This is a genomic window from Jatrophihabitans sp. (genome assembly GCA_036389035.1).
Lineage (GTDB): Bacteria > Actinomycetota > Actinomycetes > Mycobacteriales > Jatrophihabitantaceae > Jatrophihabitans_A.
Window position 1 is genome coordinate 114,426 of sequence record DASVQQ010000002.1, and the last position, 55,567, is coordinate 169,992.

57 protein-coding genes, 1 tRNA gene and 1 riboswitch (2 of these 59 only partly in view) are annotated in these 55,567 nt (G+C 70.6%); of the genes, 28 read left to right on the forward strand and 30 right to left on the reverse strand.

All coding sequences use genetic code 11. From position 1 onward, the window contains the following. From thrC to VF557_01315, 3 genes are all read right to left on the reverse strand, one after another. Positions 1-234, reverse strand: the beginning of a protein-coding gene (gene thrC, locus VF557_01305) for a threonine synthase (GenBank protein HEX8078825.1). Its footprint begins 1,041 nt before the window's first position; only the first 234 of its 1,275 coding nucleotides appear in the window; its start codon is at positions 232-234; its stop codon lies beyond the left edge, outside the window. 14 nt (positions 235-248) lie between these two features. Further along, positions 249-431, reverse strand: a riboswitch (SAM riboswitch). Positions 432-434: 3 nt separating this feature from the next. Beyond that, the gene (locus VF557_01310) at positions 435-1,001 is read right to left on the reverse strand and encodes a LytR C-terminal domain-containing protein (protein ID HEX8078826.1); all 567 of its coding nucleotides are present in this window, start codon (positions 999-1,001) and stop codon (positions 435-437) included. 16 nt (positions 1,002-1,017) lie between these two features. Continuing rightward, on the reverse strand, positions 1,018-1,350 hold the full coding sequence (locus VF557_01315) for a DUF3263 domain-containing protein (GenBank protein ID HEX8078827.1): 333 nt from the start codon (positions 1,348-1,350) through the stop codon (positions 1,018-1,020). A 234-nt stretch (positions 1,351-1,584) separates the two neighbouring features. Here VF557_01315 and VF557_01320 point away from each other — a divergent pair, with 234 nt between their 5' ends. The 4 genes from VF557_01320 to VF557_01335 all read left to right on the forward strand — a co-directional run bounded on the left by VF557_01320 (position 1,585) and on the right by VF557_01335 (position 8,169). Further along, positions 1,585-1,917 (forward strand): hypothetical protein, encoded by a 333-nt coding sequence (locus tag VF557_01320; protein ID HEX8078828.1) that lies wholly within the window; start codon positions 1,585-1,587, stop codon positions 1,915-1,917. Continuing rightward, on the forward strand, positions 1,914-3,191 hold the full coding sequence (locus tag VF557_01325) for a hypothetical protein (GenBank protein HEX8078829.1): 1,278 nt from the start codon (positions 1,914-1,916) through the stop codon (positions 3,189-3,191). Before VF557_01320 ends, VF557_01325 begins: the two co-directional genes overlap by 4 nt. A gap of 78 nt (positions 3,192-3,269) precedes the next feature. Then, entirely contained in the window at positions 3,270-4,889 is a 1,620-nt protein-coding gene (locus tag VF557_01330; GenBank protein ID HEX8078830.1) for a long-chain fatty acid--CoA ligase, read from the forward strand. 382 nt (positions 4,890-5,271) lie between these two features. Beyond that, complete coding sequence (locus tag VF557_01335; protein HEX8078831.1) at positions 5,272-8,169, forward strand: fibronectin type III domain-containing protein; 2,898 nt, start codon at positions 5,272-5,274, stop codon at positions 8,167-8,169. 127 nt (positions 8,170-8,296) lie between these two features. Here VF557_01335 and VF557_01340 read toward each other — a convergent pair whose 3' ends face one another. Beyond that, a complete protein-coding gene (locus VF557_01340; GenBank protein ID HEX8078832.1) occupies positions 8,297-8,857 on the reverse strand; it encodes a hypothetical protein in 561 nt (186 codons plus the stop codon). Between the two features lie 59 nt (positions 8,858-8,916). On the opposite strand from VF557_01340, the gene mgrA reads away from it, so the two are divergent. From mgrA to VF557_01405, 13 genes are all read left to right on the forward strand, one after another. Continuing rightward, a complete protein-coding gene (gene mgrA / locus VF557_01345) occupies positions 8,917-9,942 on the forward strand; it encodes an L-glyceraldehyde 3-phosphate reductase (GenBank protein ID HEX8078833.1) in 1,026 nt (341 codons plus the stop codon). Positions 9,943-10,153: 211 nt separating this feature from the next. Then, a complete protein-coding gene (locus tag VF557_01350; protein ID HEX8078834.1) occupies positions 10,154-11,179 on the forward strand; it encodes a Gfo/Idh/MocA family oxidoreductase in 1,026 nt (341 codons plus the stop codon). A gap of 51 nt (positions 11,180-11,230) precedes the next feature. After that, entirely contained in the window at positions 11,231-12,328 is a 1,098-nt protein-coding gene (locus VF557_01355; GenBank protein HEX8078835.1) for an inositol-3-phosphate synthase, read from the forward strand. Continuing rightward, positions 12,318-12,968, forward strand: coding sequence for a DJ-1/PfpI family protein (locus tag VF557_01360; GenBank protein HEX8078836.1), 651 nt, complete (start codon positions 12,318-12,320; stop codon positions 12,966-12,968). Before VF557_01355 ends, VF557_01360 begins: the two co-directional genes overlap by 11 nt. Continuing rightward, on the forward strand, positions 12,965-13,717 hold the full coding sequence (locus VF557_01365) for an SDR family oxidoreductase (protein ID HEX8078837.1): 753 nt from the start codon (positions 12,965-12,967) through the stop codon (positions 13,715-13,717). Before VF557_01360 ends, VF557_01365 begins: the two co-directional genes overlap by 4 nt. Next, positions 13,714-14,148 carry a RidA family protein gene (locus VF557_01370; GenBank protein HEX8078838.1) on the forward strand — a complete coding sequence of 145 codons (435 nt, stop codon included), beginning with the start codon at positions 13,714-13,716 and terminating at the stop codon, positions 14,146-14,148. The genes VF557_01365 and VF557_01370 overlap by 4 nt, the downstream gene beginning before the upstream one ends. Then, positions 14,145-15,101 carry a PfkB family carbohydrate kinase gene (locus VF557_01375; protein HEX8078839.1) on the forward strand — a complete coding sequence of 319 codons (957 nt, stop codon included), beginning with the start codon at positions 14,145-14,147 and terminating at the stop codon, positions 15,099-15,101. Before VF557_01370 ends, VF557_01375 begins: the two co-directional genes overlap by 4 nt. Continuing rightward, the gene (locus tag VF557_01380; GenBank protein HEX8078840.1) at positions 15,089-16,534 is read left to right on the forward strand and encodes a hypothetical protein; all 1,446 of its coding nucleotides are present in this window, start codon (positions 15,089-15,091) and stop codon (positions 16,532-16,534) included. The genes VF557_01375 and VF557_01380 overlap by 13 nt, the downstream gene beginning before the upstream one ends. Positions 16,535-16,562: 28 nt before the next feature. After that, on the forward strand, positions 16,563-17,372 hold the full coding sequence (locus VF557_01385; GenBank protein HEX8078841.1) for an MTAP family purine nucleoside phosphorylase: 810 nt from the start codon (positions 16,563-16,565) through the stop codon (positions 17,370-17,372). Beyond that, entirely contained in the window at positions 17,372-18,082 is a 711-nt protein-coding gene (locus tag VF557_01390; protein ID HEX8078842.1) for a histidine phosphatase family protein, read from the forward strand. The genes VF557_01385 and VF557_01390 overlap by 1 nt, the downstream gene beginning before the upstream one ends. Before the next feature lie 75 nt (positions 18,083-18,157). Further along, positions 18,158-19,684 carry a GMC family oxidoreductase gene (locus VF557_01395; protein ID HEX8078843.1) on the forward strand — a complete coding sequence of 509 codons (1,527 nt, stop codon included), beginning with the start codon at positions 18,158-18,160 and terminating at the stop codon, positions 19,682-19,684. Continuing rightward, positions 19,681-20,910 carry an MFS transporter gene (locus VF557_01400; protein ID HEX8078844.1) on the forward strand — a complete coding sequence of 410 codons (1,230 nt, stop codon included), beginning with the start codon at positions 19,681-19,683 and terminating at the stop codon, positions 20,908-20,910. The genes VF557_01395 and VF557_01400 overlap by 4 nt, the downstream gene beginning before the upstream one ends. Before the next feature lie 10 nt (positions 20,911-20,920). Further along, positions 20,921-21,772, forward strand: coding sequence for an inositol monophosphatase (locus VF557_01405; GenBank protein ID HEX8078845.1), 852 nt, complete (start codon positions 20,921-20,923; stop codon positions 21,770-21,772). On the opposite strand, the gene purB is transcribed toward VF557_01405, so the two are convergent. The 3 genes from purB to VF557_01420 all read right to left on the reverse strand — a co-directional run bounded on the left by purB (position 21,725) and on the right by VF557_01420 (position 25,224). Beyond that, positions 21,725-23,038, reverse strand: coding sequence for an adenylosuccinate lyase (purB, locus tag VF557_01410; protein HEX8078846.1), 1,314 nt, complete (start codon positions 23,036-23,038; stop codon positions 21,725-21,727). The genes VF557_01405 and purB overlap by 48 nt on opposite strands. Further along, positions 23,013-24,491: an adenylosuccinate synthetase gene (locus VF557_01415; GenBank protein HEX8078847.1), complete on the reverse strand. Its 1,479-nt coding sequence runs from the start codon at positions 24,489-24,491 to the stop codon at positions 23,013-23,015. The genes purB and VF557_01415 overlap by 26 nt, the downstream gene beginning before the upstream one ends. 172 nt (positions 24,492-24,663) lie before the next feature. After that, entirely contained in the window at positions 24,664-25,224 is a 561-nt protein-coding gene (locus VF557_01420) for a TIGR00730 family Rossman fold protein (protein ID HEX8078848.1), read from the reverse strand. A gap of 116 nt (positions 25,225-25,340) precedes the next feature. Here VF557_01420 and VF557_01425 point away from each other — a divergent pair, with 116 nt between their 5' ends. Beyond that, on the forward strand, positions 25,341-26,606 hold the full coding sequence (locus tag VF557_01425) for an MFS transporter (GenBank protein HEX8078849.1): 1,266 nt from the start codon (positions 25,341-25,343) through the stop codon (positions 26,604-26,606). Here VF557_01425 and VF557_01430 read toward each other — a convergent pair. Further along, positions 26,600-27,343 carry a sulfite exporter TauE/SafE family protein gene (locus VF557_01430; GenBank protein ID HEX8078850.1) on the reverse strand — a complete coding sequence of 248 codons (744 nt, stop codon included), beginning with the start codon at positions 27,341-27,343 and terminating at the stop codon, positions 26,600-26,602. The genes VF557_01425 and VF557_01430 overlap by 7 nt on opposite strands. A 53-nt stretch (positions 27,344-27,396) precedes the next feature. Between VF557_01430 and VF557_01435 the strand changes: the two genes are divergently transcribed. Next, on the forward strand, positions 27,397-27,885 hold the full coding sequence (locus VF557_01435) for an NUDIX domain-containing protein (GenBank protein ID HEX8078851.1): 489 nt from the start codon (positions 27,397-27,399) through the stop codon (positions 27,883-27,885). On the opposite strand, the gene VF557_01440 is transcribed toward VF557_01435, so the two are convergent. From VF557_01440 to VF557_01455, 4 genes are all read right to left on the reverse strand, one after another. Further along, entirely contained in the window at positions 27,854-29,236 is a 1,383-nt protein-coding gene (locus VF557_01440; protein ID HEX8078852.1) for an MFS transporter, read from the reverse strand. The genes VF557_01435 and VF557_01440 overlap by 32 nt on opposite strands. Further along, positions 29,233-29,724, reverse strand: a complete 492-nt coding sequence (locus VF557_01445) for a MarR family transcriptional regulator (GenBank protein ID HEX8078853.1) — start codon at positions 29,722-29,724, stop codon at positions 29,233-29,235. Before VF557_01445 ends, VF557_01440 begins: the two co-directional genes overlap by 4 nt. Before the next feature lie 87 nt (positions 29,725-29,811). Beyond that, complete coding sequence (locus VF557_01450) at positions 29,812-31,170, reverse strand: DUF4157 domain-containing protein (protein HEX8078854.1); 1,359 nt, start codon at positions 31,168-31,170, stop codon at positions 29,812-29,814. Positions 31,171-31,244: 74 nt separating this feature from the next. Further along, entirely contained in the window at positions 31,245-31,634 is a 390-nt protein-coding gene (locus tag VF557_01455; GenBank protein HEX8078855.1) for an ankyrin repeat domain-containing protein, read from the reverse strand. Between the two features lie 90 nt (positions 31,635-31,724). On the opposite strand from VF557_01455, the gene VF557_01460 reads away from it, so the two are divergent. Continuing rightward, positions 31,725-32,180, forward strand: a complete 456-nt coding sequence (locus VF557_01460) for a transcriptional repressor (protein ID HEX8078856.1) — start codon at positions 31,725-31,727, stop codon at positions 32,178-32,180. Then, positions 32,177-33,832 (forward strand): catalase, encoded by a 1,656-nt coding sequence (locus tag VF557_01465; protein ID HEX8078857.1) that lies wholly within the window; start codon positions 32,177-32,179, stop codon positions 33,830-33,832. Before VF557_01460 ends, VF557_01465 begins: the two co-directional genes overlap by 4 nt. Before the next feature lie 86 nt (positions 33,833-33,918). Here the strand turns inward: VF557_01465 and VF557_01470 are convergent, their stop codons facing one another. Then, positions 33,919-34,257, reverse strand: coding sequence for a hypothetical protein (locus VF557_01470; GenBank protein HEX8078858.1), 339 nt, complete (start codon positions 34,255-34,257; stop codon positions 33,919-33,921). A 102-nt stretch (positions 34,258-34,359) separates the two neighbouring features. Here VF557_01470 and VF557_01475 point away from each other — a divergent pair, with 102 nt between their 5' ends. Next, positions 34,360-34,563, forward strand: a complete 204-nt coding sequence (locus VF557_01475) for a DUF2945 domain-containing protein (GenBank protein ID HEX8078859.1) — start codon at positions 34,360-34,362, stop codon at positions 34,561-34,563. A 76-nt stretch (positions 34,564-34,639) separates the two neighbouring features. Here VF557_01475 and VF557_01480 read toward each other — a convergent pair whose 3' ends face one another. The 3 genes from VF557_01480 to arsB all read right to left on the reverse strand — a co-directional run bounded on the left by VF557_01480 (position 34,640) and on the right by arsB (position 37,017). Further along, entirely contained in the window at positions 34,640-35,362 is a 723-nt protein-coding gene (locus VF557_01480; GenBank protein ID HEX8078860.1) for a hypothetical protein, read from the reverse strand. 168 nt (positions 35,363-35,530) lie between these two features. Further along, the gene (locus tag VF557_01485; protein HEX8078861.1) at positions 35,531-35,932 is read right to left on the reverse strand and encodes an arsenate reductase ArsC; all 402 of its coding nucleotides are present in this window, start codon (positions 35,930-35,932) and stop codon (positions 35,531-35,533) included. After that, positions 35,929-37,017, reverse strand: coding sequence for an ACR3 family arsenite efflux transporter (gene arsB / locus VF557_01490; protein ID HEX8078862.1), 1,089 nt, complete (start codon positions 37,015-37,017; stop codon positions 35,929-35,931). The genes VF557_01485 and arsB overlap by 4 nt, the downstream gene beginning before the upstream one ends. A gap of 133 nt (positions 37,018-37,150) precedes the next feature. Between arsB and VF557_01495 the strand changes: the two genes are divergently transcribed. Next, positions 37,151-37,336, forward strand: coding sequence for a hypothetical protein (locus VF557_01495; protein HEX8078863.1), 186 nt, complete (start codon positions 37,151-37,153; stop codon positions 37,334-37,336). 165 nt (positions 37,337-37,501) lie between these two features. On the opposite strand, the gene VF557_01500 is transcribed toward VF557_01495, so the two are convergent. The 5 genes from VF557_01500 to VF557_01520 all read right to left on the reverse strand — a co-directional run bounded on the left by VF557_01500 (position 37,502) and on the right by VF557_01520 (position 42,071). Then, positions 37,502-38,665 (reverse strand): FAD/NAD(P)-binding oxidoreductase, encoded by a 1,164-nt coding sequence (locus VF557_01500; GenBank protein ID HEX8078864.1) that lies wholly within the window; start codon positions 38,663-38,665, stop codon positions 37,502-37,504. Further along, complete coding sequence (locus tag VF557_01505) at positions 38,662-39,012, reverse strand: bifunctional 3-phenylpropionate/cinnamic acid dioxygenase ferredoxin subunit (protein HEX8078865.1); 351 nt, start codon at positions 39,010-39,012, stop codon at positions 38,662-38,664. Before VF557_01505 ends, VF557_01500 begins: the two co-directional genes overlap by 4 nt. 139 nt (positions 39,013-39,151) lie before the next feature. After that, entirely contained in the window at positions 39,152-39,844 is a 693-nt protein-coding gene (locus VF557_01510) for an LUD domain-containing protein (protein HEX8078866.1), read from the reverse strand. Next, on the reverse strand, positions 39,844-41,328 hold the full coding sequence (locus tag VF557_01515; GenBank protein ID HEX8078867.1) for a LutB/LldF family L-lactate oxidation iron-sulfur protein: 1,485 nt from the start codon (positions 41,326-41,328) through the stop codon (positions 39,844-39,846). Before VF557_01515 ends, VF557_01510 begins: the two co-directional genes overlap by 1 nt. Further along, positions 41,325-42,071 carry a (Fe-S)-binding protein gene (locus VF557_01520; GenBank protein ID HEX8078868.1) on the reverse strand — a complete coding sequence of 249 codons (747 nt, stop codon included), beginning with the start codon at positions 42,069-42,071 and terminating at the stop codon, positions 41,325-41,327. Before VF557_01520 ends, VF557_01515 begins: the two co-directional genes overlap by 4 nt. A gap of 215 nt (positions 42,072-42,286) precedes the next feature. Here VF557_01520 and VF557_01525 point away from each other — a divergent pair, with 215 nt between their 5' ends. After that, a complete protein-coding gene (locus VF557_01525; protein ID HEX8078869.1) occupies positions 42,287-43,999 on the forward strand; it encodes a S8 family serine peptidase in 1,713 nt (570 codons plus the stop codon). A gap of 86 nt (positions 44,000-44,085) precedes the next feature. Here the strand turns inward: VF557_01525 and VF557_01530 are convergent, their stop codons facing one another. Together VF557_01530 and VF557_01535 are read right to left on the reverse strand one after the other, a co-directional pair. Beyond that, positions 44,086-44,796: a Stf0 family sulfotransferase gene (locus VF557_01530; GenBank protein HEX8078870.1), complete on the reverse strand. Its 711-nt coding sequence runs from the start codon at positions 44,794-44,796 to the stop codon at positions 44,086-44,088. Between the two features lie 50 nt (positions 44,797-44,846). Further along, positions 44,847-44,919 (reverse strand) — tRNA-Thr (locus VF557_01535). Positions 44,920-45,078: 159 nt separating this feature from the next. Between VF557_01535 and VF557_01540 the strand changes: the two genes are divergently transcribed. Then, positions 45,079-45,777, forward strand: a complete 699-nt coding sequence (locus VF557_01540) for a lysophospholipid acyltransferase family protein (protein ID HEX8078871.1) — start codon at positions 45,079-45,081, stop codon at positions 45,775-45,777. A 27-nt stretch (positions 45,778-45,804) separates the two neighbouring features. Beyond that, on the forward strand, positions 45,805-46,365 hold the full coding sequence (locus tag VF557_01545; protein ID HEX8078872.1) for a GNAT family N-acetyltransferase: 561 nt from the start codon (positions 45,805-45,807) through the stop codon (positions 46,363-46,365). 198 nt (positions 46,366-46,563) lie between these two features. Here the strand turns inward: VF557_01545 and VF557_01550 are convergent, their stop codons facing one another. Continuing rightward, positions 46,564-47,322: a lysozyme gene (locus VF557_01550; protein HEX8078873.1), complete on the reverse strand. Its 759-nt coding sequence runs from the start codon at positions 47,320-47,322 to the stop codon at positions 46,564-46,566. Between the two features lie 327 nt (positions 47,323-47,649). Between VF557_01550 and ugpC the strand changes: the two genes are divergently transcribed. After that, complete coding sequence (ugpC, locus tag VF557_01555) at positions 47,650-48,765, forward strand: sn-glycerol-3-phosphate ABC transporter ATP-binding protein UgpC (protein ID HEX8078874.1); 1,116 nt, start codon at positions 47,650-47,652, stop codon at positions 48,763-48,765. Positions 48,766-48,897: 132 nt separating this feature from the next. Here ugpC and VF557_01560 read toward each other — a convergent pair whose 3' ends face one another. From VF557_01560 to VF557_01585, 6 genes are all read right to left on the reverse strand, one after another. Further along, positions 48,898-49,776, reverse strand: coding sequence for a sucrase ferredoxin (locus VF557_01560; GenBank protein HEX8078875.1), 879 nt, complete (start codon positions 49,774-49,776; stop codon positions 48,898-48,900). Next, complete coding sequence (locus VF557_01565) at positions 49,769-51,073, reverse strand: cupin domain-containing protein (protein HEX8078876.1); 1,305 nt, start codon at positions 51,071-51,073, stop codon at positions 49,769-49,771. The genes VF557_01560 and VF557_01565 overlap by 8 nt, the downstream gene beginning before the upstream one ends. Positions 51,074-51,080: 7 nt before the next feature. Next, entirely contained in the window at positions 51,081-51,368 is a 288-nt protein-coding gene (locus VF557_01570; GenBank protein ID HEX8078877.1) for a hypothetical protein, read from the reverse strand. Positions 51,369-51,675: 307 nt separating this feature from the next. Beyond that, positions 51,676-52,641 carry a 23S rRNA (guanosine(2251)-2'-O)-methyltransferase RlmB gene (rlmB, locus tag VF557_01575; GenBank protein ID HEX8078878.1) on the reverse strand — a complete coding sequence of 322 codons (966 nt, stop codon included), beginning with the start codon at positions 52,639-52,641 and terminating at the stop codon, positions 51,676-51,678. 9 nt (positions 52,642-52,650) lie between these two features. Then, on the reverse strand, positions 52,651-54,084 hold the full coding sequence (cysS, locus tag VF557_01580; GenBank protein ID HEX8078879.1) for a cysteine--tRNA ligase: 1,434 nt from the start codon (positions 54,082-54,084) through the stop codon (positions 52,651-52,653). 55 nt (positions 54,085-54,139) lie between these two features. Next, entirely contained in the window at positions 54,140-54,544 is a 405-nt protein-coding gene (locus tag VF557_01585) for a PPOX class F420-dependent oxidoreductase (GenBank protein ID HEX8078880.1), read from the reverse strand. Between the two features lie 58 nt (positions 54,545-54,602). On the opposite strand from VF557_01585, the gene VF557_01590 reads away from it, so the two are divergent. Continuing rightward, positions 54,603-55,567, forward strand: partial view of an aminotransferase class I/II-fold pyridoxal phosphate-dependent enzyme gene (locus VF557_01590; GenBank protein HEX8078881.1) — the 5' portion only. Its footprint extends 142 nt past the window's final position; 965 of the gene's 1,107 nt are visible here — the first part of the coding sequence; its start codon is at positions 54,603-54,605; its stop codon lies off the right edge, out of view.

A 55,567-nucleotide genomic window follows, 5' to 3' on the forward strand; every position in this document is an offset into this window, starting at 1 on the left:
GTGCCCGGCGGGCAGCAGGCCGGCGTAGCGCCACAGCGAGTGCGGACCGGCCTCGATGCTCTGCCTGGTGACCGAGCCGAGCCGGTCGGCGTGGTAGCCGACCTCGAGCGGGCCGAAGCATTCGAAACAGGCGTGCTGGGCGGCGAGCGGGTAGTCGGCTCCGCAGTTGCGGCAGATCAGCCCGGATGCCGGCGATGCCGGTGGCTGGCTGAGTCGGTTGATGGTCGCGGTCATAACGAGGCCCTTTCTCCTCATCTTCCCTGGCACACGCGGAACTGCGTGGCAGGCCGGAGTTGGCACCTTCCGTACGGACTCTTCTGGCACGCGAGTGCGGGCCGATATCATTGGCTGAGCGGCTTACTCGCGCGCGAGTCGTGCTGGTGGTTGCCGGGGCTTCAACGGGCCGGTCCCTCTGCCCCTCTGGATGAGCGGAACTATGAAGTTGTCTGCCCTTGACTGTAGTCATGGGTCAGCACCACGACGACCGCCCCCGGGCCCAGACCGTCGAACTTCGGCCGGACCCGCTGGATTTCGGGGAACTGGGCCCGCAGCGCCTCGGCCGCGGCCTGGGCGCCGGGCGCGGCCGGGTCGTAATAGGCCACGGTGGACAGGATGTCGCCGTCGAAGGTGCTGGTCTGGGTGACCGTCCAGCCACCCTGTTCGAAGCGCTGGCTGGCGCCGCGCGCGAGTGCGGGGCGGTCGGTGTTGTCCAGGACGACCAGGGCGACGCCGCTGGAGGTGCCCCGCGCCGGCCCGGCGCCGGTGTCCTGGCTGGGGGCGGGCTGGCTCGGCGCCGACCCGCCGGCAGCGGCCTGGCCGCCCGCCAGGGGTGGCGGGGTGGCAAGCGGGCGCAGCAGCGAGTTGCCGGCATGCCGGCCGCCGGGCTGGCCCAGTGCGGAGTAGGCGATGACGGCCAAGGACATTCCGGCCACCAACAGCAGTGCGCCCAGTGCCCGCTCAGCGGTGCGGCGTCGCGCGGGGGGAGCAGCGGTATGGGTCACGGATGTGAAGTCTATATTAAACTTCGATGCCCAACCGGCGCGCGGACCGTTGCCGCTGCCGGCTGGCGCGCAGCCGCCGGAGCCGCTTGACCAGCATCGGGTCGGCAGCCAGCGCCTCGGGGGTGTCGATCAGGCCGTTGAGCACCTGGTAGTACCTGGTGGCGGACATGTCGAACAGCTCGCGGATCGCCTGCTCCTTGGCGCCGGCGTACTTCCACCATTGCCGTTCGAAGGCGAGGATCTCTCGGTCGCGGCGGTTCAGGCCGCCATCGTCGCCGGAGCCGTCGGCGGTGCTCTGGTAATCGCCGCCGGTCGCGGCGGCGTCGTGGGCGGCGGGCGCGGGTTCCATGCGGCCTCCGATCGAGTGTGCATCGGCTGGTAACAGCCTGGGTTGGTCTCTTATGTGCCGGCTGAATTGCACCGTTGTCATTCGCGTGTCCATTGAACCATGACGACCGGACAAGAACGTGCGGAGCTGCCGTGTCGAAGGACCGGCTCCGGCGGCTGTCCACAGCCGGCACGGCGCCGCACAGATCTGCCGGGCCGGCTCGTGCGGCGCCTCAGCGACGGCAGTGTTCTCTTCATGCATCCAGGTAGGGCGGTCCAGCTGCTGGACCTCGGCCGACTCGAGCACCTCAGCCGCGAGCTGGCCGGCGCCGCCGACGAGCTGGCCGGGGTGCGCTCGACCCTGCGGGCCCGGGCCGCCGGCCTGGGGTGGCACTCCGGGGCAGCCCGGGCCTTTCAGGCAGTCCTGCACGAGCTGCTCGGGCAGCTGGGCCAGTCCGGCTCGCGGCTGACCGAGCTGTCCGCCGCGGTTCGCGCCCACCAGCAGCGGGCCGCCGGCCGGGCCGCCTCGGTGGCCCAGCTCGCCCACGCCTCCCTCGACCTCGTCGAACGGGTGGTGCGGCTGCCGTGAGCGGCCCGATCACCGTCCGGGGCGGCAGCGACTCGATCGCCGCCGACATCGAGCAGCTCGCCGCGTTCGCCTCGGCGCTGGACCGGGCCGCCGAGCAGGTCGGCGGCACGCTGCGGGCGCTGGCCCGCTGCCTGGCCGAGCCGGCGATGGTTCCCGCAGCCGTTCTGGACCCCGCCGGCGCCGCCCAGATCCTGGCCCTGACCGGCGTGGCGATGGCCGGGACAGCCGGCGTACTGGCCGGTTGCCAGTCCCTCGCGACCGGCCTGCGGCTGGCCGCCGGGTCCTACCGGGCGGCCGACGAGCTCGACCGGCGGCTGGCGCCCGTGCTTGCCGCCGGTCTGCGGTTGCCGCTGGCGCTGATGCCTATTTCGGTCCCGTCGCCGGCCCGGTTGCAGGCCGGCCTGACCGCCGATCCGGAGCTGGTCGACGTGGCGGTGCAGCTGCTGACGGCCGGCGGCTCCGGCGGCCTGCCGGTGCCCGGCGCCACCGCCCGGCTGGCCGGGCTGCTGGCCACCCCGTTCGCCGACGGCGCCGCCGTGGTGAGCGCCCGGCCGGGCATGCCGACCGGTGACCGGAACGGACCGCCGCGCGGCGCCGCCGACCTGATCCGGGCCCTGGCCCTGCGCAATGCCCACAACGACGGCGGCGGCACGATCGACGTCCGGATCCTCGACGGCCCGAGCGGGCGCCGGGTGATCCTCGACATCACCGGCACCACGGCGTGGAACCTCGACCCGACGCGCCGCACCGCACCCGTCAGCGACCTCGGCACCAACCTGCGGGCGCTGGCCAACCGGTCCTCGGTCTTCGAGCGGGGCGTGCTGCAGGCGCTTCGCCAGGCCGGCGTCACGCCGAGCGAGCCGATCATGCTGGTGGGCCACAGCCAGGGCGGCATGATCGCGGCCCAGCTGGCCGGCCGGCTGCGGGCCGGGTCCGAGTTCAGCGTGACCCATCTGGTGACCGCCGGCTCACCGGTCGGCCTGGCGCCCGTGCCGCGCTCGGTGTCGGTGCTGTCGCTGCAGAACCGCGGCGACGTCGTGCCCGAGCTGGACGGCGTGGCCAACCCACGACGGGCCGGCTGGATCACCGTGCACACCGCGCATGGCGACAGCTCGGTGCTCGGCAGGCACTCGCTGGGTTCCTACCTGGCCGGCGCCGTCGACCTGGACGGCAGCGCTGACCCGGCGCTGGCGCACTGGCGACGCGGCGCTGCCGGCTTTCTCGGCGCCGAGCGGGTCAGCACCCAGGTGTTTCAGATCCGGCGGGCGGACTGAACCGGGGCAGGCCCTCCGCTGCGGCTGCCTCACACCTCTGCGGTTGCCTCAAACGCCGAGGTGCAGCACGATCAGGCGATGCTGGGGTTGATGCAGGACGTTCCGCTGACCATCGAGTACATCCTCCGTCGGGGCGAGCGAATGTATCCCCACGCGCGCGTCACCACCCAGCTGGCGCAGGGCCAGGAGCGGATCAGCTTCACCGAGCTGGCCACCCGGTCCCGGCAGGTGGCCGGCGTCCTGGACCGGCTGGGCGTCTCGGCCGACGGCCGGGTCGGCTCGTTCGGCTGGAACACCGCCAATCACACGGCGCTGTACTTCGGAGTGCCGTGCACCGGCCGGGTGCTGCACACCCTCAACATCCGGCTCTTTCCCGAGCAGCTGGTCTACACCGTCGAGCACGCCGAGGACGAGGTCGTCTTCGTGGACCGGTCGCTGCTGCCGCTGTTCGGGCAGTACCTGCCCAAGCTCAGCACCGTCCGGCACGTGGTGGTCTTCGACGACGGAGCGCCGAGCCCGCTGCCCGACGATCCCCGGGTGGTGCTCTGGGACGACGTGGTGGGCGAGGAGTTCGACTTCACCGGCATGGTCACCGACGAGCACACCGCCGCGGCCCTCTGCTACACCACCGGCACCACCGGCAATCCCAAGGGCGTGCTCTACTCCCACCGCTCCACCTACCTGCACGCCCTGATCACCCACGTGCCCGGCACCTTCTCCGTCAGCGACGCCGACATCCTCATGCCGGTGGTGCCGATGTTCCACGCGATGGCCTGGGGGTTGCCCTACTCCGCCGTGATGGCCGGCGCGAGCCTGGTGATGCCGGGCCCCGGCATGACGCCGCCGGCGTTGGTGGACCTGCTCGAGAGCGAGCGGGTGACCCTCACCGCGGGGGTGCCGACGATCTGGATGGGCATGCTGCCGCTGCTGGCCGGCCGCGACCTGTCCGCCTTGCGCAGCGTGATCTGCGGCGGCTCGGCGGTGCCCAAGGCGCTGTCCGAAGGCTGGCGGGCCGCGATCGGGTTGCCGATCACCCAGGCCTGGGGCATGACCGAACTCTCGCCGCTGGGAACGGTCTGCTCGATGCGGGCCGAGCACGCCGACCTGCCCGAGGAGCAGAAGGCCGACATCCGCGCGACCGCGGGGTGGCCACCGATCGGGGTCGAGATGCGGATCGTGGACTCCGAGACCCGCGAGGAGCTGCCCTGGGACGATCGGGCCACCGGCGAGCTGGAGACCCGGGGACCGTGGATCGCCCGGCAGTACTACCGCACCGACGAGTCCGGTGAGCAGTTCTCACCCGACGGCTGGCTGCGCACCGGTGACGTCGGGGCGATCTCGGAGTTGGGCTACCTGCGGTTGGTCGACCGGACCAAGGACCTGATCAAGTCCGGCGGCGAGTGGATCTCCTCGGTGGACCTGGAGAACCAGATCATGGCGCATCCGGCGGTCGCCGAGGCCGCTGTCATCGCCGTCCCGCACCCGCGATGGATGGAGCGGCCGCTGGCCTGCGTGGTGCTCAAAGCGGATCAGACGGTGGACAAGGCCGAGCTGGGGGCGTTCCTGGCCGAGCGGGTGGACAAGTGGCGGCTGCCCGATGACATCGTGTTCCTCGACGAGATCCCCAAGACCAGCGTCGGCAAGTTCTCCAAGAAATCGCTTCGCGAGCAGTTCGCCGACCGCCGGTTCGGCGACTGATCCGGCGCGGCCGACGCCGCCCTCCTGGCCGCCGGCCCGAGTATAAATCTGCCCATTTCGGGGCGCTGAATCGAATTACCTTGATTGGAACTGCCTAATCGCTCACGCGAGCAGCCCGCCGGACGATGGGTTCAGCTGACGCACCGCACATCGCAGTTGACGTGAGCGGTCGGACGGCTAGTCGATAGCGGCTTTCCGGCCGGTCAGCGACACAGTTGCACAGGTAACGATTTCAGAACGCAAAGCGATCGTCCTACTACTGACAGTTACGGTGCCGACGTAACAGATGTTACCAAAGTGACCAGAGTGCTTCTCATGCAGGCTGTGTGAGGCACACCGGGGGTCAGGTCAGCGACCACCAGAGAAGTCAGGACGACCACATATGCTCAACCGCGCAACGTCTCTCACGCACGTGCTGAGCCGACGGCAGGCACCGAGCCGCAAGGCGGCCCGCCCGCTCCTCGCCGTCACCGCTGTCGCGGTCACCGTGCTGGCGCTGCTCACCCCGGTCACCGCGAACGCCGTCACCGGCGCCAACCCGATCGGGGTGCTGGACTCGGTGTCGGTCCGGCCGTCCGACGGGGTGGTCACCATCTCGGGCTGGACTGCCGACCTCGACGACCCGGTCGACCCGTTGCGGGTGGAGATCTATGACAACGACGTGTACGCCACGGCGGTGATCGCCCGCGACTCCCGGCCCGACGTCGGCGTCTCGGTGCCCAAGGTCGGCCCGAACCACGGCTTCACGGTGAGCTACCCCGGCAAGACCGGCGTGCACGAGGTCTGCGCGGTCGCCCTCAACCACGTCGGCGGAGCCAACACCGAGCTCGGCTGCCGCACCGTCCGGATCAGCAACGACCCGGTCGGCGTCCTCGAGGTCAGCCCGCAGCGACCGGGCGGCTTCCTCATCAGCGGCTACGCGATCGACCCGAACGCCCCCACCGCCGCCGTCCTGATCCGCACCTACATCGACGGGCAGTACCACTCCGGCCGGCTCGCCAGCGCACCCCGCACCGGCCTGCCGGCGCAGTACGCGGCCGCCGGTTCCAACCACGGTTTCTCCTTCCTCGCCCCGATGACCGCCGGCGTCCATCAGATCTGCGCCTACGCGATGAACATCGGCGCCGGAAACGTCAACCTCCGGCTCGGCTGCCGGACCGTCACGATGATCAACAACCCGGTCGGCGCCCTGGAGAGCGCCGCGCAACAGCCGGGCGGCTTCCTGGCCACCGGCTACGCGCTGGACCCCGACGTCACCAGCTCGATCGCGGTGCGCATCTACCTCGACGGCAAGTGGGTCGCCAGCGGCCCGGCCGCGGCCCCCCGTCCGGACCTGCTGACGCGTTACCCCGCCAACGGGCAGAACCACGGCTTCTCGATCTTCACCCCGGTACCCGCCGGCGTCCACCAGCTCTGCGCGTACGGGATGAACGTCGGCGCGGGCACCGTCAACACCCGGTTCGGCTGCCGCACCGTGACAATGATCAACAACCCGGTCGGCGCCCTGGAGAGCGCTCCGGTGCAGCCGGGCGGCTTCCTGGCCACCGGCTACGTGCTGGACCCCGACGTCACCGGCTCGATCGCGGTCCGCATCTACCTCGACGGCAAGTACGTCGCCAGCGGCCTGGCCGCGGCCCCGCGCCCGGACCTGCTGGCGCGCTACCCCAAGCACGGCCAGAACCACGGCTTCGCGATCTTCACCCCCGCATCGGCGGGCACCCACCAGCTCTGCGCGTACGGGATGAACGTCGGCGCGGGCACCGTCAACACCCGGTTCGGCTGCCGCACGGTGTCGCGCACCAGTGACCCGGTCGGCTCCGGCGCCAGCATCGCGCGGGTCGGCACCTCCAACGCCATCGCGATCTCCGGCTGGGCCCTGGACCCCGACACCGCCTCGCCGATCAAGGTGCAGGTCACCAGCGACGGCGTGAGCAAGCAACTGCTGACCGCCAACCTGGCCTCCAGCGGGTCCACCAAGGCCTGGCCCCGCTACGGCGCGTACCACGGCTACTCCGCCAACGTGACCCTCGACGGGTTCGAGCACACGGTGTGCGTCGCGGCTATCAACGTCGGCGAGGGCAAGGACGTCACCCAGGGCTGCAGGGTGATCAGCACCTCGGGCGCCTCCGCACCGGCGGCGCCCACCGAGCTGAGCGCGGTGCCGGGCAGCAAGCTGGTCACCCTCAGGTGGACCGCGGCTCGCTCGGTCACCTCGCCGGTGACCAGCTACCAGATCACCGTCACGCCGGGCGGTCGCATCGTGACGGTGCCCGGAACGGCCGTCTCGGCAGCGATCGGCAGCCTGACCAACGGCGTCCAGTACACCTTCTCGGTGCGGGCGGTCAACGAGCTGGGACGAAGCTCGGTGGCAACGGTCAAGGCCACCCCGACCTCGATCCCGCTGCAGGTCACCCCGGCCCCGATCTCGACCAGTCACTACGTGCGCAACCTGACCGGCAACGCCACCACCGACATCGCCCTGATGCGCCAGATGGGCGCCGGTGACGCCAGCCGCAACCCGTCCGGGCACAGCTACCTGGTGCTGCTGCAGATCGGCGGCCAGGTCGAGTACCGCAACGGCACGCTGCTCTCGGCGACCTCCCGGTTCGTCAGCTATCCCGCCGTGGTGACCGCGATGAAGGCCTACCTGGACGGCTACGCCACCACCCAACGGCCCTCCGCTCCGCTGACCCTGGCGATCGGCACGAACAACGACATCGACGTCAACTACTCGGCCGGCGTGTCCTGGGCGCGCAACATCGTCAACCCGGTCGCCGCCTACGCCGCCAGCCGGCACCCCGCCGTGGTCATCGCGGGCGCCAACGACATCGAGCCCGGCTTCTCGGCGACGGTGGGCGAGAGCCGCGCCTGGGTCTCCGGTTACCTGGCCGCCACCGGCGCCAAGTACGTCTTCAACGGCTCGGCCGACGGCTGCTCCACCTACGCCACGGGCGGCCGGTGCAACAACGGCTGGACGCAGGCTGACATGCAATGGGTCAGCGGCGGCGCGGCGCCGAGCCGGACCATCAGCCTGCCGCAGATCTACAACTACGCGATGCCGCTGCAGTGGAAGAACATCTCGCTCACCGGCACCGCGGCCGGCAAGCCGCGGATCTACTTCGGCGGCCCGCTCACCGAGGTGACCGCCTGCGATCAGGCCAGGACCTGTGACAGCATCGGCAACATCGACGCCTGGAACCGGCTGTGGAGCGCGATCTCGTCCACGACCGCCACCAGGCAGGCCCAGATGCCACACGGCACCGACCTTCGCATCAACTAGGAGCCGTCACCATCACCGCATCCACCGGCACGGCAGCTCACGGCTGGAGCACCCGGCGGCTGACGCTGCTGCTGGTGACCACGCTGGCGCTGGCCACCGCCTGCACATCGGCTTCTACGGCCGCCGATCAGCCGGCCGCCTCGACGACGGCGTCACCGGCCAGCACCCCGTCGACGTCGACGTCGGCGTCGGCGACGGCGACGGCTTCGCCCACGTGGAGCGCGACGGCGTCGGCCACTCCGGTCCGGCCCACCGTCACGCCTTCCTCGGCGCCGCCGGCGTCGAGCAGCCCCACCCGGGCGCCGGCCAGCTCATCGGCGCCCGGTCCGATCGACGGGTCGAACGGCTGCCCGAGCGCGACGCTGGGGGTGGCGGCGCTGCGGGCATCCGGGGCGGCCGGGCACCAGTACGCCTTTCTGCAGTTCACCAACAACTCGGCCAGGACCTGCTCGCTCACCGGATTTCCCGGCGTCCAGCTGATCAGGGCGGGCGTCGCCCTGGGCAAGCCCGCGGTCCGCAGCGGCAAGCCCATCAGCAGGGTCCAACTGGCGCCGGGGAAGTCAGCCACCGCCCAGCTGGTCGGCGACTCGACCTGTAACGCCGAGAAGTCCGACTCGGTGCAGATCATCCCGCCGAACCGGACCGAGAGGTTCGTCGCGCCGCTGTCCTTGCGCGGCTGCCCGCTCACCATCGATCCGGTCGTGCTCGACAGCTGAGCCCGGCCGGCCGAGTGCCATGCTGGATGGCATGACCTATCTCGCTGCCGATGACCGTTACGAGCGCATGACCTACCGCCGGGCCGGCCGCAGCGGCATCAAGCTGCCGCTGATCTCACTCGGCCTCTGGCACAACTTCGGCGACGACCGGCCCTTGGACGGCCAGCGGGCGATCCTGCGCCGGGCCTTCGACCTGGGCGTCACCCACTTCGACCTGGCCAACAACTACGGCCCGCCCTACGGCGCGGCCGAGGCGAACTTCGGCAAGATCTACCAGCAGGACTTCCTGCCTTATCGCGACGAGCTGTTCCTCTCGACCAAGGCCGGCTGGGACATGTGGCCCGGGCCTTACGGCGACCTGGGCTCGCGCAAGTACCTGCTGGCCAGCCTGGACCGCTCGCTGGCCCGGATGGGCGTGGATTACGTCGATGTCTTCTACCACCACCGCAACGACCCGCAGACCCCGCTTGAGGAGACGATGGGAGCGCTGGACCACGCGGTCCGCTCCGGCAAGGCGCTCTACGCCGGCATCTCCTCCTACTCCCCGCAGCGCACCGCCGAGGCCGCTCGGATCTTGCGCGAGCTGGGCACCCCGCTGTTCCTGCACCAGCCGTCCTACTCGCTGCTCAACCGCTGGATCGAGGACGAGCTGCTCGGCACCACCGCGGCGGTGGGCGCCGGCGTGATCGTGTTCTCCCCGCTGGCGCAAGGGATGCTGACCGACAAATATCTCAACGGGGTGCCGGCCGACTCCCGGATGGCAGCCAACACCTCGCTGCCGACGGAGCTGCTCAGCGAGCAGAACCTGCAGCGCATCCGGGCGCTGAACGAGATCGCGGCGCGGCGCGGCCAGTCGCTTGCCCAGCTCGCGCTTGCTTGGGCCGCCCGGGACGAGCGGGTCAGCTCGGTGCTGATCGGCGCCTCCTCGGTAGGCCAGCTGGAGCAGAACATCGCCGCTCTGGAGCACCAGTCCTTCACCGCCGAGGAACTGGCCGAGATCGACCGGCATGCCGTCGAGGGTGACATCGACCTGTGGCGCGCGGTGGCAACCAGCTGAGCATCGGCCGGCCCACGCCGACCCGGCCGGCTCATCCTGCGCCGCACCTCGTTTGATCACTCTCTGCAATCAGGCCGGGTCGCATAACTCTGCCAGTGTGCTTGCTCAAACCTGCATTCTATGGAATGTTATGCCCGAACCAGTAGTTTGGGGCGATTAGGACAAGTACCCTGATGGCGTGCGGCCCCCTCGACTGTAGAGGAGGCTCACGATGCGGGTAGCGGTCCTCGGCTGCGGCTTCGGCGCCCAACACCTCGACTGGCTCTCCCAGCATCCCGAATTCGAGCTGGACACCTTGTGCTATCAGCACAATCGAGAACGCGCGGTGGAGCTGGCCGATCGTTACGGCATCGGCAACGTAAGCGCGGACGCGCTCGGGACGCTGGGTGGGCGCGGCATCGAGCTGGCGGTGATCGTCACCCCGCCGGACACCCGGCAGGTGCTGGTGCAGGCCGCTCTCGACGCCGGCGCCTTCGTCTTCGCGGACAAGCCGCTCAGTAACTCGCTGCAGTCAGCGACTGAGCTGGCGGCGCTAGCGGCCCGCGCGCCGCAACGGTGCGCGGTCAACTTCCAGTGGCGTACCCACCCGGCCGTGCGCGAGATCCGCGACCAGCTCGCCGAGGGCGTCGGGGCGTTGCATCGGGTGCACGCCAGCTTCTATCACGACTTCTATCGCGGCCTGCCGGACTCCTGGCGGCAGCAGCCGGCCAGCGCGGGCGCCGGAACGCTCGGCGACCAGGGCGTGCACCTTTTCGACTTGCTGCACTGGCTGATCCCGCGCGACTGGTCGAGCGTCGCGGCTTCCACCAGCGCGGTGCGTCAGGACCTCGACACCCGGGCACTGGCACCCGCCGCCGGCCGGACCGAGGACCTGGCCGAGGTCTGGCTGCGCGAGCCGGAGTCCGGCTGCCTGGCGACCGTGTCGCTGTCCCGGCTGGTCTGCGGCGTGCGCGCGATCGAGTTCGAGATCCAGGGATCGGAGCGGACGCTGCAGCTGCGCCTGCAGGCCGATGACGCCTCGGCCGAGTTGACGGCGCACGCCGGCGACGGATCTTCCAAGACCGCGCGGTACGGGCCGACCTCGCTGGATCCCTATCCATCGCTGCTCGCGGCGATGGCCGGTCGGCCGGATCCCGACGGGCTGTTGGCCGGCTTCGAGGACGGCGTGTGGGCCCAGGCCCGACTGGCTGAAGCCGTTGCCCTGGCAGCGCGAACGCAGCATGCCCTGCCCAGCTAGCGCACGCCGGTAGGTCACCAGAGTCTCGTCACGCACCAGAGGAGCCAGAAGATGCCCGAACCACTTCGCCTCGCCGTCTGCGGGGTCGGCAACAACATCTCAGCGCTGTTCCAGGGCGCGCAGTACTACCGGGAGTTGACCGCCCGCGGCGTGCCGGCTGCCGACCTGCCGGGCATCAAACACCCCGAGATCGGCGGCCTCAGCGTCGCCGACATCGACTTCGTCGCCGCCTTCGACGTTCATCCCGACAAGGTCGGGGCCCCGTTCTCCTCAGCGGTCCTGGCGCCTCCGAACAACTACCCGCTGCTGGACGTGACGCTTCCCGAAACGCCCTTCGTCGTCGATCCGGGGCTCACCGCGCAGGACTGCGCCCCGTTCGACCCGGCGTTCAACCGGATCGTGCGGCGGTTGCGTGACACCCGTGCCGACGTGCTGCTGTACTCGCTGCCGACCGGCCTGCAGTGGGCCGCCGACGCCTACGCGCAGGCCGCCCTGGAGGCCGGCGCCGCGTTCGTCAACTGCACTCCTGAGTCGGTGGCCAGGGTGCCGGCCACCCTGGCGGCGTTCGAGCGCCGCGGGGTGCCGTTGATCGGCGACGACCTCGCCAGCCACCTCGGCACCTCGGTGGTGCACCGGGCGCTGCTGGGCCTGCTCAATGACCGAGGCCTGTCCCTGGTGAGCTCCTACCAGCTCAATCTCGGTGGCAATGAGGACTTCAAGAACCTGCGGACGGCCGGCGAGAGCAAGCGGGCCTCCAAGCTGAACGCGCTGGCTCAGGAGGGTCTGGACACCAGCAGGGTGGAGGTGATTCCGTCTGCCGGCTTCGTCTCGCACCTCAACGACAACAAGGTCGGAATGCTCAACATCGAGGCGGTCGGCTGGGCCGGCACGCCGATCTCGGTGGATCTCAAGCTCAAGGTGCAGGACTCCAGCAACGCCGCCGGGGTCATCATCGACCTGATCCGGATGGGGGCCGCCGCCAAGCGGCGCGGCCTGGGCGGCTTCCCGGCCGCGGCCGCCCGCATCCTGAAGTCACCGGCAGGTGGCCACCCCTCCTACACCGAGGCCGCGGTGGCGCAGAGCCTGAGGACCCTGGACGCCGGCCTGCATGTAGCAGCCGAGCAGCCGAGCATTGAACATGCCAGTTGAGCGGGAGCCTGCCGTCCTGGAGGTCAGGGTCCTGGCCTTTCCCGAGGTCGATGACCTCGACCTGATGGGCGCCTACGCGGTGCTGTCCAAGGCCGCCGAGATCGCCCGGGCCGGGCCGGGACCGCTGCTGAACGTCACGATCGCCGCCGAGCAGCCCGAGTTGCGCACCGCCGGCGGTCTGCGATTTCAGGCGCAAACAGGCCTGGAAGGGCCCGACCGGGCCGCGGCCGTGCTGGTGCCGGGTGGCCGGGGCATCGAGCGGGTGCTGACCCGCGCGTCCTACCTGGACTACCTGCGCACGGCACACCGGCATGGCGCCGCGGTGTACAGCGTCTGCTCGGGCGCGCTGCTGGTCGCCGTGGCCGGTATCGCGGGCGCGACCACGCTGGCCATCCACGCGGCCAAGCACGCCCAACTCGCCGGCACGGCGAACTGCCTGCCCGGCGCCGGCCTGATTCGCGACGGTGGCCTCACCTCGGTGGGCGGTGACCGCCGCAGCTCGGTGAAGTCGGTGGACCTGGCCCTGCAACTGGTGGCCGACCTTGCCGCCGGGCTGCTGCCTGAGCTGCTGTCCCGAATGGAGCTCTGCCAGGGTCGCACGCTCGAAACCGGCTCCGCCGCCCCGGGAGCGCAGTCGTGACGGCGCCGCGCGCGCGCCGCGCGACGGTTCTGGTGACCGGCGCCAGCAGGGGAATCGGTGGCCAGGCCGCGCTGCGGCTGGCAGCCGCCGGCTTCGACCTGGTCCTGTGGGCCCGGACCCTCGAGGGTCTGCGGCAGACCCAGCAGCGAGCCGCGGAGTTCGGCGCCGAGGTCAGCATCGACGCGGTCGACGTCTCCGACGCCGCGCAGGTCGCGGCCGGCTACGCCGCGATCCGGTGGCGCTCGCCCCTGACCGGGCTGGTGCTCAATGCCGGTTCGGGCATCTGGCAGCAGATCACCGAGATCGACGACGCGGTCTGGGACCAGACGCTGGCCACCAACCTGCGCGGCGCGATGCTGGTCCTGAGGCAGTTTCTGCCTGAGCTGCAACGCGTTCCGGGCGGCCTGATCGTGGGAGTCCTGTCGGACTCGGCGAAGTACCCGTTCGCCGGCCGGGGCGCCTACGCCGCGTCCAAGGCGGGCTTGGCGGCGCTGCTGGAGGTGGCGCGGCGTGAGACCCGCGAGGCCGGCGTCCGGGTCACGGCGCTGCTACCCAGCCGGGTGGACACCTCCTTCCAGGGCAGCCTGGAGTCCGCCGGCGCCGGCTGCCGGCCCGGCTCGCTGTCGGTCGAGGACGTCGCCGAGGTGATCGGCTGGCTGTTCGAGCTGCCGGCCGGGGTCGAGGTCCGCGAGCTGCAGCTCTCGGCCCTGACCTCGTCCTTCGGCCCCTACCAGGAGGTCTCCTCATGACCTGGACCAAGATCGCCCTTGTGCCGGAAGGCCATTCCAAGCCGGTCGGCAAGTACAGCCCGGGCATCGAGCTGCAGGGCCAGGCTGCCGGCAGCCTGGTCTTTCTCAGCGGCCAGGTGGCGACCGACGCGCGCGGGGAGATGCTGCATCCGGGCGACGCCGGCGGCCAGGCGCACGTGGTCTTCGACCGGTTGGCTGCCGTGCTGGCCGCTGCCGGCCTCGGCCTGAGCGATCTGGTGAGCCTGACCATCTACGTCCGAGATCTCAGTGTCAACTTCGCCGCGGTGTCAGCGGTGCGCAACGCCAGGCTCGGCGAGCCCGGACCGTCCAGCGCCTTTCTCGGCGTCGCCGAACTGGTCGAGGACGGCTGCCTGGTCGAGATCGGCGGCATCGCCGCGGCCGGCGTCACCCTCGCCCACGAGCCGCGGTGACCAGCCCGACAACCGGTCTCCGGCTGGCCGACGCCGAGGTCGAGGCCTTGCGGCAGGCCGGCAGGGGCAACCGCATCCTGGTGGCCGGCTCGCTGAACCACGACGAGATCCTGATCGCCGACCATGATCCGGGCGACGAGGGCGCGGTGCTGGTGCGCGAGCGGGTCACCGCGCCGGGCGGGCATGCCGGCAACTGCGCCTCGGGGCTGGCGGCGCTCGGCGCGCAGGTGTCACTGCTCGCCGCGGTCGGAGCCGATGACACCGGCGAGCTGCTGATCTCGGACCTGCGCGGGCACGGCGTCGACGTCGCCGCCATCGCCAGGATCCCCGGCAGCCCGACCGGTCGGGTGATCATCCCGGTGCTGGGCGAGCAGCACTTCATGCTGCTGCTGCCCGGAGCGAACGACCAGCTGTCGAGCGAGCACGTCCGGCAGGCGCTGAGCACCGACTACGACGCGCTGGTGCTCTTCGACCCGGCGCCGGTGGCGCTGGCCGAGATCTTCTCGGCGACCACCGGATCCGCCGCCGGGGACAACATCTTCTGGAACCCGGGCGGCATCTACGCCCACCAGCCCGCGGCCCGCCACTACCTGCCGCGCTGCCGGTCGATCTTCGTCAACCGCAACGAGTGGCCGGCGGTCCGGGCCGGGTTGCCACCGGATCGGGCCGTCCGGACCGAAGTCGTGCAGACCCTGGGGGCCGAGGGCGCGGCCGGCCACGGTGCCGACGTGGTGGCGCACGCGCCCGGTGAAGCCGTGCCGATGGTGGACCCGACCGGGGCCGGCGACGCCTTCGCCGCCGGCTATGTCCTGGCCGCGCTGGCCGGACTGGCGCTGCCCCGCCGGTTGGCGGTCGGCAACATCAGCGGCGCGCTCGCGGTGACCGCGGTCGGCGCTCGGGGCCGGCTGTGCACGCTGGCGGACCTGGCGCGGTGGCCGGCATGCTCAGGCTGAGATCCAGCGCCGACGGCTGGCGCGGCGAGATCGGCGTCAGCTTCACGCCGGCAGCCGCCGGCCTGCTCGCCGGGGCGGTGCTGGACGTGCTGTCGGCCACCGGTCAGCCGCGCCGGATCCTGATCAGCTACGACGGGCGCCGGGGCGGGCCGGCCGTCGCGGCGGCGGTGCAGGCGGCAGTCGGTGACCGGTTGGCGACTGCCGCGACGGTGCTCAGCGGGGTGCCCACGCCGGTGGCGTCGGCCGCGGTCTGCGCCGGTGACTTCGAGCTGGCGTTCCTGGTCACCGCCAGCCACAACCCGGCCGGCTGGAACGGGCTCAAGATCAAGTCCGGGGTCGCGGGCAGCATCTCGCCAGCCATGGAACGCCAGATCGAGAGCCGGTACCTGGAGTTGTCCGAGCAGCCGGCCGAGGCTGCGGCCTCCCCCGCCGCGGACCCCGGACCGGTCACCGCTGCCGGCTCGCCGCAACCGATGATCGAGGCCCACCTCAGCCGAGTGCTGGCCCGGGTCGGCGGCGATCCCGGCCGGCCCTGGCGGGTGGTCGTCGACGGCCTGCACGGGATTGCCGGGCCGGCCATGGTGCGGCTGGCCGAACTGCTCGGCTGGACGGTGCTCCCGATCGGATGCCAGGCCGAGCAGGACTTCGGCGGGCTGATCCCGGACCCGACCCTGGCGGCCTCCCGGAGCCGGCTGAGCGCGGCGGTGCGGGCCGAGCATGCCGACTTCGGCATCGTGCTCGACGGCGACGGCGACCGGGTCTTCCTGCTCGGCTCCGACGGCGGGGTGGTGAGCTGCGGCGAGCTCTACGCGCTGTTGTTGGACCAGCTCTACCGCAGCCGTCCCGCGCTTCCCAGCCGGCGGATCGCGGTGACCTCGACGACCGCCAGCCTGCCCGGCCGGATCGCCGCCGAGCACGGAGGCGAGGCGCTGGTCACCGGAGTGGGCTTCAAGAACATGGCCGAATTGCTCGCCGGCGGCCAGATCTGCGCGGCGGGCGGCAACGTCGGTGACCTGGCCTTCGCGCCGTTCGGCTTCGACCGGGACCCCTCGGTGGTGGTGGCGTTGCTGGGCCGGCTGCTGGCCGACAGCGGCCAGAGCCTGGACGCGGCGCTGGAACGGCTCCGCCGGCGCTACGGCCGGCGGCACTACCTCGAGACCGCGGTCAGCTGCCCGGCCGGCGAGCTCGACCTGGCCGCCACGGCCGTCGCGCTGCTGGCCACTACCGGGCTCGGCCTGCGGATCGCCTCGATGAACCGGGTGGACGGCATCCGGCTGGCGTTGCCCGAGCAGCAGTGGCTCTCGGTGCGGCGATCGAGCACCGAGAACCTGGTGCGGGCCTACGCCGAGTTCTCCGGGCCGGTGCTGTCCGAGGCGGAGCTGCGCACCGCGCTGCGGGGGGCGCTACGGCCGGCCTCGGGCCGCGACACCTGAACCTGACCACCCACGACCAAGGAGCGACATGGATCAACCAGTCATTGCGATCATCGGCGGCACCGGCTTCTACAAGTTCCTGGAGCCGGTCGAGGAAGTCAGCCGGCAGACCCCGTACGGCCCGACCAGCGCCCCGATCAGCCTGTCGTCCCTGGACGGCCGACCGGTGGCCTTCCTTCCCCGGCACGGTCGTGACCACGAGTACCTGCCGCACGAGATCCCGTACCGGGCAAACCTGTGGGCGTTCAAGGAACTCGGGGTGCGCCAGATCCTGGGGCTGAACACGGTCGGCAGCCTGCAGGCCGAGTACCGCCGCGGCGACCTGGTGCTGGTCGACCAGTTCATCGACCGGACCAGCGGCCGGATCGACACCTTCTTCTCGGGCAACGCCGCCGCCCACATCAGCTCGGCCTACCCCTACTGTGTGCGGATGCGCGGCCTGGCCAAGGACGCGTTGGACGGGATCGAGGGCGGTTTCCACGACAGCGCCACGGTGGTCGTCACCCAGGGGCCGCGGTTCGGCACGCTGGCCGAAAGCCGCTGGTTCCGGTCCCAGGGCTGGCACGTGCTCAACATGACCCAGTACCCCGAGGTGGTGCTGGCCCGCGAGCAGGAGCTCTGTTACATGAACCTGTCCTACGTCACCGACTACGACGTGGCGCTGACCGAGGTGGTGGGCGCCGAGCCGGACAAGGAGGTGGTCAGCCACGCCAGGGTGCTACAGGCCTTCGCCGCCGACTCCGGGCGATTTGTCGACGCGGTCAAGCGAATCGTCAACACGCTGCCGGCCGAGTTCGACTGCGGATGCCAGCACGCCCTCGACGGCGCGAGGACCTGATGGGGCTGCCATTGCCGGAGCGCGGCCCGGCGATGGCGGGCTGGTCGGGAGAGCTGGTGCTGCTGCGGCACGCCCAGACCAGCTGCACGGTCAACGGTCTCTTCTGCGGCGAGCACGACCCACCGCTGTCCCCGGTCGGTCGACTGATGTCTGACACGCTATCGGACGCCGACGGGTTGAAGGGCACGAGTCGGCTCTACATCAGCCCGTCCTGCCGCAGCGTCCAGACCAGCGCCGCGCTGGCCGCCAGGTTCGGACTGGTCGCGCGGGTGGAGCCGCGGCTGCGGGAACTGAGCTTCGGACAGTGGGAAAGCCGCCGGCCGGACCAGGTCCGCTTCGAGCAGGCCTATCGGCGCTGGTACCGCGATCCGGCGCAGTGCGCGCCACCGGAGGGTGAGACGGGCCTGGCGGTGCTGGCCAGGGCGGTGGCGGCGGCTACCGAGGCGCTGACCCTGGACGGCCGGTTCGACGGCGCCAAGGTCGCGCTGCTGACCCACAAGGCCCCGGTCCGGTTGCTGATCTGTCATTTCCTGGGGCTGCCGCCGCGGCAGTACCGCCAGATCGCGCCGGTGCCGGTCTGCTCGGTCACCCGAATCCGCTTCGACAGCGGCCGGCCCCGGCTGATCGAACTGGGCAATGTCGACCACCTGCCGCAGCGGTGGCGATCAGCGCCCGACGATGCCATGGACAGCAGTACCGAGAACGCCTGATCGGCGCCGCACGGGGTATGTTTGCCGGTTCACCATTTTCGGCCCGGTTCTCCCTGATAGCGAAAGGATCGTGCGGTGACCGCAGAGCTGCGGAGCGACTACGACCTGATCATCGTGGGCGGTGGTGTCGCGGGATGCGTGCTGGCCTCGGCGGCTCAGCAACTGCCCGGGCTGTCCGTGCTGCTCATCGAAGCAGGCGCCGACTACGGACCGCGCCGTCATGAGTGGCCGGCCGGCATCCTCGACGCGCGGGAGCTGCCCAGAGAGGATCTGTGGAACCCGGGCTCGGCGCCGCACGCCTGGCGCGGCAGGGTGCTCGGCGGCAGCTCCTGCGTGAACGGTTGCTGGCACACCTGGGGAGCTGACTGCGACTACGACGAGTGGGCCGAGGCCGCCGGCCCGGCCGGCGCGTCCTTCACCGCGCTCGGGCTGGAACCGCACCGGGCAGCGGCGGCCCGGCGGTTGCGGATCCGTCCGGTGACCGAGGACGAGACCTCGCTGTGGAGCGCCGCCAGCGTGGCCGGCGCCCAGCGGCTGGGCTACCCGCTCGTCGAGGACCTGGCCGCACGCACGGCGGGCGCCGGAGTCGGCCTGCCGCCGATCAACGCGGTCGGCGACCTGCGGTGGAACGCCGCCTTCGGCTACCTGGACGACTGCCGTGCCGACCCCGAACTCGACATCCTGGATCGGGCCACCGTGCAACGGCTGGACTTCACCGGAGGCCGCGTGACCGGTGTGCTGGTACGCCAGGGTGAGCGGCTCAGGCGCTTCTCGGCCGCGACGGTGGTGCTCACCGCCGGCGCCTTCGGCTCGCCAGCGGTGCTGATGCGCAGCGGGATCGGCCATCCGCGGCGGCTGATCGAGGACGGGGTGTCCCCGCTGCACGAGCTGCCCGGCGTCGGGGCGAACCTGTCCGACCATCCCGGGGTGACGCTGCGGCTCACCGCCTCGGACGCGTTGCGCCAGGCGCTGGCCGAGATCGAGCGACGCGGAAAGCTCTATGCCAGCCAGGTGGCCCTCAAGGCCGCCTCCTCGGTGTGCTCGACCGATCCACCGGCCGGCGAATGGGACCTGCACCTGTTGCCGACAGCCGGCGCGCCGCTGTTCGGAGCCCGGGCGCCGGGCGAGTTCGAGGTCGGCATCACCGCCTTCCTGATGAAGCCCCGTTCCCGCGGGACGGTGCGACTCAGCGGCGACGGGCAGGCCGAGCCGGACCAGAACTACCTCTCCGACCCCGACGGCCATGACGTTCAGGCACTGGCCGACGGCCTGGAACTGGCCGGCGAACTCGCGGCCACCCCCGAGCTGGCCGGACTGGCCGCGGTGGACGGCACGCCGGACCTGGCTGATCGCAGCCCGGCGGGCCTGGCTCGGCTGCGCGGCTCGCTGGGCACCTACTGGCACCCGGTGGGCAGCTGCGCGCTGGGCACCGACCCTGACCGCGGGGCGGTGGTCGACGGCCGGGGCCGGGTGCACGGTTTCGACAACCTGCTCGTGCTGGACGCCTCGATCCTGCCGAGCACGCCGCGGGCCAACACCCAGCTCAGCGTGCTGGCGGTGGCCTCGATGCTGGCCGGCCAGCTGGTTGCCGAGCTTCGATGACCGTGCCGGCGCAGGCCCATCACGGGCTGAGCAGCTACCGGGTCTGCCTGAGCCAGCCGTATGCCGTCGCGCTGATCAGCTCCAACCTGCTGGGGCGGATACCCAACGGCATGGCGACGCTGGCCATCGTGCTGTTCCTGCGCGCCAGCGGCCGGTCCTTCGCCGAGGTGGGGGTGGTGATCGCCAGCTTCGGGCTGGCCTCGGCCGTCGGCGGGCCGGTGCTGGGACGCGCCATCGACCGGGCCGGCCAGGTGCTGGTGCTGACCGCGGCCGGGCTGGGCTCGGCCGCCGGGTTCTGCCTGCTCACCACCGTGGGCGAGGCCAACCTGCTCTACGTCGAAGGCTGCGTGGTGCTGGCGGGCCTGCTCTCACCACCGCTGGAACCCGCATTGCGCAGCCTGTGGTCCACTTTGCTGACAGACCGGGCCACCATCGAGGTGGCGTACGCGCTGGACACCTCGCTGCAAGAATTGCTTTACATTCTCGGGCCGTTCCTGGCAGTGATGCTGTTCGCGGTCCTTCCTGCCGAGGTCGCGCTGTACGTGCTGAGCGCGACCATGGTGATCGGCACCGTGCTGTTCGTCAGCCTCCCTCCGGTCCGCCACTGGCAACCGCCGGCCCGCACCCCGGACTGGGCCGGCGCGCTGAGGTCCCGGACCCTGGTGGTGATCCTGGCCAGCATGTTCTGGGTGGGCAGCTCGATCGGCGTGCTCAACGTCGTCGTGGTCGCCTATGCCGAGCAGGCGGGCTCGCAGTCCTACTCCGGCGGCCTGCTCGGCACCGCCTCGATCGGCGGCCTGGTCGGCGGCCTGCTCTACGGCGCCCGGCGCTGGCGGGGCGACGGGGTCCGCCGGTTGCGCTGGCTGCTGGCCGCGATGGCGCTGGCCTACCTTCCGCTGGCGCTGACCCCGCCACCGGCGCTGATGTTCGCCTTCATGTTCGCCGCCGGCTTCTTCCTGGCGCCGGTCCTGGCGTGCGGGTTCGTGCTGATCGCCGGGCATGCCCCGGCCGGCACCGTGACCGAGGCCTTCGCCTGGGTCACCACGCTGTTCCTGGCCGGCAGCGCGCTCGGCTCGTCGATCTCCGGGGTGAGCGTCGGCGGCACGCTGGGCCTGCGCGGCTCGTTCCTGCTGACGGCGCTGTGCGCGGCCGTCGCGTTGCTGGTGGCGGTGGTGGCGCTGCGGGGCGAGGTCGCGCCGACCGGCGATGGCGCCGTCGTCGAGTAGCGTGCGCCCCGTGCTCAGCCCCGCGCAGCTCGCCTTCGTCACCGGCTCGATCCAGCGGGTGGCCGCAGAGGTGATCCTGCCGCGCTTCGGCCAGCTCGCGGCCGGCGACATCGTGGAGAAGTCCCCCGGCGACGTGGTCACGATCGCCGACCGGGATGCCGAGCTGGCGCTGGCAGAGCTGCTGGTGCGCCTGCTGCCGGGCTCGGTGGTGGTCGGCGAGGAGGCGGTCGCGGCCAGTCCGGCCGGCCTGGAGGCGCTGCACGGCCCGGCGCCGGTCTGGATCATCGACCCGATCGACGGCACCGAGGCCTTCGTGACCGGAAGCCCCCGGTTCGCCACCCTGGTCGCGCTGGCCCAGCACGGCCGGCTGCTGGCTTCCTGGACCCACGCCCCGCTGCTGGAACTGACCGCCACCGCCGTCGCCGGCCAGGGCGCCTACCTCAACGGCCGGTCGATCACGGTGGCCCGGCCGGGCCCGGGGCTGCGCGGCCTGGACGTGGCGCTGCCCCAACCGCGCTGGTGGGCCGGGCAGGATCGCGAGCGCTTCAACGCGCTGTTCCTGACCGGCATCTCCCCCGCCTTCTTCGACACCTCGGGCCTGGTCTACGTCGAGCTTGCCGCCGGCCGCCGGTCGGCGATGGTGGTGAACTGGGAGCTGCCCTGGGACCACGCCGCCGGGCTGCTGCTGCATGCCGAGGCCGGCGGCCACACCCGGACCGCCGCGGGGGCGCCGTTCAACCTGGCCGGCGGCAACGCGATGCCGGTGGCGGTCGCGCCGGACCCCCAGCTCGCGGAGCTGTTGCTGGCCGGCTGCTCAGCGCAGACTCCGCAACCGGTCGAACACCGCCCCGACCTCGGCTAGCTCCCGGTCCAGGTCGGTGATCGCGGCCCAGCGGCCGGGCGGGATGTCGATGCCGTCAGCCAGCGCCGCGGCCTGCAGCGAGGTCAGCAACGAGCCGTTGGCGCCGGCGTGCGCGCGGTTCTGGATCAGGGCGTAGGCGCGCTGCCGATCCAGTCCCGAGTCGAGCAGGATCTCCAGCGCGGCATGGCTGAACACGGTCGAGCCGGCCGCGGCGAGGTTGGCGCGCATCCGGTCGGAGTCCACCACCAGGTCGGTGACCAGCTCCGCGGTGCTCCTCAGCAGGTGCTCCAGGATCGCCGAGGCGTCCGGCAGGCAGACCCGCTCGACCGAGGAGTGGGAGATGTCGCGCTGGTGCCACAGCGCCACGCCCTCCATGACCGGGTTGACATAGCCGCGCACCACCCGGGCCAGGCCGCAGATCTTCTCCGCCGTGACGGGGTTGCGCTTGTGCGGCATCACCGAGGACCCGGCCTGCCCGTCGCGGAAGGACTCGGCGAGCTCGGCCACCTCGGAGCGGGCGCCGTGCCGGACTTCCAGGGCGATGGCCTCGCAGACGGTTGCCAGCAACGCCAGGCATGACATCCAGTGCGCGATCGAGTCTCGCATCACCACCTGGGTCGAGACCGGGCTGGGCAGCAGCCGCAGCGCGCTGGCCACCCGCTGCTCGAGGTCCGGGCCGAGGCCGGCATAGCTGCCCACCGGCCCCGAAATCTTGGCCACCGCTACCGAGCCGCGGGCCTCGGCCAGCCGGTCGCGGCAGCGGGCCACCGCGAAGGCGAAGTCGGCCACCCGCAACCCCCACACGGTCGGCGCGGCGTGCTGGCCGTGGGTGCGTCCGACCTGGACGGTGCGCTGGTGGGCCAGCGCGTGATCGCGCAGCACCGCGACCAGCCGGTCAGCCGCTGTCACCAGCAGATCGCTGACCTGGGCCAGCCGCAGCCCGGTGGCGGTGTCGACGATGTCAGAACTGGTCACCCCGCGGTGCACCCACCTGGCGACCGCCGAAGGCATCGGCGCGGTCCAGACGTTGACGAAGGCCACCACGTCATGGCGGGTCCGGCGTTCCTCCTCGGCGACCTCGCGGGGCGACGGCGCCGGAACGGCCCGGGCGGCGGCCAGCGTCGCGGCGGTGGCCGCCCCGGCGTGCGTCCAGGCCTCCAGCACCGCCAGCTCTACCTCACGCCAGAGCGCCAGGGTGCGTTGATCCGACCAGATCGCCGCCATCTCGGGCGAGGTGTACCTATCCAGCACGGGCCGGTCCGGCACGAGCGGGACCGGCAAGCATCGGGACCAGCTCCGAGGCCGGCGGAACCAGGATGTCGCTGTCCCGGGGGCCCTTGGTGACGCCGCTGATGTCGACCCCGAGGTACTGGCCGATGAAGTCGATCAGCTGCCTGGCGCGCTCGGGCAGCTGGTCGTAACTGTCCAACCCTGTGGTGGAGCTGTTCCAGCCGGGGAAGTAACGGTAAACCGGCGTGCACTCCATCAGCGCCTGGTGCTCGGGCTCGAAGTGCGCCAGGATCGTGCCGTTGCGCTCGTAGGCGACGCAGACCCCGATCTCGTCGAAGTCGTCGAGCACGTCGAGCTTGGTGAGCACCACGCTGGTGTACTGGTTCAGCCCGACCGCCCAGTGCGCGTGCACCAGGTCCAGCCACCCGCACCGCCGCGGGCGTCCGGTGGTGGTGCCCACCTCGTCCCCGATCCGCCGCAACCGGTCGCCGAGCTGTCCGTGGTCCTCCGAGACGAACGCCCCGTTGCCCACCATCGTCTGGTACAGCTTCAGCACGCCGACCCGGCAGGTCAGGCTGCTCAGGTCCACCCCGCTGCCGCTGCAGACCGAGTAGATCGCGGTCGGCGAGGTCGTCACGTAGGGGTAGATGCCGTGCTCGAGGTCGATCAGCGGCCCCTGGGCGCCCTCGAACAGCACCGAATAGCCTTCGGCGACCGCGGTGTTGATCAGCCGGCGCGAGTCGGTGGCCAGTGACAGCAGCAATTGGCGATAGCCGACCAGCCACTCGAGGTTCTGCTTGACCAGGAACGGCTCGAGATGGAAGAACTCGACGTTGGCGCGCAGCCGTTGCTCGACCAGCGCCATGTCACGCAGGTCCCCGACCCGGATCCCGATGCGGTTGACCTTGCTGACGTTGGCCGGGCCGATGCCGCGGTGGGTGGTGCCGATCTCGTCCGCGGACAGCCGTTTGAGATCTTCCTGGTAGCCGTCCACCAACCGGTGCAGTGGCAGCACCAGGTGCGCCCGCGAGCTGACCAGCACCCGGTTGGCGATGTCCGGGACGTGCTGGGCGAAGGCGGCCAGCTCGTCGGAGAGCCGCTCGGCGTTGAGCAGCACGCCGTTGCCCAGCACTCCGATACAGCCGGGGTGTCGCAGGCCCGACGGGACGATGTGGTTCTTCAGCACCACGTTCTGGCCGCTGCTGGAGGCGAATACCGTGGTGTGCCCGGCGTTGTCACCGCCCTGGGTCCGGACGATGAGCTGGTGCGACAGGCCCAACCGGTCGGCCATGGCCCCCTTGCCGCCGTCACCCTGCTGCAGGTCGCCGACCCAGGTGACGTGCTGCACCGGGGGCACCGAGATGTCCAGCGCCGACAGCTTCGCCAGCGTCTCGTCGTGGCGGGCCTGTCGGATGAGCCGCACGCCGTGCAGCGAGAGCACCGAGCCTTCGGCATCCTCGAGCGCGGCCGGGGTGGCAACGGTGTTCACATGACATCCCCACTAGTGCCTCGGCCGTGGTGGGCGGACTGCTACGCGCGGGCCGCGGGCACTGGAACACCCGCGCGAAGTGAGCACAGCATCGCATATACGTCGCTTACCGTCCATAATGCTTGGAACGAATTAAAACGGACGGATGCCCTGGCTACGCTGGCGTATCCGCTCAGGCCGGCCGGGCCTCGGCCAACCGCAGCGCCGGCCAGATCTCGGCCACGGTATCGGCGAAGTGCACCAGTGCCTGGTCCGCCGGGGTCATGAACCCCTCGGCGACCGCGTGCGCGAGCAGGTTGCGCAGCGGCGTGTAGTAGCCCCCGATGTTGAGCACCACCAGCGGTTTGTGCTGCAGCCCCAGCTGTGACCAGGTCAGGGTCTCAAACATCTCCTCCAGCGTCCCCAGGCCGCCGGGCAGCACCAGAAAGGCGTCCGCCAGCTCGTGCATGATGGCCTTGCGCTCGTGCATGGTGGCCACCACCCGCAGGTCGCTGAGATCCAGCCGCCCGTACTCCCGGTCCATCAGGGCCTGCGGGATCACGCCGATCACCTCGCCGCCGGTCGACAGCGCTCCGTCGGAGACCGCGCCCATCACGCCGACGCCGCCCGCGCCATAGACCAGCCCGTGCCCGCGGCGGCCGAGCTCGGCGCCCAGTGCGTAGCCCTGCGACACGTACTCGGTGGAAGCCCCGGCGCTGGCACCGCAAAACACGCAGATCCGATGAATAGCCACTCCGGCATCCTTCCAGCAGTGCCGTCGAACAGCCAAGAAGGTGGGTTGGTCCTGCCGGGAAGAGGCTCCCGTCACGATGGGAATGCCGCGAGGCGGCCGGGTGGTTGGCCACTACTGTGACCACGTCTGCCTTCGACTCCACCGAACTCGACCTCGGCGAGAGCACCGTCGAAGGCAGCCCGCCGGCTGACCGGCGCCGCTGGCTGATCGTGGCCGCCATCGTGCTCACCGGCCTCACCATGCGGGTCGCGGTCACCAGCGTCGGAGCGGTGCTGACCGACCTCGAACGCGGCCTGCACGCCTCGTCCTCGGCCGCGGGGATCATCACCACGCTGCCGGTGATCGCCTTTGCCGGCATCGGCTTTCTCGGCCCGAGGCTGGCTCATCGCTTCGGTGAGCACCGGCTGGTGGCAGCCGCGCTGCTGGCCACCACGGCCGGCCTGGTGTTGCGGGCGGTCGCCGGCAGCGTCTGGATGTTCGCGGTGTTGAGCATGCTCGCCCTCACCGGCGGCGCCATCGCCAACGTGCTGCTGCCGGCGCTGGTCAAGAGGCACTTTCCCGACCGGATCGGGACCATGACGGCCGTCTACACCACCTCGCTGGCGCTCGGCCTGACCGCCTCGGCCGGTTTCACCGCGCCGCTGGCCGAGCTGGGCGGGCAGAGCTGGCGGTTCGGAATCGGCGCCTGGGCGTTGCTGTCTGCCGTCGCGGTGCTGCCGTGGTTGCCGATGCTGGCCGGGGACCGGCCGGATCCGGCCAGCCAGCCGGACCGGGTTCCGCTGAGCTGGTTGCTGCGCAGCAAGCTCGCCTGGGCGCTGGTGCTGATGTTCGGCACCCAGTCCTTCCAGGCCTACATCGCCTTCGGCTGGTTCACCGACTTCTTCCGGCACCACAACCTCGATGCCACCGAAGCCGGGTTGCTGCTGGCCTTCTACGCGGCGCTGTCGATTCCGGTGTCGATGGCCATCCCGGCCCTGGCGGTGCGCGGTCAGCGCCTGATCGTGGTCGTGCTGTCGGCCGCCGGCCTGATCTCCTACCTGGGAATGCTCACCGCGCCGGTCGCCGGCGCCTGGCTGTGGATGCTGCTCGGCGGCATCAGCGGCGGGATGTTCCCACTGGCTCTGACGATGATCGGGCTGCGCTCGCGGCAGATCGCGACCACCGCGGCGTTGTCGGCGTTCGTCCAGGGCATCGGCTACCTGCTCGCGGGAGCCGGCCCGCTGCTGGTCGGCGTCCTGCTCGGGGTCTCCGACAGCTGGACCTGGCCGCTGGTGCTGTTGATCCTCGCGGTGCTCGGATCAGCCGCCACCGGCTGGTACGCGGCCCGTCCGGACTTCGTCGACGACCAGCTCAGCCGGCCGGCCGGGCGGCTTGCTCAGTAGGCCTGCAGCCCGAGCCGGACGGCGACCAGCAGGCCCGCCGTGGCGATCAGCAGCCGGAGCGGGCGAACCGGCACCCGGCGGACCACCAGCGGGCCGAGCCAGCCACCGGCGAAGAAGCCGATGGCCAGCGGCAGCACCGCCAGCCACCGGACGTCACTGAAGCAGATGAAGCCCACTGCCGCGATCCCGTTGGCCAGCGCCAGCACGGCGTTCTTGATGGCGTTGCTGATCGGCAGCGATTCGGTGGTGGCGCTCAGCAACAGGGCCAGCATCAGCACCCCGGACGCGGCGCCGAAGTAGCCGCCGTACACCGAGACCGCGAACACGCCGGCCACCACCCACCGCGCGTCCGAGCCGGAGTGGTGCCGTTGGACCCGCGGCCGGGGGAGCAGCACGCACAGCGAGGCGAAGCCGATCAGCACCGGAACCACCCGTTCGAAGGCGGCCGCCGGCGTCAACAGCAGCAGCAGCGCCCCGCACGCGCCGCCCAGCGTGGCCGCCACTCCCAGCCTGCGCATCCGACCGGCCTGCCCGCGCAGCTCCGGGCGCCCACCCAGGGTCGCGCCCAATCCGCTGAAGACCAGCGCGACGGTGTTGGTGACGTTGGCGATCACCGGGCTCAACCCGGTGGCCAGCAGCGCCGGATAGCTGATCACCGACGCCAGGCCGGTCACCGCTCCGACCAGGCCGGCGGCGACCCCGGCAAGCAGCAGCAGCGGGAACTCATAGCCGGACATCGAGGGTCAGCCTCTCATGAGCCGGCCGGAATCCGAGCTGCCAGAATCCAGGCATGGCAGCCAAGCGCAGTGCCGGGATCCTGCTGTTTCGCCGGCGACCGCACCTGCAGGTGTTGATCGGCCATCTCGGCGGGCCGCTCTGGAGCCGGCGCGAGACAGCCGCCTGGTCGATCCCGAAAGGCGAGTACGGCCCGGACGAGACCGCGCTGGACGCGGCCCGGCGCGAGTTCACCGAGGAGCTGGGGCTGCCGGTGCCCGAGGCGGAGTTCATCGAACTCGGCGTCGTGCGGCAGAGCGGCGGCAAGCAGGTCACCGCCTGGGCCGCCGAGGCCGACCTGGACCTCGATCAGGTGGTGCTGGGCAGCTTCGAGATGGAGTGGCCCCGCGGCTCCGGGCGGCTCGAGCGGTTTCCGGAGCTCGACCGGCTGGCCTGGTGCGAGCCGGAGCTGGCCCGGGACCGGCTGATCACCAGCCAGCGGCAGTTCCTGGACCGGTTGGCCGAGCACCTGCTCACGCCGCGCGGTCGCGCCGAACCGGGGTAACCGGGACGTCAGCTCGCCGCTCGGGCCGCTCGGGCCGCTCGGGCCGCTCGGGCTGCTCGGGCTGTCCGACTTGCTCGGGCTGCTCGGGATCGGCCACCTGCTCGGCAACACCCGGCTGCCCGCTACCGGCCGCCGCCGGATCGAGCCGACGCAGCACCAGCGCGCCCAGCCCGGCTGCCAGCAGGCAGGCCGCCGCGCTGAGTGCCAGGCCGGCCCGACCGCCGAACTGCTCGCTCACCGCACCGGCGATCGGTCCGCCGATCGGCGTGGAGCCCAGGAAGGCGACCGCCCACAGGGCCATTACCCGGCCGCGCATGCCGGGCTCGGCCGCCAACTGCAGGGTGCTGTTGCCCTTGGCCAGAAAGCCGACGCTGGCCGCGCCCACCAGGGTGAGCGCGAGCAGTTCCAGGGGCAGCGTCGGCGCCGCGGCTGCCGCGGCGATCAGGATTCCGAACACGGCGGCGGAGTTGACCAGCGACCTGATGCCGACCCGGCCCCGAGCGGCGACCCAGAGCCCGCCCAGCACCGCGCCGAAGCCCATCGCCGCCGTCATGAAGCCGTACACCTGCGGCCCGCCGCCGAAGGTCTGCTTCGCGACCACCGGCAGGATGACCTGGAATTCGTAGGTCAGGCAGCCGATCAGGGCCATCATCGCCAGCGGAACGGCCAATGCCGGCGTGCGCCGGACGTAGCGGAAGCCTTCGCGCAGCTGGCCGGGGGTCCGGCTGGCCGGCGGCGCCGGCCGCAGCGTCGAGGTGTCCAGGGTGGCCAGCGAGACGACCACGGCCACGAAGCTGAGCGCGTTGAGCAGGAAGCAGACCCCCAGGCCGCCGGTGGCGATGATGACGCCGGCCAGCGCCGGGCCGACCGCGCGGGCGACGTTGACCAGCACCGAGTTCAGGCTGACGGCGTTGCGCACGTCGGCCGGGCCGACCATCTCGAGCACGAAGGCCTGCCTGGCCGGATTCTCGAAGCAGGTGTTCAGCCCGAGCAGCACCGCCAGCAGGTAGACCTGCCACAGCCGCACCTGGTCGGTGACGGTCAGCACGCCGAGTGCTAGGGCCAGCACGCCCATGCTCGCCTGCAGCGCCATCATCAGCCGGCGCTTGTCGACCCGGTCGGCGACCAGCCCGCCGTAGGGCCCGAGCAGCAGCACCGGCAGGGTCTGCAGGGCGACCACCAGGCCGAGCGCGGTGGCCGAGCCGGTCAGCTGCAGCACCAGCCAGGCCTGCGCCACGGTCTGCATCCAGGTGCCGATCTGGGAGATGGCCTGGCCGTTGAAGAAGCGCCGGTAGTTGGGATTGGCCAGTGCGGCGAAGGTCTGCCGGCTCGCTCCGGCGAAGCTCGTCACCGGCCTGCCTTGGCCGGCTGCGGCCGGTGAGGCTGGGGCCGGCTGAGCTGCTCGGCCAGCGTCTCCAGCGCGGGCAGCGCCGCCAGCAGCCGGCTGGCCTGCTCGGCACTCAGTCCGGTCAGCCGCTCGGCGAACAGCTGGCTGCGCTGGCGGCGCAGGCGCTGGTGCAGTGACCGTCCGGCCGGGGTGGTCTGCACCCGCATCGCGCGCCGGTCGGCCTCGCTGGCCGCCCGCGACACCAGCCCGTCGGCCTCCAGCTTGCCGAGCACCCGCGACAGCATGGTCGGGTTCAGCCCTTCGATGTCGGCCAGTTCGCTGATGCCCAGCGGGCCGAGCTTGGCGACGGTGGCCAGCACCGAAAGCTGGGTACGGGTCATCCCGTCGCCGGAGACCTGCCGATCCACCAATCGCGAGATCCGCGCCAGCGCGATCCGCAACCGGTCGACGTCCTCGCTGCCGAACTGTGCCTTGCCCTGCTCGTCGTGCATTCGCCCGCCTCAATACTTGCCTATCGGCAAGCATACACCTGGCGAGGCGGGTTTACGAGGACGAGCCAGGGCCCCAGCGCGGCACGCTCAGTCGCTCATCGAGGAGTTGCTGTCGTCATCGGGATTCGGGCCGTCGCCACCGCCACCGCCACCCTTGTCCCAGCCGCCCATCGCGTCGGCGATCTTGCCGTTGCCCATCAGGTGCTCGAAGGCGTTTCCGCTGCTCTGCCGGACGATCCCGGAGATCACCGCGGCCCGCTGGTGCACCGGGATCTCTGAGATCCAGTCCACGCCGTGCTGGTCGAAGAGCCGCTCCAGGGCCCGGATGATGCGCTGGATGACCAGCGGCTGCAGCCGGTTCTGGCCCTCCTGCGTGCGCCACCAGTCGAAGAGGTCGGAGGCGTTCTTGCTGGAGTTGCAGTTGTTGTGCACCAGCTGCAGGTTGGACACCTCGTGGTATCGCTCCTCGAACTCCTGGTGATCCGTGGCCGGGGCGCAGAACTCCCGCCAGTCGGTGATGTGATCGACGCTCATCGCCTCCAGCACCGCCCACCGGCCGCACAGCTGGCACTGGTAGCCGGGCTCGGCCGGATCACCGAACATCGGGGCGGGCAGCATCACCGACCGGACGGTCGCGGCGACCTCGGCGCGCACCGTGCCGGCCTCGCCATGCCCGCCCCGCAACCAGGGTGGCCGGTGGGCGTACACCGGGATCGGAGCCCCGTGGGCCCGGGGAGCCAGCCCGGTGAAGGTCGGAACCGGCGCCCGCCGGATGGTGGCGTCGGTGAACCGGCTGATCTGTGGGACCGCCGGGTCCGCGAGGGCCCGCGACAGCGCCGGAGCGCCCTGCTGCACGGTGTGGGTGAGTTCGTGGGCCAGCAGGTGCAGGCCGCTGTCGGTGCCGGCGTCGGGGATGCCGTCCCGGAAGTGGATGTCCTGGCCATGGGTGAACGCCACCGCCGACATCGACCGGTTGAGCTCGCGGGACTCGCTGCCGGCGTGCAACCGGACGGCGGACAGGTCCGCGCCCAGGGCTGATTCCAGTTCACCCCGCAGCGCGGCCGGCAGGGCCGAACCACCGGAGGAGGCCGAGGCCAGCTGCTGCGCGGTGTGCTCGGACAGCTCACCGCCCTCGGCGCCGATCGGGTGCTGGTGACCGGCCTGGCGGCGAAGCGCGCCCACCACGTCGCGGCGGACGTCGGGCGCCTCGGCCTCATCATGACGTCGCCGCAGGGTCTGGACCACCGAGTCGGCGACCCGCTCGGCCTCCAGCTCCATCGGGTCACCGACGGCGCCGACAGCCAGTCGCTGCACCGGCAGCGCCAACCCCGGGACCGCGATCGCCGCCGAGCCGGGACGATCGCCCTGCGGCGCAGCGTCCTGCCGCTGACCGTCGGTGTCAGTGGTGGCCGATCGTGGCTTTCGAGCGCGGTGCGGGGCACGCATAGTCGACTCCCAACATAAACTTCACGTGAGGTGTCGAAGCTACCAGGCTTCGGCTCGCCGGCGGCCTGATTCGGTCAAGCCTGCAGCAGCCGCAGCATCTCCTCCAGCTCGAAGAACCGGGCGACCTCCACGGCCGACCGGCCGCCGTGGTGGGGATCGGCCCCGGCTGCCAGCAACGCCTCGACGATGCCGGCGTCCTGGCCGAACACCGCCGCGGCCAGCGCGGTCTGGCCGCGGTCGTTCACCCGGGCGGTGTCAGCGCCCCGGTCCAGCAGCAGCCGGACCGTCTCGGGCTGGCCGTGGTAGGCGGCCAGGATCAGCAGGGAGTCCCCCGCGGCGTTGGTGAGGTTGACCGGCACACCGGCGTCGAGCAGTTCGCCCAGCCGCTCGGTCCGGCCGTGCCGGGCCACATCGAGCACCTCCAGCAGGAAGCCGATCTCCTCATCGCTCAACGCCTCGGGCATGGGCCAAGTCTAGAACGGCCATTCAGCACATCCTTGACTCGATCACGAGGTTAACTTGACTCGATCAAGAATAGGTACGAAGCTGAATTGATGGACTCCTCCGTTGCTCTGCGGCAGGCGGGCCTGCGGGTCACCGCCCAGCGCCGGGCCGTCCTGGGCGCCCTGCAAGGCGCGGCGCATGCCACCGCGGCCGAGATCGCCTCGCGCGTCGCCGGCTTGCCGGTGGAGAGCTTCTCCGAAGTCTCGCGGCAAGGGCTCTACAACGTGCTCGACGATCTGACCCGGGTGGGCCTGGTGCGCCGCATCGAACCAGCCGGGTCGGCAACGCGCTACGAACTGCGGGCCGGCGACAACCATCACCATCTGGTCTGCCGGTCCTGCGGCCGGATCTCCGACGTCGCCTGCGCAGTCGGTCAGGCGCCCTGCCTGGATCTGCCGATCAGCAAGGGCTTCGTGATCGACGAAGCCGAGATCACCTGGTGGGGAGAGTGCATGCACTGCACAACAGCATCCCCGCTCCCACCCGAAGAAGGAGAGATTGCATGACAGACGTGGCCTCACAGGGATCCGTCGAAGGCGACAGCCGACCGATCCTCACCAACCGCCAAGGCCATCCGGTCTTCGACAACCAGAACCAGCGCACCGTCGGCGCCCGCGGCCCGGCGACCCTGGAGAACTACCAGTTCCTGGAGAAGATCAGTCACTTCGACCGCGAACGCATTCCCGAGCGGGTCGTGCACGCCCGCGGCGCCACCGCCTTCGGTTACTTCGAGGCCTACGGCAGCCTGGGCGGCGAGCCGATCGCCGACTTCACCCGGGCGAAGCTCTTTCAGGAGCAGGGGAAGAAGACCGAGCTGGCGATCCGGTTCTCGACGGTGGCAGGCGGCCGGGACTCCTCCGAGCTGGCCCGTGACCCGCGCGGCTTCGCGGTGAAGCTCTACACCGAGGACGGCAACTGGGACCTGGTCGGCAACAACCTCGCGGTCTTCTTCATCCGCGACGCCGTCAAGTTCCCCGACTTCATCCACTCCCAGAAACCCGACCCGGTGAACTTCGAGCGGCAGGTCCCCAACCGGGTCTTCGACTTCATCAGCCAGACCCCCGAATCCATGCACATGCTGACCATGGTGTTCAGCCCGCGCGGCATCCCGGCCTCGTACCGCACCATGCAGGGCTTCGGCGTCAACACCTACAAGTGGGTCAACGCAGCCGGCGACACCAAGCTGGTCAAGTACCACTGGATCCCCAAGCAGGGCGTGAAGTCGCTGACCGCCGAGACCGCTGCCCAGCTGCAGGCCCAGGAACTCGGCTACCACACCAAGGACCTCTACGACGCCATCGAGCGCGGCGAGTACCCGGAGTGGGAGCTGCACGTGCAGCTGATGGACGACCATGACCACCCCGAGCTGGACTGGGATCCCCTCGATGACACCAAGGTCTGGCCGGAGAACGACTTCCCGCTCAAGCCGATCGGCAAGATGGTGCTCAACCGCATTCCGGAGAACTTCTTCGCCGAGAGCGAGCAGATCGCGTTCGGCACCGGCGTGCTGGTCGACGGCCTGGACTTCAGCGACGACAAGATGCTGGTCGGACGGACGTTCAGCTACAGCGACACCCAGCGCTACCGGGTGGGCCCGAATTACCTGCAGTTGCCGGTCAACCAGGCCAAGCACGCCAAGGTGCACACCAACCAGCGTGACGGCCAGATGGCCTACTACCAGGATCAGGCCGGTCAGAACCCGCACGTCAATTACGAGCCCTCGATCACCGGCGGGCTGCGCGAGGCGACCTACCCGAGCCACGACGAGCAGGGCCCTGAGATCGTCGGGCGGTTGACCCGCAAGCGGATTCCGCGCACCGATGACTACCGCCAGGCCGGCGAGCGGTTCCTGCTGTCCGAGCAGTGGGAGCAGGACGACCTGGTGGCGAACCTGGTGGGCGCGCTCAGCCAGTGCGACCGGGCGATCCAGGAGCGGATGGTCTGGCACCTGTTCCTCTGCGAGGACGAGTACGGCCGCCGGGTCGGCGAGGGGCTGGGCATCTCCGCCGACGACGTCCGGCACCTGCCGCCGTTGCAGAGCCAGACGCTGACCGACGCCGAGAAGGAGCGGCTGGCGAACCTGGGCAAGAACGGCTCGCGCGACGTGACCGGGCTGGTCATGACCCACTGCGTGCCGAACGAGCAGGTCACCCTCTAGGGGTCGGCTGCACAGCGGCCGCCCTGACGGTGAAGGGCCGTCCCACGCTCAACGCGCGGGGCGGCCCTTCGGCAGCGCGGGAGTGCTCAGCCGCCGGCCGGGTCGCTGAGGCCGTTCCGGCTGCCGTCGTGGGCTCCGTCGCCCTCGGGAGCACCCTCGCTGGCCCACACCATCCGGTATCGAAGCATCGTGGGATTGAACTTGATGCCGGCCGTGTCAGCCTGCTCGGCCGTCAGCAGGTCGGTGTCCGGATCGCCGTCCGGGTGGCTCAACATCACCTCTTCGGTGTCGATGCTCTCCGGCTCGGCCGTGTATCCGAGTTCGGCCGCCTCGACCCGGCCGGAGTGCAGCCTCGACTCGAGGATGGACAGGTCGCCGTTGAAGGGCACGGATCCCTGGTAGGTCCAGGTCGGTAGATGCGTCATGACGTCACTCTCTCATCCGGCGCCCCTTGCCGCTGCTTGCGGCCCGCCGCTCAGGTCCGGCAGTCCTGCCGAGCAGGTCGGGCCGGCTTGTACGGTGGACTGATGGCGATCAGCAAAGGTGACCGGGTCACCTGGAACACCTCGCAAGGGCTCACCCAGGGACACGCCGTGGAGAAGAAGACGGCGCCGTTCAGCCACGCCGGCCAAAAGTTCAACGCCTCACCGGACGAGCCGTACTGGATCGTCGAGTCGGACAAGTCCGGCGCCACCGCGGCCCACAAGCAGTCCTCGCTGAATCCCGGCTGACCGGCTTGGCGCTGACCGGCTCGGGCGGTGACCCCGGCTCCAGGCGCGCTGGCCCGGCTCAGGCGCTGGCCCCGGCTCAGACGCTGGCCCGCCAGGATTCGGCCGGTGTCCGGAACGAGCGCAGCATCCCGACCGGGTCGCTGCTCTTGGCGATGGTGGTTCCCATCAGCACACCGTCAGCACCTGCCTTGGCCGCGCCTTCGATGTCGCGCCGGCAGCTGAACGCGCTTTCCAGCAGTACCAGCACGTCCTGCGGGGCCATGCTGGCCAGCACCTGGCCATAGCTGGCCGACCGGCCTTCCATCCTCAGCGCCGCGACGCCGTGGCAGTTGATGCTGATGGCGATCGCTCCGAATTCCACAGCCTTTTTCAGCTGCTGGAGGTTGTGCACCCCGATGACCACCTCCAGGCCCAGCTCCTCGGCACGGGCCTTCATCGCGGCGAACAAGGCCGGGTCGATGAAGCTGCTGAGGGTGAGCTGCACCGCGTCGAACCCGGCTTCGAGGGACTCGTCCATCTGATCGACGGCGGCGAAGAACTCCTTACGCATGAAGGGAACCGGGGACAGCTCGCGGATCTTGCGAGCGGTCTCGATGCTGCCGTCGAAGTAAACCGGATCAGTAGGGGTCGACAGGGCGTCCACCCCGCCGCCGACCAGCGCGCAGACGTAGGACTCCAACCGCTCACTGGAGATCAGCTCGCCGTCACGCGGTGAACGGCACTTGACGTCGACCATCAGCGCCGGTGATCCGTCAGATCGAGCCGCGGCCAGCACCTGGTACAGACTGCGGCTCTGCATGCGTTGCCTCCCATGAAGCACCGATCCGCCCAGTGGTCGAGCATCGGTGACGACAAGGGCAAGCCTCGCATTTCTGTGGCCTGGGTCACTTCTTTGTCGCTGCTCTACCCCCTAGCCGCACAGGACGAGCGGAGCAGCGACAGCACGAGCCGAGCAGTGAAACCGCGCCTAGCCGGCCAGCTCCTGAAGCAGGGCGCGGACCCGCCGGTCGATGTCGTCGCGGATCAGGCGCACGTCATCAGGTGGCAGACCGGCCGGATCCTGAAGCTCCCAGTCGAGATAGCGCTTGCCCGGAAAGACCGGGCAGGCGTCTCCGCAGCCCATGGTGACCACCACGTCGGCGGCTTGCACGGCCTGCTCGCTCAGCCGCTGGGGCGAGCGCGCGGACAGGTCGATCCCGATCTCGTCCATGACCTCGAGGACGGCCGGATTGAGCCGGTCGGCCGGGCTCGAACCCGCCGAATGGACCCGCACCCGGCCGGCGGCGTGATGTTCGAGCAGCGCCGCGGCCATCTGCGAACGTCCGGCGTTGTGAACGCAGACGAACAGCACTTCTGGCGTGGCGCTCATCCGGCACTCCTGGCAGTCATCCTGCGGCCCAACCACAGCGACACGTACACCAGCGCCACCAGCACCGGCACCTCGATCAACGGCCCGACCACGCCGGCCAGGGCTTGGCCCGAGGTGACACCGAAGACGCCGATCGAGACGGCGATCGCGAGCTCGAAGTTGTTGCCGGCCGCGGTGAAGGCCAGCGTGGCCGTCTTGGGGTAGCCCAACTTCAATCGGTGACCCAGGGCGAACGAGCCGGCGAACATGATCGCGAAGTACGCCAGCAGCGGCAGCGCGATCCTGGCGACGTCCCACGGCCGGGCGGTGATCGTGTTTCCCTGCAAGGCGAACAGCACCACCACGGTGAACAGCAACCCGTACAGGGCAAGCGGGCCGACCTTGGGCAGGAACCGGGTCTCGAACCACTGCCGGCCCTTGGCGCGCTCCCCCAGCGTTCGGGTCAGGTAACCCGCGGCCAGCGGGATGCCGAGGAACACCAGAACCGACACCACAATGGTGCTGAGCGAGAAGTGCGCCTCGGCGCCCGGCAGACCCAGCCAACCCGGCAACACCCGCAGGTAGAACCAGCCCAGCAGGCCGAAGGCCAGCACCTGGAACGCGGAGTTGATGGCGACCAGCACGGCGGCGGCCTCGCGGTCACCGCAGGACAGGTCGTTCCAGATCAGGACCATCGCGATGCACCGGGCCAGGCCGACGATGATCAGGCCGGTCCGGTAGGCCGGCAGGTCCGGCAGCAGCAACCAGGCCAGGGCGAACATCAGCGCGGGTCCCACAATCCAGTTCAGCGCCAGCGAGCTGACCAGCAGTCGCCGGTCGCCGGTGACCCGGCCGAGCTCGCCGTAGCGCACCTTGGCCAGCACCGGATACATCATCAGCAGCAGGCCGATCGCGATCGGCAGGCTCACCGAGCCGATCTGAACGCTGTCCAGGTGATCGGCCAGCGAGGGCACGGCCCGGCCCGCGCCCAGGCCGAGCGCCATCGCCGCGACGATCCACACCGGCAGAAACCGGTCCAGTATCGACAGCCGGTTCACCACCTGCGCCGAGTCCGGCGGACCCGGAGCCAGGTCGAGGCCACTCATGCGGGCTTGCGGGCCCGTACGAGCGCGGCACGCCTTGGTTCTGCCATGGATCCGGCCTTTCAGATAGATGAAACTCGATGAATGACTATGGTCAACGTATCGATAATTGTCAATGTTTGACATACTCGGGAGCATGACGACTTCGGTACCGCCGCTGGACCTGGCTGACTGCCACAGCCCGGTGACCGGCGGCGTGCTCGGCGTGGCCGAGGCCGAGCGGCTGGCTCGGATCTTCAAGGCACTCGGTGATCCCACCCGGGTACGGCTGCTCTCGCTGATCGCCGCTCATCGGGCGGCGAGGCCTGCATCTGCGACCTGACCGATCCGGTCGGGTTGACCCAGCCGACCGTGTCACACCATATGAGGCAGCTTGTCGACGCCGGCCTGCTCAGCCGCGAGCAGCGTGGCAAGTGGGCTTACTACCGCGTCATCGACAGCGCGCTCGCCGGCCTGGCCGACGCCTTGCGGGCGCCGGTCGCTGACATCACGGCACCGCCGCAGACGCAGCCAGCTGCTTGCGCCAGCGCATGAAAGAGCGGCCATGCCCCAGCGCCAGCACCGCGATCGGCCGGCCACCTCGCCGGTAGACCGCCAGGAAGTCGTAGTCGGCGGCAGAGCCCTCCTCGACCGTGACCGAGTCAGCGCCCGCGGTGCGCCCGGCGAGCTGCACCGTGATCCCGTACTGATCGGACCAGAAGTAGGGCGGGCGGTCCGAAACCTTCTGCTGACCACCGGACAGCAGCGAGCTCGCCGCGATGGCGGCCCGCTCCCGAGCGCCGGTCCAGTGCTCGAGCCGGTGGTGCGCGCCCAGCTCAGGCTCGTACCAGCTGGCGCAGTCACCCACGGCGACGACGTTGGGAAGGCCGGTTGCCCCGTAGGCGTCGCAGCGAACCCCGTTGGCGATGGTCAGGCCCGAACCGGCCAGCCACTCGACGTTGGGTTGGACGCCGACCCCGAGCAGCACCACGTCAGCCGGCACGGTGCGACCGTCGGCGAGCTCCACCGCCTCGACCTGCTGGTGACCGATCAGCCGGCTGACACCGACGCCGCACAGCAGCCGCACGCCGTGAGCGGTGTGCAAACCCGCGACCACCGCACCGAATTCGGTTCCCAGCGCGGCGCTCAGCGGCGTCGGCAAGGCTTCGACGACCGTGACGTCCAGGCCGAGGGCGCGGGCCGTGGCAGCGACCTCGGCGCCGATGAACCCGGCCCCGACGACGACCAGCCGGGCGCCGGGCCGCAACCTGGCGCGCAAGGCCAGCGCGTCGTCGAGGGTGCGCAGCGCCTGGACGCCGTCCGGCAGTTGCGGCCAGGGCAGCCGGGGCCGGGCGCCGGTGGCGATCACCACCGCATCGACTGCCAGTTCGGCGCCGTCGGACAGCGCGACAGTGCCACGGCTCGGGTGCAGGCCGGTGGCAGCGACACCGGTCCGCCAGTCGGCGTCCAGGGTTTCCCCCGCGTTCAGCAGGCCGATCTCGGCCTCGGTTACCTCGCCGGCCAGAAAGGACTTCGACAGCGGCGGCCGATCATAGGGTGGCCTGGTCTCATCGCTGATCAACACCAGGCCGGCGTCGTAGCCCTGCTTGCGCAGCGCCCGGGCCGCCGACAGACCCGCCAACGACCCACCGACGACGGCGACCCGCTTCACGGTCCGGTGGGCAGCGCGGTCCCCGGTTGCTCGGCCGTCGGCTCGCTGGAGACGGTGAGGTAGATGTCGCCGTCGGAGACGCTCACCTGATGGGTGCGCAGCGGCTCGGTGGTCATCGAGCCGTCCGGCTCGCCGGTGCGCAGGTTGAAGATGGCGGAGTGTATGGGGCACTCCACCTCGCAGCCTTCCACCCAGCCGTCGGCCAGCGAGGCCTTCTGATGGGTGCAGGTGTCATCGACGGCGAAGAGCTCGCCGTCCTGGGTGTGAAAGATCGAGATCGCCGGGCTCATCTCCAACCGCAGCACTTCGCCGGCCGGCAGTTCGGCGAGCGAGCAGACTCGGATCATCTTTCCCACCTCAGGTCCTGGGCAGCGAACAGCCACCGCGAGCCTAGATTCCGCTTTGCGCCACACACAACCAAGTACGCACTACGTGATAAGCACCACGTGCGAGCCAGCACGTGACAAGCCCAGCGACCTGCCCACCTCAGAAGCCGGGACGAGCGGCCTGGATCAGGATCACGTCGAGCGTGCGCGGACCGTGCACCCCCTCGACGCGGTTGAGCTCGATGTCGCTGGTCGCGCTGGGACCGCTGATCCAGGTGAGTGGCCGCCCGGAGTCCAGCCGGGCCACCGCCTCGGGCACGCCGGCGACGATCTGATCGCTGGTGAGCACGATGAGGAGGTAGTCCGGCACCAGGCTCAGGGCTCGGCGGCCCTGACCCGGTCCGGAGTCGAGCACGATGGTGCCGGTCTCGGCGATGGCGAGCGTGCCGGTGCACAGCACGCCGTCGATCCCGTCCAGTTGGGCCGGTGTCAGCGCGTCATCGGTGCGGCGCTCGGCGCTGACGGCGCCCAGCCACTCTTCGGGAAAGCCGTCGGGAACCAGCACCGAATCGATGCGGTGCTGACCCAACCGCTGCGCCAGCACGTCCGCGACACCGGCCGGCTCGCTTCGGGTGACGGTGGCGCGGTAATCGACCAGCCGGTCAACCAGCAGCTCCACCAACTCGGCCTGATGCCCGACACCGGCCGGCACGCCCTCGCCCGCGGCCGTCGCGCCGGCCCGGCGGTAGCGCCGCGGGATCGCCGCGGCGCCGGAGATCTCGCCAGGCGCCTCGCCGCGAGCCCGGCCCAGGGCGGTGCTGATCCTGGCCAGCACCTCGTCGCGGGCCGTCATCACTGCTCGGCCCACCAATCGCGGAACGACTGCGCCGGCGGGGCCGGCAGGTCCCGGGAGCTGACCCAGGCCGACAGCGGCGGCGGCAGCAGCCGGCGGCCGGCCGCGGACCTGCTGAGCCGGGACAGCCGAGCCAGCCGGCCCAGCCGGGCGGCCCGCAGCAACCACGTCCAGCGCCGGTGACCCCGCATCGCCCAGGACGCTGCCGCCATGCCTGCCGACTCGGGAGTGGGCAGCCGATGGCTGGTGGCCTTGTCCTGGTTGACCCGCTCGCGCAGGTGCACCAGCATCTTCGGGATGTCGATGGCCACCGGGCAGACGTCGTAACACGCCCCGCACAGCGTGGAGGCGAACGGCAGGCTCGGGTTGTCGGCCACCCCGGTGAGCTGCGGGGACAGCACCGCTCCGATCGGGCCGGGATACACCGAGCCGTAGGCGTGGCCGCCGGTGCGCTCGTAGACCGGGCAGACGTTCAGGCACGCCGAGCACCGGATGCATCGCAGGGCGGCACGCCCCCGCTCGTCGGCCAGCGTCGCGGTGCGGCCGTTGTCCAGCAGCACCAGGTGGAACTCCTGGGGCCCGTCGCCGGGATGCACCCCGGTCCACATCGAGGTGTAGGGGTTCATCCGCTCACCGGTGGAGGAGCGGGGCAACAACTGCAGGAACACCTCCAGATCGGTGAAGCTGGGCAGCAGCTTCTCGATGCCCATCACGGTGATCAGGGTGTCGGGCAGCGTCAGGCACATCCGGCCGTTGCCTTCGGACTCGACGACCATCAGGGTGCCGGTGTCGGCGATCGCGAAGTTGGCGCCGCTGATCGCCACCTTGGTGGTCAGGAACTTCTCGCGCAGGTAGCGGCGGGCAGCTTCGGCCAGCGCGGCCGGGTCATCGGTCAGGCCGCAGTCGACACCGGCCATCTCGGACAGGAAGATGTCGCGGATCTCGGTCCGGTTCCGGTGGATCGCGGGGACCAGGATGTGGCTCGGCCGGTCATCGCCCAGCTGCACGATCAGCTCGGCCAGGTCGGTCTCGAACGCGAGGATGCCGGCTTCTTCCAGCGCCTGGTTCAGGCCGATCTCCTGGGTGGCCATCGACTTGACCTTCACGACCTCGCGCGAGCCTGTGGCCGCGACCAGTTCGGTGACGATCCGGTTCGCCTCGTTGGCGTCACGCGCCCAGTGCACCACCCCGCCCCGCTCGGTGACGCGCGCCTCGAGCTGCACCAGGTAGCTGTCCAGGTGAGCCAGCACGTCGTCCTTGACCGCCGCGGCGGCGGCCCGCAACTCCTGCCAGTCCGGCACTTCCGCCACCACCGCGGCCCGCTTGGCGCGGATGGTGCTGGTGGCGTTGGCCAGGTTGCGTCGGAGCTGGCCGTTGGCCAGCGCCGTCTCGGCCGCGTCCGGAAACGACTCGTCACCGCGCAGTTGGCCCACGCCGGGTGGGGCGGTCGGCATCCCCAGATACGTCTTGCCGGCGACCGTCATACCAGCGCCGGCTCTGACCGGGTGCTGGCCAGGATCTGCGCCAGGTGCAGGGTGCGGGCGCCGACGTGCAACCGGGACAGCCCGCCGCCGATGTGCATCAGGCACGAGGAGTCCCCTGCCGAGCACACCGTCGCGCCGCTGGCCTGGACGGCCGCCACCTTGTCGGCCAGCATCGCCGAGGACACCGCGCTGTTCTTCATGGCGAAGGTCCCTCCGAAGCCGCAGCAGGAGTCCGCGGCGGCCAGTTCGACGAGTTCGATGTCCTGGACGGCGCGCAGCAGGGCCATCGGCCGGTCACCGACCCGCAGCAGCCGCAACGAGTGGCAGGTCGGGTGGTAGGTGACCCGGTGCGCGAAGTGCGCGCCCACATCGGTGACACCGGTGACGTCGACCAGGAACTCCGACAGCTCGTAGGTCCGCGCCGCGACCGCCTCGGCGGCGACGGCCAGCGCTTCGTCGCCGAACCGGCGGGCGGTGTCGGCGTGCTGGTGCCGGATCGAGCCGGTGCACGACCCGCTCGGCGCCACGATCGCCTCGAAGTCGGCGAACACCCGCGCCTGGCGACGGATCAGCGGCAGCGCCGCAGCCGAGTAACCGGTGTTCAGGTGCATCTGACCGCAGCAGGACTGCTCCCGCGGAAAGACCACCTCGTGTCCCAACCGCCTCAGCAGTCGCACCGTCGCCCGGGCGACGTCGGGAAACAGACCGTCCACCAAGCAGGTCGCGAACAGTGCGACTCTCATCGACGGCCTTTCTTCCGAAGCCTGCCCGTACGAGCCGGGACGATACCTCGGCCTGCTTCAGCGGCTACCCCATCGCCCGCTGCACCGGCCTTCGATTTGCGGGCTTCGGCTGGTTGCGATCGTCTACTTCTGGGGGTTCCCATTTTGCTGCCGAGTGCCTAGATTGACGCCTATTACGGGTGCCCTCAGCGTGCCCGAAGGAAGGACCCAACCACATGCGCAGATCCCGGATCATCGTCGCGGCAGCGGCCGCGGCCCTGGCCATACCCGCCTTGGCGATCAGCACCGCAGGTGCCACCCCCCAGGGCGCCAACCAGCAGTCCACCCAGGGCGCGAGCACGGCCTACGTAGTACTCACTGAGGCCGGCGGCACCGCCCAGGCGCTGGCCGAACAGCTCCAGGCCAGCGGCGCGACCGTCACCTCGGTGAACCAGGCGATCGGTCTGCTCACGGTCACCTCGACCGACACCGCCTTCGCCTCCCGCACCCGCGGGCTCGCGGGCGTCGACGGCGTCGCGAAGGACCACTCGATCGGCGCCGCTCCCAAGAAGACCGTCCGTGACGCGGTCGAGAACGAGGCTCGGTTGTCAGGCGGCGCCAACAATGCGCCCACCTCCAAGCCGGTCAAGGCCGGCGACCCGCTCGATCACCTGCTGTGGGGCATGGACATGATCAACGCCCCTGAAGCGCACGCCATCGAGCGTGGTGACCACCGGGTCACCGTCGGCATCCTGGACACCGGCGTGGATGGCTCCCACCCCGATCTGCACTCCAACTTCAGCAAGAAGCTGTCGCGCAACTTCACCACCGACATGACCGACGTCGACGGCCCGTGCGAGTTCGCCAACTGCGTCGACCCGGCGAGCTGGGACGACAACGGACACGGCACCCACACCGCCGGCACCATTGCCGCCGCGCTCAACGGCATGGGTCTGAGCGGCGTCGCGCCCAAGGCCACGCTGGTCAACATCCGTGGCGCGCAGGACAGCGGCTACTTCTTCCTCGGCCCGGTCACCAACGCCCTCACCTACGCCGGCGACGTCGGCCTGGACGTGGTGAACATGTCGTTCTACCTCGACCCGTGGCTCTACAACTGCGCCGGCGGAGCGCCGGAGGACAGCGCCGCCTCGGGGGCCGAGCAGGACGTGATCCTCGAGGGGATGACCCGCGCGCTCAACTACGCCAACGCCCACAACGTGACGCTGGTCGGCTCGCTGGGCAACAACCACGAGGACCTGGCCAACCCGCGGCACGACCACTCCAGCCCGGACTACGGCGCGGACCCCTACGAGCGCACCATCGACAACGACACCTGCCGGGTCCTGCCGATCGAGGGACCGCACGTCCTCGGCGTCTCCTCGCTCGGCCCGTCGGGCAAGAAGGCCGACTACTCCAACTACACCACCGACCTCACCTCCGGTGAGATCGAGTTCTCCGCTCCCGGTGGCTGGTTCCGCGATGGCTTCGGCACGCCGAGCTACCGCACGAACGAGAACCTGATCCTGTCCACGGCGCCGCTCAACGTGATGCAGGCTGACGGCTACGTCGACGAGTCCGGCAACATCACCCCGGCCGGCGTCACCGCAGGCGTCCAGAAGGACTGCAACGACGAGGGCGAGTGCGGCTACTACCAGTACCTGCAGGGCACCTCGATGGCATCGCCGCACGCCGCCGGTGTCGCCGCTCTGGCGGTCAGCGCCCACGGCTACCGGGACACCACCCCGAAGCGTGGGTTGACCATGGAGCCGGCCGCAGTGGCGGCTCTGATGGCCGCGACCGCGATCGATCACGCCTGCCCCGCGGGTGGCGTGCAGTCCTACACCCAAGAGGGACGCTCCGCGGAGTTCACCGCCACCTGCGTCGGAACCCCTGAGTTCAACGGGTTCTACGGCGCCGGCATCGTCAACGCTCTGGGGGTTGTTCAGTAGTCCTCAAGGTGAATCTCGTTAGTACGAACGAGAATTCGCAGTAGTACAAATTCGCAGTAGTACAACGGTGCGGCGGTGACCTCAGGTCACCGCCGCATCTGTTTGTGGTTTTGCCGGTAGCGCCGGACCCAGGCCTGATTGACCTGATCCGCTTGCCTGACGTGGGGTGATCGGGGCCGCCAGTCGGAGGGCGCTCGGACCTCCAACCGGTCCAGGATCGCCAGGACGGTACCGCCTGGGTTATCGACAAGGTCCTCATAGCGCACCACGTGCGGCTGCACTCCCTGCCGCGAGAACCATGCGAGCCAGGCAGCGTTGTGCTCGCGGATGGTCCGGATGAGCTCGTCGATCTGGCCGAGATCCAGGTTCGGCTCGGCCTGAGCGGTGTCGCCCTGTTGCCAGTGGCCGGTCTGCTCCGCACGCGCCCACGACACCGCTTGACCGATGACATCGTCGCGCCGCAAATGGACGAAGAGCAGCGGCCCGAAAGCGTCGCTGAGGACGTCGGAGTCAGGCCGGCAAGGCGACGAGCGGGTGAGACCCTCGACGATCACGCTTACGGTTCCCCACATGATGCGGGCTGCGAAGACTCCGTTCGGACTGGTGCCAGCCCGGACAGCGCCTTCCACCAGGCGGCGATAGTCGAAGGATCCGTCGCCCGACACCGGCACCTTGAGACGCCTGGCCCAGTCCTGCTGATCCGGCTCCCTGAAGTAGGACTCGGGATAACCGGCCACGCCCGTCGAGGCAAGCAGGTCGCACAGGTAGGTGCTGCCGGTGCGCGGCGTGCCGCACACCAGATAGGACCTCAGCCTTGGCATGTCCTCACGCTAGGACCTCGTTACTGAGCCGACGAGGAGACTTGAACTCCTAACCGCCCGATTACAAGTCGGGTGCGCTACCAGTTGCGCCACGCCGGCCGGCGCGGACAACCGCCCGCGAGCCTTGACCATCCTAGTCCGGGAGTTCCGGGTCGGCCGAGCGCGGCCAGGGCTGGAAAGCACCGCTTCCGCGCCCCCCGACCGGCAGCTGCCCGAGCCGGCCGGGTACGAATGTCCTCGACACCCGAGGAGTAGCGGATGACCCGAGCGCACCGCCCCAAGGCCGGCTTCTGGATCAGGCTCTGCGTCCTGATCCTCTACCCGCTCGACTCGCTGCTGTTCAAGATCCGCTGGCACCACCTGGATCGGATACCCGCGCACGGCGGGGTCCTGATCGCGGTCAACCACATCTCCCAGGCCGACACCGCGACGATGGCCCGGATGATCTGGCAGTCCGGCCGGATTCCGCGCTTCCTGATCAAGTCGAGCGTGTTCGGCTGGCCCATCGTGGGACGGACCATGGCCGGCGCCGGGCAGATTCCGGTCCATCGCTCCAGCGGCCAGGCCGCCGACTCGCTCCAGGCGGCCGAGCAGGCGTTGCGCGACGGCGAGTGCGTGATCATCTACCCCGAGGGCACCATCACCGCCGACCCGGACTACTGGCCGATGCAGGCCAAGACCGGGGTAGCCAGGCTCGCCCTGGCCTGCCCGGACGTCCCGGTCATACCGATCGGCCAGTGGGGAGCGCACCGGACGCTCGGCCGCGGCGGACGGTTCCGGCCGTTTCCCCGGCACCGGCACGAAGCCAGCGTCGGCGAGCCGGTGGAGCTGAGCAAGTACCACGACGCCGAGCCGACCGCTGAGGTGTTGCGGGCGGTGACCGACGAGATCATGGCCGCCGTGACAGCGCAGGTGGAGCGACTGCGCGCGGCCGAAGCGGGAAATTCGCTCGCCTGATACGCCTGGGCCCGCCAGGATCAGGCGATGCCTCACCTGGTTTCGCCCAGCGCCGCACTGGCGCCGTCGTTTCGATCCGCGATGGCCGACTTCGCCGCCGAGAGCCGCGGCGGCCCGCAGGACGACTCCGCGCTCGGCCGCCACCTGACCGGCTTCGCCGCGCAGTGGCACACCCCGGAGGGTTTCGAGCGGTACCTGGCCGCGGTGCGCCGCGAGGGCGACACCTCAGTGCCACCGCCACCGAACTGGGTGCACAGCAGCACCTACTGGTGGGCCGAGGGCTCGCATTTTCTGGGCAGCATCCGGATCCGGCATGAACTGACCCCGCTCTTGCTCGAGTCTGCCGGGCACATCGGCTACGACATCGCGCCCCGAGCCCGCCGGCGCGGTCATGGCACCGCGATGTTGCGGGCCGCGCTGCCGATCGCGGCCGGTATGGGGATCGAGCAGGCGCTGATCACCTGCGACGTGGACAACCTCGGCTCCCGCAAGGTGATCCTGGCCAACGGGGGCGTGCTGGAGGACGAGCGAGCCGGCAAGCTGCGGTTCTGGGTGCCCACCCGCCCTGCTGAGCATCGGGCGGGCTGAGCATCGCGCCGGGCTGAGCATCGCGCGGGCTCCTGGGCGATGCGTATCGATTTCGGTCGCCCAGGCGATCCAAACTGATACGGGTCCGCCGGCGAGCGCAGCCGCGGGCGGCCACCGGAGGTCAACCGGTGCCGCCCGCGGATCTCACGGTGGTTCAGTGCTACCGGCTCGGTGCGAGCCGATCAGTGCCGGGTCGGCTCAGTGCGGGTTGGTGGCCAACGCCTTCAACTGGGTGTAGCTGCCGTTGAACCTGTTCTGGTCACCTGGGTAGATGCCGGAGTCGGCGTACTGCCAGATCGTCCAGGTGTAACTGCCGGCCGGCGCGGTGGGCGGGGTCGAGCTGTACCTGGCGATCCAGAACGGGTTGGTGGCCGCGAACGCGCTGGAGTTGCCGGTGCAGGTGGTCCACCAGTCGATGGTCGTGTAGATCATCGGGTACTTGTTGGTCCGGTAGTGCACCCGGTCGGAGAAGGCTCTGATCCAGCTGACCATCGAGGCCTGGGACAGCCCGTAGCAGGTCGAGCCGTAGGGGTTGTACTCGATGTCCAGCGCGGGCGGCATGGTCCTGCCGTCGCCGGACCAGCCGCCGCCGTTGTTGACGAAGAAGTCGGCCTGGGCGAGCCCGCTGGAGTTGTTCGGGAGCGCGAAGTGGTAGGCGCCGCGGATCATGCCCACGTTGTAGGAGCCGTTGTACTGCTGGGCGAAGTAGGGGTTGCGGTAGCTGGTGCCCTCGGTCGCCTTGACGTAGGCGAACCGGGCGCCGTTGTTGTAGGCGGTCGACCAGGCGACGTTGCCCTGATGACCGGAGACGTCCATGCCGTTGACGTAGGTGGCCGCGCTCGCCTGGGATGCGCCCAGGGTGAGGGCAGCGACCATTCCCGCGCCGAGGGTCACAGCAGCCACAGCGGCGCCGAGCATGGTGCGTACCCGGCCGGCACGCGGCGGTACTCCGAACATAGTGTCTCCTTCTCACGGGGAACGGCTGACGCCGCCTCTCCCAATAAGGACATACCTCTGCCCAACTGGCAACTTGGGCGAATCATGCCGAATTCACTTCGACCCTGAGGCGCCGTCCTAGCGTTGCCCGCACCGCCCACGGAGCGGCTGCCTTGACTGCCGAGCCGGCACCTGCACTAATGAGGTGTCCAGACCGCTATGCCGGTCGGGGTCGCCGCCTTCGATCGGTGGAGGCGGACCACCGGCGCCGACCGGAATGCCGTGAGGCTCGCGCACCCGCGAGAGCCCGTACCCGGTGCGGTCACACATCACCGAGAGGATTTAGGCATGGCCGAAGTTCAGTACGTGGAAGCCTCGCGTATCTACCCCGGAAACCCGATCCCCGCAGTCAACCGGCTCAATCTCGATGTCGCCGACGGCGAATTCGTCGTCCTGGTCGGCCCGTCCGGATCAGGCAAGTCGACCGCCCTGCGGATGCTCGCCGGCCTCGAGGACGTCGACCAGGGTGAGATCAGGATCGGCGGCGTCGACGTCTCGCAGAAGCCGCCGAAGGACCGCGACATCGCGATGGTGTTCCAGAACTACGCCCTCTACCCGCACATGTCGGTCGCCGAGAACATGGGTTTCGCCTTGAAGCTCAAGGGTGTCTCCAAGGAGGAGCGGGCCTCGAAGGTGCTGGCCGCCGCGAAGCTGCTCGACCTGGAGAGGTACCTGGACCGCAAGCCCAAGGCGCTGTCCGGCGGTCAGCGGCAGCGGGTCGCGATGGGACGCGCGATCGTGCGCGAGCCCAGCGTGTTCCTGATGGACGAGCCGCTGTCCAACCTCGACGCCAAGCTGCGGGTGGAGACCCGCGCCAACATCGCGGCGCTGCAGGCCCGGCTCGGCACCACCACGATCTACGTCACCCACGACCAGGTCGAGGCCATGACGATGGGTGACCGGGTGGCGCTGCTCAAGGACGGCATCCTGCAGCAGGTCGACACCCCTCGCAACCTCTATGACCACCCCGGCAACGCCTTCGTCGCAGGCTTCATCGGCTCGCCCGCGATGAACCTGGTCAAGGTGCCGTTCAACGAGAGCGGCGCCCAGTTGGGTGGCCTGAACATCCCCATCCAGCCGGACGCCGCGGCCGCCGCCCGCTCCGCCGGTCTGAAGGAGATCATCCTCGGAATCCGTCCGGAGTCCTTCCACGCCTCCGAGTCGGGCCAGGGCCTCAAGCTCAAGGCGACCCTGGTCGAGGAGCTCGGCGCCGACGCCTTCGTCTACGGCGAGCTGCCCGGCACCAAGACCCACGACGTGGGTGACGACGGCGGCGCCAAGCCGTTCACCGTCCGCTTCGACGGCCGGGTGCCACCCAAGATCGGCAACGAGATCAACCTCGAAGTCCGCACCGAGGAGACCCACGCGTTCAACCCGGAGAGCGGCGAGCGCCTCGGCGCGTAAGCCCGGCCAGTAGCGCAGCGGGGGACGTCGGCTCGCCGCCGGCGTCCCCCGCTGACTGCTCAGCCCGACTCGGCCGATCGTCGGCCGATCAAGGGCAGTGGCCGATCAAGGGCAGTGCCGTCGCGACCCGGTTCAATCGGCCCGCAGCCACAGCGGGCGGTAGCTGAGCGGCACTTTGGCCTTGGTGTCCCGGCAGGTCAGGATCGCCGATGCGCCGACCACCTGCTGGACGGCCACGGTGCAGGACCCGCCCGGCACCGCCAGCCGGACCAGCTGGACGTCAGGCGGCGAGCCCTGCACCTGCAGCAATCGCACCGCGCCCACCATCGCCAATCCGAGTTCTCGCTGGGCATGCACCACGGCAGCCTGGGCCGCCGGTGACAACCCGATCTGGCCGCGCAGCCGATCAGTCAGCACCTGCCCGGCCTCGGTCGCCGACACCAGGCCGGCCGGGTCGGTGATCCGGCCGTACAGCTGTCCGGTGGGCAGCACCAGCACGTTGGCGGCGAACCGGTCTCCCCCGACATGGCTGCATTCCCACACCCGGTCAGGACAGTGCCGGGCGAGCGCGGTGGCAACTGGGCGTCCCTCGATGGCGCAGCACATATCCCGAGTGCCGTGCGCGCACACCGCGTACACCGGTCGGGTGTCCTTGGCCTGCTCGGCCAGCGTCACCGGGTCGAGTTCGAGCAGGTCCTCCGCTGCCCGGTACCTGCCCCAGACGATGCCCTGCCGGCCGGCCCGGCAGTCGGCGAATCCCCAGAGGTGCTGGGCCGGAGCGGGATGGCGGCCGGGCCGGCGGATCGCCAGTACCCGGACGCCCTGCTCGCCCAGCGTGCTGATCAGCCGGCGGGCGATCAGCGGGTCGAATCGGGAGCCGGCCAGACCGCCCAGCCCCCACCCGCCGGGCTGCTCGACGAGCAGGATCCGGTTGGCGGGAAAGGCGGTGCCGAGCATCTCATCACCCCGGGAAGCCGCGGCCAGCGCGCACCGGTGGGGGCGGTCAAGCACTGTGCTCGGGCACCAGGATGGCGGCGGTGAGCAGCCTGCGGACCAGCGCCAGCGCGGCCTCGTCGTCCAACCCGGGCAGTCCGGCCGCGCTCACCGGCTCGCCGGAGAGCACCAGCTTGAGCGCGGATTCGGCCGACAGCGGCAGGCTGAGGCTGGTGTCGATGGCCTTGACCAGCACCGCGTCCGGACTTCGTTCCAGCCTGACCCGCAGGCCTGGCCGCAGCCGGAAGCCGGCCGACGGCGTCAGGGCGGCCAGCGCGGCCAGCTGCGCCATCGGCTCGATCGGATCAGGCCGGGTGCTGTCGGCCAGCTCGTCGGCGAGCCGGCCGGCCACCTGCGGCAACCGGCCCGCGCCGGCAAAGGCGACGAACGCCTGGACGGTCTCGCGCAGCTGATCGGCCAGTCGCGCCTCATCGGCCAGGTCGCCGCCCAGCGGCAGCGAGGCGCGCAGGCTCGACTCGCCCGCCGCGTCGGCGAGCAGGTGCTTGAGCAGGGTGTGCCGGGTCACCGGGTGCACGCCGACGGTCAGGTGGATCGAGGTCTCGCCGTGCGCCATCGCCGAGTGGATGAAGCCGCGGGGCAGGTACAGCGCATCGCCGGGTTGCAGCGTGAAGTCGAGCAGCGGCGGTTCGGCCGACCGGGCAGCGACCGCGGCCCGGTGCTGCTCCCAGTCCTGACCGGGCAGCGGGTCGGTGAGCACCGGCCGGTGCACCACCCAGCGCTTGCGGCCGAGGACCTGGAGCACGAACACGTCGTGGGTGTCGTAGTGCGGCGCGAAGCCCTGGTTCTGCGGCGGGGTCAGGTAACAGTTGATCTGAACCGGATGCCCCAGCTCGGCGTTCAGCACGGCGCCGAAGCGCATCAGCGGCGGCCAGTTGCGGTGCAGCGCCTGCAACACCAGGGTGGCGCCGTCGGCGACCAGTCCGAGCACCTTGTCATCGGCGACCTGGTCGCTCACCCGGGCGCCGAGGCCGCCGGACCTGGTGAACTCCCGGGCCGGGATCACCTTGCCCTGCTTGGCGATTCGGAGAAACGGCGTGCGCAGCCCACGCCGGGACAGCAGCTCGTCGATCGCCGCGGTGTCGATCAGGTCGGTGTAGTCAGCGCCGCTCTCGGTGGCCGGGGTGAGCAGCGGTTGCTTCGACCAGTACTCGGCGGCGAACCGCTCCGCCGGGATGGTCATGCAGCGCGCCAGGGCGCTGGACGGGACAGCGCTGGACGCGACAGCATGGGACGCGACAGCGCTGGGCAGGGCGGCGCTGGGCAGGGCGGCGCCGACCGGGTCGGCGCCGCCCACCGGCTGCTCAGTACTCAGGCTCCGCCGTCCGCGCCGCCATCGGCGCCGCCGTCACCCGCGCCGCCACCATCAGCGCCGCCATCGGCACCACCATCAGCGCCGCCGTCACTCCCGCCGTCACTCCCGCCGCCACCTTCAGCGCCGCCATCGGCACCACCATCAGCGCCACCGTCACCCCCGCCGCCACCTTCAGCGCCGCCGTCGGCACCGCCGTCGGCACCGCCGTCACCCGCGCCGCCGCCACCGGCACCGCCACCGGCGCCGCCGTCCGCGCCACCATCGGCGCCGCCGTCATGAACGCCGGGCACGCCGTCAGCACCGCCGTCGGCGGGGCCTTCGCTTTCCGTCATAGAGCTACTCCTTATCAAGGGTGGGCAGCTCCGAACACGCTGACCACCAGGTGGGGGCAGGCTGCTCGGACCCGCTCCTACGCTAGCGGCGAACCGAGTCCGGCGACAATGCGCCCGCCGGCTCGTCGGGCCCGACCAGAACGCTCACGACTCGTCCACCGGCTCTGGATCGCCGACTTCGCCAGGCACCGACCCGGTCGTGATGGATCCGGCGTGGTTGCCCTGATCGAAGGGTGCCCTGGGTTCAGCGGTTCAGCGGTTCAGCCTGCGCTGCCGCGCCACCTCGGCCATCGTGACAGCAGCCGCCACCGAAGCGTTCAACGACTCGGCCTGCCCCGTCATCGGGATCGACACCGTCACGTCGCAGGTCTCGCCGACCAGCCGGGACAGCCCCCGCCCCTCCGAACCGACCACGATCACCAGCGGGTCGGTGGCGTTGGGCAGCTCGTCCAGGGTGGTGTCACCGTCGGCGTCCAGCCCGACGACCTGCAGGCCGGCTTTCTGGCAGTCGCGCAACGCCCGTACCAGGTTGGTCACCTGAGCCACCGGAATGCGCGCCGCGGTGCCCGCCGAGGTACGCCAGGCAGTCGCGGTCACCCCGGCCGAGCGCCGGGTCGGCACGATCACGCCCTGCGCGCCGAAGGCGACTGCGGACCGGATGACCGCTCCCAGGTTGCGCGGATCGGTGACCCCGTCCAGGGCCACCAGCAGCGGCGTCGTGGTGGCCGAGGCGACCAGCTCCAGCAGGTCGGGCAGCTCGTCGTAGGCGAAGGCCGGCACCTGCAGTGCGATGCCCTGATGCAGGATGCCGCCGGTCCGCCGGTCGATCTCGGACTTGCTGACCTCGAGGATGGGCAGGCCGCGGTCAGCGGCCAGGTGGATCGCCTCGGTCACCCGCTCATCGGCCTCGATGCCGATCGCGACGTAGAGCACGTTGGCCGGGATCTGCGCCCGCAGCGCCTCGGCGACCGGGTTGCGCCCGACCAGCAGCTCAGGGGCCTCGGAGTTCTTGCCGGCGGTGCCTCGACGGCGGGGCGTCCCTTCGGAGCGGCGCTCTACCGCCGCGGCCCGGCGTGCCGCCGGATGGCCCTTGCGCTCGGTGGCTTTCGGGGTCGGGCCCTTGCCTGCCAGGCCCCGGGCCCGGTTGCCGCCGGAACCGACGGAGGCGCCCTTCTTGCCCTTGCGCACGGCGCCCTTGCGGGCGGAGTTACCAGCCATTACCAGCTTCTACCGATCTCGCTGCGCGTCAGCGGAGTGCGTCGTGGGAGCCACCGTCCAGCGAGGGCCGTCCGGGGTGTCTTCGACCAGCACGCCGGCCTCGGCGAGCGCGTCGCGGATCGCGTCGCTGGCGGCGTAGTCCTTGCGCGAGCGGGCATCCTGGCGCTGCTGCAGGGCCAGCCGGACCAGCCGGTCCACCGTGGAGGTCAGCGTCGCCTGGCGGCCGGTGTCGCCGGTGGCCTGCCAGTCCAGCGGGTTGAGTCCCAGCGCGCCGGTCATCGCCAGCACCTGGCGCAGGGCGGCGTCGACGGCCTTCTTGTCGCCACGTTCCAGGGCGGAATTGCCCTCGCGCCGGGTGTTGTGCACGACGGCCAGCGCCTGCGGCACCCCCAGGTCGTCATCCATCGCCTTGCCGAACACGTCGGGAAGGTCGGCCGGCTCCCGGGCGGGCTCGCCGACCAGTTCCACGGCCCGCCGTACGAAGTTCTCGATCTTGGCGTAGGCGACGGAGGCTTCCTTGAGAGCGGCCGGTGAGTACTCGATGGCCGAGCGGTAGTGGGCCGCGCCGAGGTAGTACCGCAACTCGACCGGGCGCCACTGCCTGGCCATCGCGCTGACCTCGACCGTGTTGCCGAGCGACTTCGACATCTTCTCGCCGGCCATGGTGACCCAGCCGTTGTGCAACCAGTACCGCGCGAAGCCGTCGCCGACGGCGACGGACTGGGCCAACTCGTTCTCGTGATGCGGAAAGATCAGGTCCAGGCCGCCGCCGTGGATGTCGAACTCCTGGCCCAGGTACTTGCCCGCCATCGCCGAGCACTCCAGGTGCCAGCCCGGCCGGCCCTCACCCCACGGGGTCGGCCAGCTCGGCTCACCCGGCTTGGCGGCCTTCCACAGCGCGAAGTCGCGCGGATCGCGCTTGCGGCTGTCTCCGACCGAGTCACCGGCCGGCAGCATCTCATCGATCCGCTGGCCGGACAGCGCGCCGTAGTCGGGAAAGGACCGGACGTCGAAGTACACGTCACCGGCCACCGGGTAGGCGTGAGCGGAGTCGATCAGCCGCTGCATCAAGGTGATCATCTCGGTGACATGACCGGTGGCCCGTGGCTCCACCGTCGGCGGCAGGCAGCCCAGGGTCTGGTAACCGTCGCGAAAGGCCTGCTCGTACAGCGCGGCGTGGGCCCACCAGGGCCGGCCCACCTCGGCGGCCTTGGCGATGATCTTGTCGTCGATGTCGGTGATGTTGCGGACCATGGTGACGTCATAGCCGCGGTGGCTGAGCCAGCGCCGCAGGATGTCGAAGTTCAGGCCGGATCGCAGGTGCCCGATGTGCGGAGCGCCCTGAACCGTGGCACCGCAGTAGTAGATCGACGCGTGCCCGTCCACGAGCGGGACGAAGTCCCGCACCGACCGGGTGGCGGTGTCATACAGCCTGAGCGTCACCGGGCAATCTTACGGACATCTTCCCACGGCTATTACCAGCCCGGCCGCGGGCGGGCTAGTCAAGCAGCCCGGTGGCGTCCACCACGTGGCTGGGTCGCACCCGCACGACCACCCGGATGTGGTCGGTGCCCTCGTCGCCCGCGTAGTCCTGCCCGGTGTAGAGCCGCGACAGCCGGTGGATCAGCTCCGGGCCGCCCTCGGTGCTCATGCTGACGGCACCGCGAACCTCGACGTAGCTGTAGGGGTCCTCCCGGTCCATGATCAGCACGCTGACCCGCGGGTCCTTGAGCCAGTTGGTCTCCTTCTTGCGGCCCTGGACCGTGGACAGCAGCAGTTCGTCGCCCTCGTAGGTGGCCCACATCAGCGACGTCTGTGGCGAGCCGTCGGTGTTGCTGGTCGCCACCGCCACGAAGTTGGCGGCATCGAGCAACTTCGTGGCTTGTTCTGGCAATGCGGTCATGCTCGCAAGTCTATTGGGTGCGCCCCCGACCCGGTTTACTCGGACTAGGTTTAGTCGCATGCACGCAGAGCCCCTTCGCCGAGAATCGATGCTGATCGCCGCCGGCCGGCCGGACCGCACGCCGGCCGGAACGGTCAACCAGCCGATTGTTGTGTCCTCGACTTATCACGCCGGCGGCCAGCGGGTGTACGGACGGGACGGCAACGACACCGTCGAGGCGTTCGAGGCTGCCCTAGGCGCTGTCGAGGGCGGCCGGGCCACGGCGTTCTCCTCCGGAATGGCTGCCAGCACCGCGCTGATCGAGGCGCTGCCGGTCGGTTCGGTGGTGGTGCTGCCCACCAGCTTCTACAACTTCAACCGGGCATTGCTCGACAAGCAGGTCGAGCTGGGCCGGTTGTCGCTGCGCCGGATCGATGTCACCGACACCGCCACCGCGCTCGACGCGCTGCCCGGGGCGACGGTGCTCTGGCTGGAGTTGCCGACCAATCCGATGCTGGCGGTGCCGGACCTGCCGGCGTTGACCGCGGCGGCCCGACGCCACGGCGTGCGCACCGTCGTCGACACCACCCTGGCGACCCCGTTCGGGATCAGACCGCTGGAGCATGGCGCCGACGTGGTGCTGCACTCGGTCACCAAGTGGATCGCCGGGCACAGCGACCTGGTGATGGGGGCGCTGGTCGTCGCTGACCAGGCCCAGGACGACGAGGTGAAGGTTCGCCGGAACCTGACCGGCGCGCTTCCCGGCGTGCTGGAGTCCTTTCTCGCCCTGCGCGGGCTGCGCACGCTCTCGGTGCGGCTGGAGCGATCCTGCGCCAACGCCGCCGAGCTGGCCGGACGCCTCGACAGGCATCCGGCGGTGCGCAAGGTGCACTACCTGGGCCTGCCCAGCCACCCGCACGCCGACCGGATCGCCGCGCTGCTGGACAACCACGGCGGCCTGCTGTCCTTCGAGCTCGACTCGGCGGAGGCGGCCGACAAGCTCTGTGACCGGCTACGGCTGATCAGCCACGCCACCAGCCTCGG

Bases quoted from the DNA above. Each gene is read 5' to 3' on its own strand.
- VF557_01315 (HEX8078827.1), bottom strand. From the start codon at position 1,350: ATGGAACCCGCGCCCGCCGCCCACGACGCCGCCGCGACCGGCGGCGAT.
- VF557_01320 (HEX8078828.1), top strand. From the start codon at position 1,585: ATGCATCCAGGTAGGGCGGTCCAGCTGCTGGACCTCGGCCGACTCGAG.
- VF557_01330 (HEX8078830.1), top strand. From the start codon at position 3,270: ATGCTGGGGTTGATGCAGGACGTTCCGCTGACCATCGAGTACATCCTC.
- VF557_01335 (HEX8078831.1), top strand. From the start codon at position 5,272: ATGCTCAACCGCGCAACGTCTCTCACGCACGTGCTGAGCCGACGGCAG.
- mgrA (HEX8078833.1), top strand. From the start codon at position 8,917: ATGACCTATCTCGCTGCCGATGACCGTTACGAGCGCATGACCTACCGC.
- VF557_01350 (HEX8078834.1), top strand. From the start codon at position 10,154: ATGCGGGTAGCGGTCCTCGGCTGCGGCTTCGGCGCCCAACACCTCGAC.
- VF557_01355 (HEX8078835.1), top strand. From the start codon at position 11,231: ATGCCCGAACCACTTCGCCTCGCCGTCTGCGGGGTCGGCAACAACATC.
- VF557_01360 (HEX8078836.1), top strand. From the start codon at position 12,318: ATGCCAGTTGAGCGGGAGCCTGCCGTCCTGGAGGTCAGGGTCCTGGCC.
- VF557_01370 (HEX8078838.1), top strand. From the start codon at position 13,714: ATGACCTGGACCAAGATCGCCCTTGTGCCGGAAGGCCATTCCAAGCCG.
- VF557_01380 (HEX8078840.1), top strand. From the start codon at position 15,089: ATGCTCAGGCTGAGATCCAGCGCCGACGGCTGGCGCGGCGAGATCGGC.
- VF557_01385 (HEX8078841.1), top strand. From the start codon at position 16,563: ATGGATCAACCAGTCATTGCGATCATCGGCGGCACCGGCTTCTACAAG.
- VF557_01390 (HEX8078842.1), top strand. From the start codon at position 17,372: ATGGGGCTGCCATTGCCGGAGCGCGGCCCGGCGATGGCGGGCTGGTCG.
- VF557_01400 (HEX8078844.1), top strand. From the start codon at position 19,681: ATGACCGTGCCGGCGCAGGCCCATCACGGGCTGAGCAGCTACCGGGTC.
- VF557_01430 (HEX8078850.1), bottom strand. From the start codon at position 27,343: ATGTCCGGCTATGAGTTCCCGCTGCTGCTGCTTGCCGGGGTCGCCGCC.
- VF557_01435 (HEX8078851.1), top strand. From the start codon at position 27,397: ATGGCAGCCAAGCGCAGTGCCGGGATCCTGCTGTTTCGCCGGCGACCG.
- VF557_01445 (HEX8078853.1), bottom strand. From the start codon at position 29,724: ATGCACGACGAGCAGGGCAAGGCACAGTTCGGCAGCGAGGACGTCGAC.
- VF557_01450 (HEX8078854.1), bottom strand. From the start codon at position 31,170: ATGCGTGCCCCGCACCGCGCTCGAAAGCCACGATCGGCCACCACTGAC.
- VF557_01455 (HEX8078855.1), bottom strand. From the start codon at position 31,634: ATGCCCGAGGCGTTGAGCGATGAGGAGATCGGCTTCCTGCTGGAGGTG.
- VF557_01460 (HEX8078856.1), top strand. From the start codon at position 31,725: ATGGACTCCTCCGTTGCTCTGCGGCAGGCGGGCCTGCGGGTCACCGCC.
- VF557_01465 (HEX8078857.1), top strand. From the start codon at position 32,177: ATGACAGACGTGGCCTCACAGGGATCCGTCGAAGGCGACAGCCGACCG.
- VF557_01470 (HEX8078858.1), bottom strand. From the start codon at position 34,257: ATGACGCATCTACCGACCTGGACCTACCAGGGATCCGTGCCCTTCAAC.
- VF557_01475 (HEX8078859.1), top strand. From the start codon at position 34,360: ATGGCGATCAGCAAAGGTGACCGGGTCACCTGGAACACCTCGCAAGGG.
- VF557_01480 (HEX8078860.1), bottom strand. From the start codon at position 35,362: ATGCAGAGCCGCAGTCTGTACCAGGTGCTGGCCGCGGCTCGATCTGAC.
- VF557_01485 (HEX8078861.1), bottom strand. From the start codon at position 35,932: ATGAGCGCCACGCCAGAAGTGCTGTTCGTCTGCGTTCACAACGCCGGA.
- arsB (HEX8078862.1), bottom strand. From the start codon at position 37,017: ATGAGTGGCCTCGACCTGGCTCCGGGTCCGCCGGACTCGGCGCAGGTG.
- VF557_01495 (HEX8078863.1), top strand. From the start codon at position 37,151: ATGACGACTTCGGTACCGCCGCTGGACCTGGCTGACTGCCACAGCCCG.
- VF557_01505 (HEX8078865.1), bottom strand. From the start codon at position 39,012: ATGATCCGAGTCTGCTCGCTCGCCGAACTGCCGGCCGGCGAAGTGCTG.
- VF557_01510 (HEX8078866.1), bottom strand. From the start codon at position 39,844: ATGACGGCCCGCGACGAGGTGCTGGCCAGGATCAGCACCGCCCTGGGC.
- VF557_01515 (HEX8078867.1), bottom strand. From the start codon at position 41,328: ATGACGGTCGCCGGCAAGACGTATCTGGGGATGCCGACCGCCCCACCC.
- VF557_01520 (HEX8078868.1), bottom strand. From the start codon at position 42,071: ATGAGAGTCGCACTGTTCGCGACCTGCTTGGTGGACGGTCTGTTTCCC.
- VF557_01525 (HEX8078869.1), top strand. From the start codon at position 42,287: ATGCGCAGATCCCGGATCATCGTCGCGGCAGCGGCCGCGGCCCTGGCC.
- VF557_01540 (HEX8078871.1), top strand. From the start codon at position 45,079: ATGACCCGAGCGCACCGCCCCAAGGCCGGCTTCTGGATCAGGCTCTGC.
- VF557_01545 (HEX8078872.1), top strand. From the start codon at position 45,805: ATGCCTCACCTGGTTTCGCCCAGCGCCGCACTGGCGCCGTCGTTTCGA.
- VF557_01550 (HEX8078873.1), bottom strand. From the start codon at position 47,322: ATGTTCGGAGTACCGCCGCGTGCCGGCCGGGTACGCACCATGCTCGGC.
- ugpC (HEX8078874.1), top strand. From the start codon at position 47,650: ATGGCCGAAGTTCAGTACGTGGAAGCCTCGCGTATCTACCCCGGAAAC.
- VF557_01570 (HEX8078877.1), bottom strand. From the start codon at position 51,368: ATGACGGCGGCGCCGATGGTGGCGCGGACGGCGGCGCCGGTGGCGGTG.
- rlmB (HEX8078878.1), bottom strand. From the start codon at position 52,641: ATGGCTGGTAACTCCGCCCGCAAGGGCGCCGTGCGCAAGGGCAAGAAG.
- VF557_01585 (HEX8078880.1), bottom strand. From the start codon at position 54,544: ATGACCGCATTGCCAGAACAAGCCACGAAGTTGCTCGATGCCGCCAAC.